A 57671-nucleotide genomic window follows, 5' to 3' on the forward strand; every position below is an offset into this window, starting at 1 on the left:
GGACGCGTCGCATAAACAGTAACTAACAAGTTTTTATTTTTCATATTTTGAGGAAATTTGCTTGAAAGTTGTTCAAAAACATTTTCATCGGCCATTTTTGCCCAAATACGATCTTTATGGTCGGTTTCTAAAGTAACTAACAAGCGATCTCCAATTCTTGGCCATTTCGCCTTATCAAGAGGTAAATCATCCAAAGAAATAACTACATCTTTATCTGGCAAACCAATATCCACAAAGACTCCTAAATCACGTCTAACTTCAGTAACTTTACTCCATCCATATTGATCTGGCATTGCAAAAGGATAAAACTGAGTCATTTGTTTTTTATGATTTTTATTATCATAAATAAAGCCTTGAACAATATCACCTAATTGGGGCATTTGCTCTTGAGTAACTTCTAGCTTATTGAGCTCATAAGTCACCCCATTTACCTGAACATAATATGCCTCGTCATTTTTATCAATAACTTTTCCTTTTTGAATTGTCCCTAGCATGCGAGGCCTCCTTTCTTAAATATATTTATTTTACATAATCTAATTCTATAGTATAAAGAATTTAGGCAAAAAATAAAAGCAGTCTGAAAAATCAGACTACTTTTATTTTTATATTTAACTAGCTATTATAAGTTAGCTGCTTCACCTTGGTATACAGCACCACGACGAGCATCAATAGTAATAGTAGTGTTGTCAGCAATCTTGTCAGTTGCGTCAGTAGCACCAACGATAACTGGGATACCTAATGAAAGACCAACAACAGCAGCATGTGAAGTTAAACCAGAAGCTTCAACTACTAAACCACTTGCCTTCTTGATTGCGGGTAAGTAATCCTTGTCAGTAGTCTTAGCAACTAAAATGTCACCATCTTCTACCTTGTTGTTTGCTTCATCAGCACTGTTTGCTACAACAGCCTTACCGATAACTGAACCAGTACCTACACCAAGACCCTTAACAAGCTTTGAACCGATAAGTTCAAGCTTCATCAAGTTAGTAGTACCAGATTCACCAACCGGAACACCAGCAACGATAATTACTAAATCGCCATCCTTAACGAAGCCGTTTTCCTTAGCAATCTTAGCTGCCTTTTCAAACATATCATCAGTTGAAGTTGGCTTTTCAGTAAGAAGTGGTTGAACACCCCAAACAATACCAAGTGAGTGTTGAATCTTTTCATCGAAAGTCAATGCAACGATGTCTGCATTTGGACGGTACTTAGAAATCATTCTTGCAGTGTAACCTGATTGAGTTGCAGTAATGATAGTCTTTACACCTAATTCTTCAGCAGTTCTAACAACTGATTCACCGATAGCTTCAGTTACATTTGAACCTTGGTATTCTTCAAATCTTTGAAGTGCCAAAGTGTTACGTTGTGCAATTTGCTTTTCAGTACGTACATCAATGTCGTGCATTGCTTGTACTGATTGTACAGGGTATAAACCGTTTGCTGATTCACCTGAAAGCATAGTTGCATCAGTACCATCCAAAACAGCGTTAGCAACGTCAGTTACTTCGGCACGAGTTGGACGTGGGTTTTCTTGCATTGAGTCAAGCATTTGAGTAGCAGTAATAACTGGCTTACCTAATGCATTTGCCTTCTTGATCAAAGTCTTTTGTACAAATGGTACGTTCATGAATGGGATTTCAACACCCATGTCACCACGAGCTACCATTAAACCATCAGAAACTTGAAGGATTGAATCAATGTTGTCGATACCTTCTTGTGATTCAATCTTAGGGAAGATCTTAACGTGGTCTTGGCCAGCGTTTTCACATAATTGACGAATATCTAAAACGTCTTGAGCCTTACGTACAAATGAAGCAGAAATAAAGTTAATGCCGTGTTGTAAACCGAAGTTAATGTCATCAGTATCCTTTTCAGTAATACCTGGGAGACGGATTTCAACACCTGGTGCGTTAACACCCTTCTTAGAACCAATTAAACCAGTGTTTTGAGCCTTGGTTACTAATTCCTTGTTTGCTTCATCTTTTTCAGTGATTAATAAGTCAACCTTACCATCATCGATTAATACGTGACCACCTACGTGAGTGTCATCGTAAAGACCTGGGTAAGTTACGTAAATCTTGTCCTTGTTACCCTTCTTGGTAGCATCCATAGAAATACGCATAGTTTCACCAGTGTGAATAGTGAACTTGCCTTCTTCTTGTTCGGTAGTTCTGATTTCAGCACCCTTGGTGTCAAGCATAATACCAACTAACTTGCCGGTCTTCTTTTCAGCTTCTCTAACCAACTTCATACGTGAAAGGTGTTCTTCGTGATCACCGTGTGAGAAGTTGAAACGGAAGACATTTGCACCTGCTTCAATTAACTTAATAATAGTTTCTAAATCGTTTGATGCAGGACCTAAAGTACTAACAATCTTAGTTTTCTTCATTTAAAAAACTCTCCTATTACAAAAACAAAATTTACCGTGACAAATCATCATTCATTGCAAGCAATGAGTAATCACCAACATGGCGTGAATCAAATAAATCAACGATGTCATGAGTACACAAGTGATTGTCTTCAATACCTACAGCTAAGCCACCTTTTCCTTCCATAAGAAGCTTAACAGCATATGAACCCATTTTACTTGCTAAAACACGATCACTAACAGTAGGTTCACCACCACGTTGCATGTGACCTAAAACTTCAGTACGAGCATCAAAGTCACCATACTTGAGAAGTTCCTTCAAGAAGTCTTCTGAAGACATTACGCCTTCTGCAACAATGACAATACCGTGATCCTTACCATTAGCAAAGCTCTTTTTAAGCTTGTTAGCAATAGCTTCAATGTCATATGGCTTTTCTGGAATAACGATAGCATCAGCACCGCTTGCCACACCAACACGCATGGCAATATCACCACAATCACGACCCATAACATTAATTACGAATACACGTTGGTGACTGCTTGCAGTATCTCTGATTTTATCAATTGCATCAGCTGCTGTAGTGCAGGCAGTATCAAAACCAATAGTTAAATCAGTGAATGGAATATCATTATCAATAGTACCTGGAAGACCAATAGAGTTAAATCCTCTCTTAGTCAAAGCCAAAGCACCATGGTAAGAACCATCTCCACCAATAACTACTAATGCTTCAATACCATGCTTCTTCAATTGTTCAATACCACGTAATTGACCTTCTTCTTGCGCAAACTCCGGATAACGAGCTGTGTAAAGGAAAGTACCACCACGAGTTAAGATATTGGCAACTGAATCAGATGTCATTGGGAAGATGTCACCAGCAACTAACCCTGCAAATCCGTAGCGAATACCGAATACTTCGATGCCATTAGCCATCGCAGTTCTAGCAACCGCACGAACAGCAGCGTTCATACCAGGGGCATCCCCACCACTTGTTAAAATACCAATCCGTTTCATGAATTCACCCCATCATGATTATTATGTGTAATTTCTCACATCAATTAAATACTACCATTTTTTTCTCTCAAAGTCTTTAAAAAAATGGGCTAAATTACTATTCTGTTGCTTTTTTTATTTTGTTAGCGTTACCATTGCCGCTAGATTGTGATTCTTTGAATTTGTTTTTATTCAGTAAAATTGACAAGTTTCAAATTGGTCAACATATATTGAACTTTTCCAGCATCATAGCGATCACTTTGAGTTCTAATTCCCAAAAGATATATTTGTCCCTCTTTCAAGATATTTGAAATATTATTGTAAATTCCTGGGAAAATTGTAATTTCTTGTTCACTGCTTGCATCCCTAAAAGTTGAAAAAGCCATTGTATCGCCTTTTTTAGTTCTAATTAATTTCAATTTAATTAATTTACCAACTGCAATTCCCGTTTCATTAACTGTAAAAGAATTTAAAGCTTGAGCATTGAATCGTTCGGCGTATTTTTGAACAACTAAAATTGGAGTTTTGGTTGTTGAAAAACCTAACACTTCTTCTTCCATTGTGGCCTTTTCATTTGAATTAGGGGCTGGTGCTTGCTCTAAACGAATTCCACCTAATCCTTCAGATAAAGTTTCATTTTGACCAGTAAACTTAATATTTTCTACTATTTCTTTGCAGTTAGCCAATAACATTTTTCGATTTTCATCAATTTTGTCAAAGCAACCTGCCTTAATCATGGCTGCAATCGCTTGTTCAGAAAGAAATTTAGCATCTATTTTTCTTAAAAAATCGGCTAAAGAGGTAAAGTTTTTCGGCAAACCAGCAATATTTCTTAAAAAATCAACTCTCAGACCCTTAATTGCTTTAAGGCCAACCTGAATTTGACCATTTACCAAATAATAGTCAGTCTGACTATTATTAATATCTGGGGCCAAGATTTTTACACCAGCTTCTTGAGCCTGAGTGATATATTCACCAGCTTTTACTCGATTAGCACTAACAGAATTTAATAATGCAGTAAAGAATGCAGCTGGATAATGAACTTTTAAATAAGCAAGCCAAAAAGCAATTTTGGAATAAGCTACCGCATGTGAACGATTAAAACCATAGTTAGCAAACTGTTCAATATATGCATAAACTTTGCTAGCAGTAGCTTGTGGATGGCCATTTTTAACTGCTCCAGCAATAAATTTTTCGCGTTCTTGATCAATTAAATCTTGCTTTTTCTTAGACATGGCTCTACGCAATAAATCCGCCTCACCCAAGCTAAAACCAGCCATAATTTGTGCAGTCTGCATAACTTGTTCTTGATAAACCAAAATTCCATAAGTTGGTTGTAAAAGTTTCGCTAAAGATGAATCGGGATAAGTGATTGGCTCTTTACCTTGTTTTCGATTAATAAAATGATCAATATTTTGAATTGGTCCTGGCCGATATAAGGCGTTAACGGCTACAACATCTTCAAAACTATCAGGATGCAATCGCCTTAGAACATTTTTAATTCCTTGTGATTCAAATTGAAACACAGCATCAGTCTTCCCCTTTTGAAACAATTGTAAGGTCTTAATATCATCAAGAGGGATCCTTTTAGGGTCTAATTTTATGCCATCTTTTGCTAGCAATTCTATCGTATCACCTAAAATAGTTAAATTTCTTAATCCCAAAAAATCAATTTTTAATAAGCCTAGTTCCTCAACGTGGGCTTTTGTTTGTTGGGTCACAGGAATCCCCAATGTTCCTGCTTGCAATCCTGCTATTTGCGCAATAGATTTGTCACTAATTACTAGTCCTGCTGCGTGAATGGAGGCATGGCGTGGTATCCCTTCTAATCGCATAGCCGTTTTAAATAATAACTTATTAAGTTCTGATGCATTAACAAGCAATTGCAATGCTTTTGATTCTTGATAAGCCTGTGCTAAGGTGATTTTTGATTTGGAAAACGGGATTGCATGGGTAAATTTACTAGCTTGAATTGTTGTTAAACCAAATACCCGGGCGCAATCACGCAAAGCCTGTTTTGCAGCCAAAGTCCCAAAAGTCAATATCTGGGCCGCATGATCCATTCCATATTTTTCAAACATGTATTTAATGATTTCATCACGACGATTATCTGGGATATCAAGGTCGATATCTGGCATTTGAGCTCGAGCTGGATTTAAAAATCTTTCAAAAAGCAAATTATATTTTATAGGATCAACTTCTGTAATTGCCAAACTATACGCCACTAAAGAACCTGCTGCTGAGCCACGACCTGGTCCAGTAGTAATATCAACAGAATGGGCATAATTTATTACATCCCACACAATTAAGAAGTAGTCATCAAAGCCCATCTGATCAATAATTTTTAATTCATAATCTAGCCTTTTTTGATAAATTTCTGGGATTGGTTGCCCATTAAAACGCTTAGCAAGCCCTTTTTGAACTAACTGACGTAAATATATTTTAGAATCAGGGGCAAAACTTTGCTTATATTTAGGTAATTCTGGTTGAGTAAAAGTTACTGACGCCTTACATTCATCAGCTATTTTAGCTGCATTATGCAAAGCTGATAAAATACTGCATTCATTATACGCAGATACTAATTCACCACTGGTGCGTAAATAATGAGAACCCTTTTGCAAGGCCAAACTAGAAGTATCAACTAATTTTTGTCCTTGTTCAATCGCTCTTAATGTTTTTACCAAAAAATGATCACTAGCTTGCAAATATTGAACATCTTCAGTTGCAGCTAGAGGTAAATTAAACTGTTTAGCCATGCTTTTTGCATAATCAATATATGGCTGATTTTTACCGGCATAGGCTCCTAAATATAAATCACTAGAGCTGGGAATTATTTTTTGTAATTCACGAATGAAATCACTTCCCAACTTTTCATTATTTTCAGCTAGATAGCGCAGTTCACTAGTTATATTAGCTGGCACAATAAAAACTTGATCACTTAAATATTTGGCTAACTGCTTTAGGGTTAAAACTTTACGTTCATCGCCATTATCAGTTTTTAGATTGATTGCACTAGATAAACGTAATATATTTTTATAACCTTGGTTATTTTTAGCAATTGAAATTAAGTCATAACGATGCGCTTGGTCAACAATCCCATTAAGTCTGATTGTCATTCCAAGTAAAGGTTTTAAGTTAACTTTTTTGGCAGCTAAATAAAAATCAACTAAGCCATATGTAACATTTATATCAGTTAAGGCTAAACTACTATATCCTTTATCTACGGCATCTTTCACCAAATCATCAATTAAAATTGGACTTTTGAGCAGAGAAAAAGAACTCAGCGTTTGTAAACCAGAAACTTGCATCACGTGACCCCTTTCATTTATTCTAAGTATACCAAAAACTGGTATTATGTTTCATTTCCTTGTTTACAATTTCAAAATTTGATAAAATGCAAAGCGAAAGAAGGAGAGATTATGCGCTACATTATTTCAGTAATTTGGAGTACTATTTTTATGTCAATCATTGGTTTTATTGCTGCAGCATTAACTGAAACGCAATTTAACCCAATGCAAGCAATTCGTGTAGGAATTGTATTTGGTTTGTTATTTGCTGTTATTATTCCTTTCATCGCAGCTAAATCATACAAGGGTAAAACCAAGTACAGTAAGATGTTATAATTATTGAATATAAAAATAGGAGACGTAGAATGTTACGTCTCCTTTTATTTTTATTGAAACTCTTTAACTTTTTCAATCTTTACTCTATATTCTGGTTTATAACGAATTGCCCAATCTTTCGTTATAATTTTATCAATAAGTTCTTCTTGATAAGTTGCTTCATATTTTTGACCTTTGAAAGTAAAGGCTAGTGTGTACCAGATAGTATTGGTAAAAGCCCTTTGATTCCTAACAAAAGGCTGGGCAACTTTTATTTCATGAGTATTAATATTTTGTTTTTTCAAAGCTAATTCAATTTCTGAATAGGCAACCTTCGTATCATGCTCTTCTTGAAAAGACAAATAACTTAAATAAATACCAACTAAAATCAGCAAATTGAATAAAAGTGTTAAAATCCACACCATCAAAGGGTGCTTTTGTCCAAAGTTTTTCATAGTTATACCTACTTTAGATGTTCAATCTTTCCAGTTTTTAAACTGTACCAATCAAAGTGTCTTCTTCCAGATTTCTTGTAGCAAGCAAGGATATATTTCCTATCTTTATATTCATATGTTTGATAATAAACCTTGCTTTCTGTATCTTCTTGCATCATATCCAGTGCTTTGGCTTGTGGTTTCTTTTCTGAAACCACTTGAGTAATTTGATAGTTAAAATATGCTGATTTAATCGAGGTTAAAATCTTGGGTCCGAAAAACATTAAGAAAACTATACTCCAAAATACAATTACTGGAGAAATAAATGGATGATTCTGGCAAAATGATGTTACTTTCTTCATAAGCTTTCTCCTTAAAAAATCCCACTCATCATTTCAGTTTAATTATATCATGTAAGCAATTTCAAAATTAAAAAGACCACTTCCTTTTGAAGTGATCTTTTTATCTAATAAAACTTGTAATATTGCTTAGTATCTACCTTAACTTCGCCACTAGTCAGATATTCAGTAAACATTTGTACATAATCTTTATCAAGCATTAGTTCAATTTTATCCATTGAATATGCAGGGTAGAAACCTCCACCCATAGCCCGATAATTATTTACTGCCAAATGATAAATATGTTCATCTTCGATTGGTTTTCCATATAAAGTCAATTCTACTACTCTTTGCCCATGTGGCTTAGATAAATCAACTTCATAATGTAATGGATAAAAGACATCAAAATGATACAACTGTGGCTTAGGCTTAATATAACGATCAATGAAATGAATATTTCCCTCGTTATCTTTTTCAAGGAAAGTAGCAGTATGTTCTAAAATCTCCCTTAATTCCTTGCCAGTTAGTTTTACCTTACAAAGCTGATTAGCATATGGATAATTCAAAATAACTTCTCTCAAAGTTACTGTTTGATTGGTAAACCCACGTGCCTTTTCGCTCATAACAGCAGTTGCAGAAATATCAGCACCAGTAAAGTAAATTTGCATTTGTTGAAGCAGATTTATAAATGGTGCTCCTTTAGTTCTACCTTCAAAAGCATTTTTAATTGGTGCTGGCTCAGATAAATGAGCAATTGGTTGATCAAGCCATGCTTGAGCTTTTTCGTCAACATCAGTTATATCTTTTACAATTTCTGAATCTGGTTCATAATCTTTAGTCTCAATTAAACTAGTTTCTAAATTGTTAATCTTAACACCATCACTAGTTTTATCCAAATCAATTACTACTTGCGCAACACATTCGCCTCGATATCCTGGTTGGACGATGGCAGTATTATTAACCACTAAGTTCAAGCGACGATGTTGATGCCCAGTCAAAAACACATCAACTTCTGGAACTTCTGTTAAAATCTTGTAGCCTTCGTTTTCACCATTATGTGGTTCAGTAGCTACTCCAGTAACGGGATCACTTTCAAAGCCCCCATGATACATTACAGCTAAAATATCAACGTCTTTTTTCAATTTAGGTGCTAATTTCTTTATTTGCTCAAAAGCTGAGACAAACTTTAACCCCTGAATATGTTCTTCTGGTTCCCAATGGGGAACATACTGGGTTGTAATTCCTAATAAACCGATTTTAACCCCATGACGTTCAATAATTTTGTATTCTTGACCAAAAGCAGGATTATCTGTATTTTCATCAAGAATATTATCATTTACAAAACTAGCTGTATTTTTTTCAATATAGTGCTTTAAATAATCCAAGCCAAAGTTAAAATCATGATTTCCTAAGCAGCGACCATCATATCCAATTTCATTATAAGCAGCAGTAAATTGATCGAGCCGTTTGAAACTACTATCTTTATGACAAAAACTTGCCAATGGTGAACCTTGCAAACAGTCACCTGCATCAGTAACTACTACATTATCTGCACCCCATTTTTCTCTTTGCTTTTTAATAGCAGTTGAAACTCTACTCAAACTAATTGGTGCTTCATAATCATTTTTATCTTGATAATCTGTTGGTAATAAAAATCCATGCGTATCGCTAGTATGTAAAAAAACTAGTTTCATTGTTCAATAATACTTTCCTCTTTGTTTTTTTGTAAAAAAAAAGACACCGCAAATCAGGTGTCTATTAATTAGTCGTTGTTGTTAGCTTTTTTAACAACTTGACGACCCTTGTAGTAGCCGTTTGGTGAAACACGGTGGCTTAAACGGTATTCACCTGTAGTTGCATCGTAATGCATTGCAGGTACAGTTAACTTAATGTGACCACGACGTGAACGTTTCTTTTGTTTTGAAGTTTTTCTTGCAGGAACTGCCATTCGTTAAATCTCCTTTTTTGTAGTTTGAGACTGAAAAAGTCCAATAAGAATTAGACTTCGTTACTCACGTATTTCCATAATACTATTAGATAATGGATAAATCAAGTTATTCATTAATCTTCTTGTCGTTTTTTTTCTTAAAAAATCCCCATGATCCTTTTTGGTCATTCTGACTCTTTTCTCCCATTAGCCATGATACTAATGCCCCTAAAAAAGCCATAATAACCAAGACTACAATTAACGGCAGTTTAGGTTTAACTACCAAAAAATTAATTGTAACTGGTTCCGTATTTAATAAAACAAAGATTATTAATAATAAACTTACTGCTAATCCAATAACTAAATTCTTTTGTTTATTCATATCCATTACTTTCTAGATCCAAAAATCATTGATAAATAATCACCAGCAGATGGGAATAAGTTATAAAGTTTAGCCATCGCTGCTAATGATAATGGTAGATTGAGCTCACGCTTATCACTACCAAAATAATGTACAACTTGCCAAGCAACATCATCAGGATCTAACATGAAAGATTGAACGTTGTGGACATAATCGCCAGTATGATCTGCTCTGTTAAAGAAATTAGTATAAACAGGACCTGGATTTACCGTCATTACTTTTACACCAAATGGTTTAAGTTCTAAGCGTAAAACATTTGAAAACTGAATAACTGCAGCTTTTGTAGCACTATACACTGCAGACTTAGTTGTTGGTATTTTTCCAGCCATCGAGCCCAAATTGATTACTTGACCTGATTTTTGATCAATCATCACTCTCGCAATTAATCTAGTGAAGTAAATTAAACCCAAGACATTAACCTGGAACATATTAGTTATAAGTTGCGGATTTTGATCAAAGAAATCATCAAAATCACCAAAGCCTGCTGCATTAACTAAGAAATCAATCTGCTTAACGGCCACGATAATTTTTTTGAAAGTATCTTCAATTTGATTGGCTTTTCCCATATCAGTTGGATAAACCCAAACTTCAGCTCCTGATAATTCTTTGGCTTCAGCCGCTACTTCCAATAATTTTTCTTCACGACGAGCAATTAAAATTAAATTGGCACCTCTTTCTGCAGATTGCAAAGCAATTGAACGTCCCAATCCGCTTGATGCACCAGTAATAACAACAACTTTATTGCGTAATGAATTATTCATGATTTATCCTCTCATTGGAATATCAAAAACATCTAAATCATTTACTAATACTGTATTAGGGAATACTTTTTGCGCTTGTTTTTCCAAAATATGTGCTTTTGACCCTAAGTAACGAGCTGACACATGAGTTAAAAATAAGCGCTTTACATTTGCCTTCTTAGCAATTTCAGCTGCTTGAGTAGCTGTTGAATGATAATATGCTTTAGCCATTTTACCTTCAGGTCCAGCAAAAGTTGATTCATGAACTAAAACATCTGCATCTTGGGCTAATTCAGCAATTGAAGGCGTAATCCGAGTATCATAAATAATTGTAACAATTCTACCCTTTTTTTCAGGTCCCAAAAAGTCTTTACCATTTAGAACCCTTCCATCTTCTAACTCTACCACTTTTCCAGCTTTTAATTGACCTAAAATTGGCCCATTAGGTAGATGATATGGAGCTAGTTTATCCATTAATAATACACCAGGATGCGATTTTTCTACTACACGAAAGCCAAAACTTGCAACACGATGATCTAGTTTTTTGCAATATACGGAAAATTCTGCATTTTCAAAAATTTTTTGATCATCTTTCAATTCAACAAAATGAATTGGATAGCTAACTTTAGTTTTAGATATACGTAATGCTGTTGTAACAAATTGTTCAAGCCCCGCTGGTCCATAAATAGTTAAAGGTCCTACATCTCCTTGAAAAGAACGAGTTGACAGCAAACCTGGTAAACCAAAAATATGGTCGCCATGATTGTGGGAAATAAAAATTTTAGTAATTTTTCTTGGACGGATATTGGTACGTAAAATTTGATGTTGAGTTGCTTCTCCGACATCAAACAGCCAAATCTCATTCAGCTCGTCAAGCAACTTTAAAGCTAGACTAGAAACATTTCGCTGCTTGGATGGCTGCCCAGCTCCAGTTCCTAAAAATTGAATTTCCATTAATCATTCCCCTATCTAAAACTTTGCTTTTTTCAATATTTCTTTTGTAATATAGCTACTATAATACTTTGATCCTTCAATATTTGGATGTGTTTGATCACCATAAAACCAATCATTGTGGTTCTTGCTATAACTATACCAGTCAATTACTGATAGATTCTTATACTTTGCACTAGCTTTTGCAATCAAATCATTTACTGGTCCTTGCCATTGCCTGCTTGGAACATGAATACTTATCCAAAAAGCTTGCCTTTTAGGGCCAATAATTTTCATCAAATGATCAACATCATTCATAGAAAAAGGTCCATTAGTTCCTAAACCTATTAAAACATTTTCAGCCAAAGCGCCTTGGCCTTTATATTGATCAAATAAGCCAATAGTTGGTACTAACTGCCTTGAAACAGCAGCATCAATTAAAGCATTCGGCATTAATTGCTTAAGCATATCACTAGAACCAGCCATCACTGAATCCCCAATTGCCGTTACATGAACTTTTTGTGCTAATTGTAACTCAACCTGATTGATTCCATATTTTTCAAATTCCTTATTAACTGGTTTATCCTTAGCAGCCTGTTCTGCTTCTACGTAAACTTTAGATTTACTTTCTTTTTTCTTGGTACTTTTAAATTTGTCAATTAACTGTTTATTTGACTTTTCTTGATTAGCCTTGTTTCTCTCAATTCTTTCAGCAAGCTGTGATTTATTTGCATTTACCACTTTAACAGCTGGGGATTTTATTAAGGCAATTGTTCCTAACGCTAAAATTAAAGTTGATATTCCACTAGCAATTCTTAAATGAGCATTTTTTTCTGAGTCCTTTAAATGAGTAATAAATATCCGAATGCTCTTAAAACTAATTTTAGAAAATGGCTTTTCAATAAAGCGATACGTCAATTCAGCCAAGCCTAAAATAATAGCAAGCTCAATTAGCCGATATAAAACGGCATGATTTGCCATATCGGTAAACTTAGCTTCAAAAAAGACCATAACTGGGAATTGGTACAAATATATTCCATAGCTTCTACTACCTATCCAATCAAAAATTCGATTTGTAAAAATTTGATTCCAATGACTGGCTGGGTGAGCTATTATTGCGACTAAAATTGTAGTAAACAAGCTAAATAAAAACATTCCACCACGATAGGCAAAAGTAGCCTGTGGATCCATAATTCTTGATAAAAATAACCAAAGCATTCCAAGCAAAGAAACTGCACCAGTAATATCAAGAAATATCCAATCACTTCTATTAATTTTGGGATTAAGATGTCTAATTGGCCAAACAAATGCTAAAGCAGCACCTAATCCTAACGCAAAGAATCTAGTATCTGTCCCATAATAAATTCTGCTAGTATCAACATTTGGCTGATATAAAATCGCCATCTCTAAAGCAGACAAGATACTAAAACCTATAATAATCCAAAAAGCACGATATCTTGTCTTGCAAAACTTAATCAAGGCCATCATTATTAGTGGCCAAAATATATAAAATTGCCCTTCAATTGACATGGTCCAAAGATGAGTAAATGGTGATACATTCCCGGCAAAACGTTCAAAATAGCTCTGTCCATTAACTATTTGCCAAAAATTATAAATATTAAGCAAATTGGTTATAACAATCTGATTAAACTTGGCAAGAGTTTGTTGTTGAAACATTAATATATAAGCACCACTTGCCCATAATAATGTAATCAGCTGCGGATAAAGCCTTTTTAATCTTGATAAATAAAAACGTTTATTATCGTAATAACCTGTTTTTTCATAACTAGCTAATATGTGGTCAGTTACTAAATATCCGGATAATACGAAAAAAATCGGCACACCAAGATACCCACCAATAAAAGTATTAGGATCAAAATGATATAAAATAACTCCAATAACTGCTATTGCCCGAAGGCCTGAATACCCCTTTATAAAGCGATTTTTTCGCTGCATCCTTTCCAATCTCCCTTTTTATTGGACAAATTCAAAGGAAATGTCGCCAATTGTTACATCATCTCCATCGACAGCTCCTTTGGCTCTAAGTGCATCATCAACACCCATATTTTTCAGTTTTCTTGCTAAAAGCATAATACCATCTTGGTGTTCAATATTAGTTCTTTGAACCAAACGTTCAATTTTTGCACCAGTAACAATAAATTCATGTTCACCAACACATTCAACCTTAAAGCTTTCATCAACTTCAGGCTTAAATTTGTAGTTCTTTTCTTCAGTAGTTACTTCTTCCACTTCTTGACTAGCTTCAACTTCAGCCACTAAATCTGCGGCCTTATTCATTAAAAGTTCAAGTCCTTGATGAGTTACACTAGAGATTTTAAAAATTGGCTCTTCAATTCCTAGCTTTTCTAATCCTTGTTTAAACTCTGTAAATTTCTCTTCACTACCTGGAATATCCATCTGTGAAGCTACAATAATCTCACGTTTTTTAGTTAAATCAGCAGTATAATTACTTAGTTCTTTACGAATAATCTTATAATCTTCAACTGCATCTCGACCATTATTAGGGTCCATAGAAACTAAATGTAAAATAACCTTAGTTCTTTCAACATGACGCAAGAACTGAATTCCTAAGCCGACACCTTGACTGGCTCCTTCAATTAAACCTGGAAGATCGGCCATTGAAAAATCTCGACCATCATTTAAAACAACCATTCCTAAATTTGGTGTTAAAGTTGTAAATTCATAAGCCGCAATTTTTGGTTTTGCCTTGGTAACAACTGAAAGAAGTGTTGACTTACCAACAGATGGAAAGCCAACTAAACCAACATCAGCTAAAACTTTAAGCTCAAGTTTTAGAGTTCTAAATTCGCCCGGTTCACCATTTTCTGCAATTTCAGGTGCAGTATTAACGCTAGTTGCAAAGTGAATATTTCCACGGCCACCTCGACCACCCTTAGCAACCACTAATTCCTGACCTTTTTTGGTCATATCGCCAATGATTTCACCAGTAAAGAAATCACTCACAACCGTACCAACTGGAACTTTTAAGTATAAGTCTTTAGCTCCTCGACCATATTGTGACTTAATTCGACCATTTTCACCATTATCAGCTTTAAACTTTCTACGATAACGAAAATCCATTAAGGTTCTAAGTCCACTATCAGCAACAAAAATTATGCTACCGCCTCGGCCACCATCACCACCAGCTGGTCCACCATTAGGAACATATTTTTCATGACGAAAAGCGACCATACCATCGCCACCTTTACCAGCTTGGACTTCAATTTTAGTTTGATCAACAAAAGTTGGCATAATTTCCCTTCTTTCTAAAATGAATTTCAACTAATTAAACATACCATATTGACAAAGTAAATTAAATAAAATCTTCAAAAAAACTATAAAGTTAACTTTACAGATTGAGCCTGTGGCAAAGTTAAGCCTGCATCTTGTAACTCCTCAACAGACGCATCCTTAATTTTTTTCAATGAGCCAAATTTCTTAAGTAGTTTATTACGACTTTTAGGTCCTATTCCTTTAATTCCATCTAATTTACTTGCAAGTGAATTCTTGGCATGTGTTTGTCTATGAAAAGTAATTGCAAACCTATGAACTTCATCTTGGATTCTTGTCATTAGATAAAACCCTTCTGATTTAGGATCCATCGGGATAAGTTCTAAAGGTTTACCATTAATTGGATCACCAAAAATCAAATGATTGGTATGGTGATGATTATCCTTAACCATACCAGCAACAGGAATATCACAATTCAGTTCATTGCGCAAAACGTCTAGACAAGCATCTACCTGTATCTGACCACCATCCATTAAAATTAAATCTGGCAGGCGAGAATGTTCTTTTAACATTCTACTATATCGACGTCTTACGACTTCACGTGTATTTCCAACTTCATCTGCACCATTTTGATGCTCGACTTCACCTTTTAATTTATATTTACGATAAGCAGTCTTGAAAGGTTCTCCATCTTTAAAAACTACACAAGCTGAAACTGGATCTGTCCCTTGAATATGGGAATGGTCAAAACTCTCTATGATATGACCATATGGCAGACCCAAAGCTTTAAAAATTTCTGCTTGAGCTCCTTTGGTTTTACGATTTCCCAACTCAAGAAGCCGGAACTTTTCATCTAATTTAAGTTTAGCATTATCTTTAGCCATTTTAAGTAAATCACGTTTTGTTCCGCGCTGTGGAGTCCGAACCTTTACACCAAGGACTTCACTTAAATTACCATTATCTAAATCTTCAGGAACAAGAACTTCTCTAGGTAAAATTCGATTCTTTTGATTATAAAATTGAACAATAAAAGACATAAATTCATCTTTAGGATCTGATAAGTCCATCAAAGGGAACATTTTAGTTTCTCGCCGCAAAAGCTTAGCTTGTCTCAAAAAGAATATTTGAACAGAAATCCAACTTTTATCTACATAAAAATTGAAGATATCACGTTGAGTATGATCGTTAGAAATAATCTTTTGTTTTTCAACAGTTTGTTCAATATATCTTAATTGATCTCTTATTTCAGCAGCTCGTTCAAATTCTAAATTACCACTTGCAATTTGCATCTTTTCTGTTAACTCTTGCTTCACCTGAGTGATATCACCATTTAAAAAGCGCTTTATTTTTGCTATTTGTGCTTCATATTTACTACGCGGGACCTCTTGAAAACATGCACCTAAACACTGTCCCATATGATAATACAAGCAAGGTCTGCCTTGATGACCATTGCAACGTCTTAATGGCCAAACCTTTTGAATAAAACGCAATGTTGCTTGGGCGGCATAAACATTTGGATAAGGTCCAAAATAATAACCATTATCTTTATGAACAATTGAAGTTAAGCGTGTTTGAGGATCTTTTTCATTAGTTATTTCAATGTAAGGATAGCCAGTACCTTGCTTTAATTGAACATTATAATAAGGTTGATATTTTTTTATCAGCGTTATTTCAAGCAAAAAAGATTCTTTATCAGATGTCACTGTAATAATATCAAAATCAGCAATTTCTTTAACTAACTCAGCTCTTCGGCCAACTTGCTTACTTTTAAAATATGAACGAACCCGATTTTTTAAATTTTTAGACTTACCAACATAAATAACAGTACCATTGATATTTTTCATTAAGTAACAGCCTGGTTGTTCAGGTAATAACTTCAATTTATTTTCAATAAGTTGATTAGCCAAAAAATTCACTCCCTTTATATTCTACTTTTCTAGTCTAGCATGAAACTGCTTTTAAATGGCTTTTTATGTTTTACTTCCCTATAATTAAAAGTAAGATACAGGAAAAGGAGAATATTTATGACTGAATGGATGATCAGCTTAATCAATCAGTTTGGTTTTTGGGCAATATTATTTCTAATTGCACTTGAAAACGTCTTTCCCCCAATCCCTTCTGAAGTAATTCTTTCCTTTGGGGGATTTTTGACATTACATACGAAGATGTCATTATGGGAAGTAGTTCTTGCTTCAACAATTGGAAGCGTTCTTGGCGCATTAATATTATATTATGCAGGCTCGCTTTTTACTGAAGTAAGACTAAAGAAATTAGTAAATAATAAATTTATCAAAATGCTTGGTTTTAAAGAAGATGATGTCAGTAAAACAATAGCTTGGTTTAACAAGCATGGAAAAGGGGCTATTTTCTATGGACGATTTGTACCGATAATTAGAAGTTTAATTTCAATTCCAGCTGGAACTGCACAAGTTAAATTGCCGTTGTTCGTTGGACTTACCTTTTTAGGATCATTAATTTGGAACACAGTCTTATCCTCTCTTGGTTTTTACTTTGGTTCCAAGTGGGACATAGTTGTTCAAATAATTGATGATTATGCAATTTTATGTGCTGGCTTATTAATCATTGGCTTTGGAATTGGTTGTGTATATTGGTATAAAAAGAGAATAAAGAAGTAATTATAAAAAAGTGTCTGCCACTTAATCATTCAGGTGTCAGACACTTTTTGTTTTATTTTTCTTTTTTAACTCTTTTTTATGTTTAGGTGCCTTATTCATAACAGAATTTGCATCAGTTTTGTTCTCTCGCTTTTCAATCTTTTGATTATCAGAAGATGATGAATTTATTGTGTTAGATTTTAGACTTTCAGTGGTTAATTGTGGTTTTGAATTATTAACTAAAGAAGTAACTGGCTTTTTATTAACAGGTCTATCTGCGAAATTATTCTCTATACTTTTTACAGTTGGGTTAAGACTTGTCCTAACATTCGAGCTACTATCTATTAGTTCACTACTTGAACTGGAATTACTTTCACTTGTACTTGCTTTACCACTACTTGCACTAGTACTTGATTTGTGCTTGTAAATTTTATTGATGAGATTAATCTAGTTGGTTCTGCGTGGTAAATTGCAATTTTATCACCTTTTTTTAAAGTAAAATTTTCATTGAACTTAATACCTTTATTACCAATATACGTGTGGTGCTACACCAGTTGCAACCACATTTAAATTACTTCCATTAATTTCAATTGTAGCAAATTTAGTATCACCTAAGCCCTTAAAAGTCCAGCTATAACCTTGTGACCGCTGATCAGTTTGTGAAGGAGAGGTGCTTTCTGCTTTAACTGCTTGTACAGTATTTCCAACACTTAATAAACTTGCAGCAATTGCAGAACTTATTAAAATATTTTTCTTAAAATCACCTTTTTTAAAAACTCTTTTTTCATTTTGTAACCTCTTTTACCCTAATACAATCAAAATTATAGCAAATAGCTTGAGCTTTTACCCTTTCAAACTAGCTTAAAAAGATATTAAACGTTATAATATATAAATAAATTTTTTCAATTTTAACGAGGTGAGGTTTATCAATGAATATTTTTAGAAAAGAAAGCATTAATAAATACCTAGCCCAAGATCATAAATTTAGTAAAACGCTAACTGCTAAAGATTTAATTTCTTTAGGTGTTGGTGCAGTTATCGGGACTGGAATTTTTATTCTACCTGGAACTGTAGCTGCTAATTATGCTGGGCCAGGTGTGACCCTGTCATTTTTACTTGCTGCATTAGTATGTGTTCTTAGTGCTATGTCATATGCTGAATTTAGTTCAACTATGCCTGTTGCTGGGAGTGCATATTCATATGGAAATATTATTTATGGTGAAATTATTGGCTGGATATTAGGTTGGGCCTTAATTTTGGAATATATGTTAGCCGTTGCTGCGGTTGCAGCCGGTTGGTCAAGCTATTTTCAATCATTCTTAGCACCATTTAATATTAAATTACCAGCTGCATTTGTAAGTTCTTTTAATCCAAGCAAGGGAACTTATATTGACATAATTGCTATTGGGATTGTTTTATTAATTACACTCTTATTGTCTCGTGGAATGCGGGATTCTGTAAAAATTAATAATTTTGCTGTTATTCTAAAAATTGCAATTATAGTTTTATTTATAATAGTTGGTGCAAACTTTATTAAGCCAGCTAATTATCAACCATTTCTTCCATATCATTTTTCTGGAGTAATAAAAGGAGCAACTACTGTATTCTTTGCCTTTCTAGGTTTTGATTGTGTATCAAGTTCTGCTGCGGAAGTTAAAAATCCTCAAAAGAATATGCCCCTTGGCATTATTGGTACTTTATTAATTGCAACCCTATTTTATATGGGAGTTTCAATTGTACTTACAGGAATGGTTAACTATAAAGCTCTTGATGTAGCAAATCCCGTGGCTTTCGCTTTACAATTCGCACATCAAGACTGGATTGCCCAACTCCTCTCATTTGGAGCGCTAGTAGGTATGGCAACTATGATGTTAACTATGATTTATGCGAGTTCTAGATTGGTATATGCAATGGCACGTGATGGTCTTTTACCACAATCACTTGCTAAATTATCAACAAAAAATAAAACTCCACAAATAAGTTTATGGGTAGTAGCTATTATTATTAGCTTAGGGGCTGGAGTATTTTCTGTAGATCAATTAACTAGTCTAGTAAACTTTGGAACCTTATTGGCATTTACATTTGTTTCATTTGGAATCTTACCACTTAGAAAAAGAAAAGATTTACCAAATAATGGATACCAAATGCCAGGATACCCTGTTTTACCAATTCTTTCTGGATTAATTTGTTTATATTTATTAACCCAACTTAATATTGATGTTTATATTATGGCAACAATCTGGTTTAGTTTGGGAATAATTATCTATTTCTTATATGGTTATAAACACAGTCTTTTAAACAAAAATCAGTAAAATTGTTCTTATTTAAACTACTATCATGTATAATGATAGTAGTTTTTTTATGAAAGGTTACCAAAATGAAGAACATTTACTTTAATCACGATGGAAATACAGACGATTTAGTTTCTTTACTTTTACTTTTACAAGCTCCAGATATCAACTTAATTGGAGTCAGCGCGATTGATGGCGATGGTGATGTGGTTGCATCATGCGAAGCTAGCAGAAAAATAATTGATCGTTTCAATACTTTCAACCATCAATTAGAAGTAGCTATGTCTAATTCACGTGCCCATCACCAATTCCCAGAAGAATGGCGTCAAAGCACCTTTACATTTAACAGCTTTCCGATTTTGAATGAACATGGCACAATTAATACACCAGCCGCTAAAAATCCTGCTCATATCGATATGGCAGAAAAAATTATGGCTCAAACTGAAAAAACGACTTTAATTATGACTGGTCCGATAACCGATTTAGCTCGGGCTCTTGATTATGAACCAAGCCTTGAAAACAAAATTGATAAATTATATTGGATGGGTGGTTCATTAGACGGTCATGGAAATGTATTTGTTCCTTATTATGACACAACTCAAGAATGGAACGCTTTTTGGGATCCAGAAGCAGTTGAACGAGTTTGGAATTCAAATATTGACATTCAGATGGTTGGCCTCGAAAGCACGGAAGAAATCCCATTAAATGAGGATCTTAAACAACATTTTGCCAGTTTACGACGTTATCCTGCAATGGATTTAATTGGGTTAGGCTATAGTTTAATCATTTCTTCTCAACCTGGTAATCAATATTATTTATGGGATGTCTTAACTACGTTATCAGCCCTTTATCCTAATTTAGTCGAAACTCGCAAAGCCAAATCATATGTTCTGACCCAAGGTGCAGCTGCTGGGCGCTTAGTTGAATCAAAGCAAGGACGTCCAATGACTCTAGTTACCAAGGCAGATAAGAAAAAGTTTTTCGAAAAATTTGATGAGTTAGCATTAAGTGCTAAATTTAAGTAAAAAATAGGATTGGTTAAACCCAATCCTATTTTTTATTCATTATCTTGAATAATAATATGATGTGAAAAGATATATGCACAAACCAAAACGAAAACGACAAAGACAGAAGTTAAAATAATTGCCATAAACAGCCCACCCTTTTTATATATCTATAATTATCCTATCATGTTTTCGCTTTCAATGTCCAAAGATACGCTTCTTATACTAAATTTCTGGCCCTTTCCAACCAGCATTAAGCAAATGAACTCGATCTTTTTTTTGATACCAATCACAAGCAAAATTAACAAAGTCCTGTAAATTAAAAATCAAAATCTGACCTGCAGGTAAATTTGCAATCTTAACAGGATATTTTTGTAAAAAATGAGTTCCTAAATCTTCATAATCATGATATTTATTTAATTCCACATTATTAAAGCTTACCCAAACTTTTTCACCTGCAATTAATACAGGGGCTTTTTCTTGAATTAGAGGTCGTGATATTTCTGATTCTGCCAAGTAAGGTGCTAAACATGTTTCAAAATTTGTACCTAAACACACCACTTTGGCATTCAATCTCAGTAAACGTCCTAAAACCCCTTGTTTTCCAAATGGCAAATCAAAAGTATGGGCCTTTACAATTGTTTCTTTGTCTTTTCCCCATGCTGAAAAAGAATAAATTGGATGATTGTCACGCAAAACTTCCTTTTGCATTCGAAAGTATTCCATAAAAGAATCTAACCCCGTCACAGGAGTAGCTTCAGAATCAAATGCTGGCATTTTTTTCATAATTTTTTCTTTTAACTCTGCCCTAACTTGTGGTTCTTTCAAATGTAAGCTAAAACTTGGCAAAATAATATTGCCATCTTTAACTAATAACTTCAGAGCGGAAAAAAGAGACTGTTGTTTCCCTGGAAAAATTCCCAGTGCAGACATCCGTAAATTTACTAACAAAGTGTCAGTAGAACTTATTCCCATTTCTCTTAACGACTGGGCTAAATCTGTATCAGAATAAATTAATTCTCTATCTTCTTCCATAATTTTTCCTCTGCTGTTAGAAAATATTTACTTTTTAAGAATACTTTGGCAAAAAGTACGGTTTTCTTGTAAAAATCCAATATAAATAAAAATGTATACCTTCTTGTAAAATTTATCTGATTTTATTTTACCAGTCTGCACCCTAAAACACTAAAAAGTGGTTTATACCAAAGTGCTTTTTTCTCAATTATATATCTTTAGTTTGTAAAGCGATTACAAACTAATAACTTCAAGGTTTCAAAAATTGGTCTAGTCATAATTTATGCTAATTTATCATACGGTTTATGTCAATAATTGAAAAATTGGTTAGCTTTTTCTAGCTATTAGTATATAATCAGTAACAGATTGATTTTGGAGGCGAAAATATGCCTAATTTATTATTAATTAGTCATGGAAGCTACGCCAAGGCAACTTTAAGCAGTTGTGAAATGATTCTTGGCCAGTTAAAAAATATAAAAGCAATTGAATTTAAGCAAACCATGAATCAGGATGATTTACTTAAAGAAATCGAAGTTGCAGCACAAACATTTACAAAATTAGATGCAATTATTGTAGATTTTACTGGAGGAACTCCGGCAAATACTGCAATTAGGTTTCAAGCCCAACATCCAGAAGTAAAGATATATACAGGTTTATCTTTTTCCTTACTTTTGGCAGTTGCAAGTGGAACGCCATTCTCTGATGCATATAAACAAGTAGCACAAACAAGTGGCTTATTAGGAGAAAAAAAGCCGGAAGAAAAAAACAAGGTTAGCACTATAACTAAAAGTACAACTCAAAAAACTGCTATGTTTGTCCGAATTGATGAACGTTTAATTCATGGACAAGTTGCGACTATGTGGACTAATGCTTTAAAACTAACAAGGTTAATGGTAATTGATGATCAAATTGTTAAAAGTCCCATTCAAAAAACTGCTCTTAAAACAGCTTGCCCTAATGGTATTCATTTAAGTATCCTAACAGCTGCAGGTGCAGCTAAAAGAATCAAGCAAGGACAATATCAGGGGCAAACAGTTTTAATTTTAGTAAAAAGACCTGCGATTTTAAAGCAACTAGTTGATTTGGGACTTAAGTTACCAGAAATCAATGTTGGTAATATGTCAACCAAAGAAGGATCTCAGCAAGTCGCAAAAAGTGTTGCCGTAACAGTCAGTGATATTGCTGATTTTAAATACTTAGCAGACAAAGGACTAACTATATATCATCAAATGATACCTAGTGAAGCACGAGAAGATTTTATGAACTTACTTAAAAGTAACGAAACTGGAGGACAAAATTAATGATTGCATGGTGGCAAATTATTCTATTAACAGCCTTAGCTTTTTGGATGATATTAGATCAGCTTACTTTAGTAACAATTAACTCCCCTCTTTTAATTGGAATGATTTCCGGAATTATAATGGGAGACATAAAAACAGGTCTAGTTGTTGGCTCAACACTACAATTAATGGTTCTCGGTGTTTCAACATATGGTGGAGCAAGTATGCCTGATTTTATGACAGGTGCAATAGTAGGAACAGTTTATGCTGTTTTAACAAACAAAGGTACTCAATTTGCCATTGGACTAGCAGTTCCAGTTGGCTTATTAATGGTACAACTTGATGTTTTAGCACGTTTTTTTAATACAATTTTTCAACATAAAATGGAGCAAGCCATCAAAAATAACAATACAAAAGTAGCAAGTCGCAATGCATACTTAGGCTTTCTAGCTTGGGGATTATCTAGAGCTATTCCTGTCTTTATTTTATTAGTAATCGGCAATGACGTTGTCAAAACTATTTTACGTGTTGTTCCAGTTTGGTTAACAAATGGACTCAAAGTTTCTGGTGGAATTTTGCCAGTTGTAGGGATTGCCATTTTATTACGCTACTTACCAACAAAAAAATTTATTTCATATTTGATAATTGGTTTCTTAGCTGCAGCCTATCTAAAAATGCCAATGCTAGGTGTAGCTTTACTTGGTGCTGCACTAGCAATTTTGAATTACAAACGAGAAAATACCCCTACAATGCAAACAAACACTACAAGTTATGAAAATGCGGAGGGTGAATATGAAGACTAATACTAAATTAACAAAAAAAGATTTATTTCAAGCAAATTGGCGCTGGCTTTGGGCAAGTCAATTATCTTGGAACTATGAAAAAATGATGGCACCAGGATATTTCTATACTGTATTACCATTTTTAAAAAGATTCTATCAAGATGACGAACTTGTAGACATGATGAAAATGCATTCTCAATTTTTTAATACGAATGCTTTTACTGGCCCATTTATTATCGGAATGGATTTAGCAATTGAAGAACATCAAGGTTACAAAGCAAAAGAAACTGTTGCTGGTATTAAAACTGGACTAATGGGTCCACTTGCAGGTGTTGGGGATACAATATTTGGAGTAATCATCCCAACTATTTGTGGTTCAATTGGAGCATACATGGGCTTAAAGGGAAATGCTTTAGGAGCTATTATCTGGTTATTGGTAAATATTTTTATTTTATTTGCAAGATTTGCAATTTTACCAATGGGTTACTACCAAGGAGAAAAATTAATTAATTCAGCCGAAGGGAAGTTAAATGCCGTTACAGACTCCGCAATTTTGCTTGGTGTAACAGTTGTTGGCGCATTAATTCCAACGGTAATTAAAGCAGATGTTCCGTTTGTCTTTTCAGCGGGAAAAGTAACCTTAAAATTACAAACTGTTTTAAATCAAATTATGCCTTCTCTAATTCCTGTATTATTAGTGGCATTTGTTTACTGGCTTTTAGGTAGAAAAAAGATGACTTCTACAAAAGTAATTTTATTTGTATTAGTTTTAGGAATTGTTTTAAGTTATTTTCACATCTTAGGAGCATAGTTTTTGATAAAAGAGCTGCGAAAAAGCTTCTATAACGCAAAAAAGTTGATAATCTTGGTTATATAAAACCTTGATATATCAACTTTTTTTATTTTCAACTTTTATTAAAAGTTAGTTTTTCTAGACACTTTCCAACAAAATATTCTATTAATTATTTTTCCCTCGCTTATAAGCTGCCTTTACCTGTGCAAAAGTTGTTTCTCGCCCATTTTGTACTAAAGTTGCTCCTACTTCAGCCATGCCATCAGCTATTGCCGATAGCCATCTAAAGATTGAAACTTCTGCAAAGAACAAAACAACTAATAAGAATATAGATCTACCTGAAATCATGGTTAGTGCGAAGAAATGATGGAAGAATACAATCGATACAACAATTGTAAAGAAAGCTATAACCATTACCCCTAACCTGAATTGTTCAGAAATGTGATATAAAACCATCATCCCCACAGCAACTAATACCATAGTTGCAGTAGTCGATAAGTCTTTATGTCCTAAATCTAGTGCCATATTAGCTGCAATCAAAACCCAAACGGCCAACATATCTGTTAAGCCCCCTGGAATTGATTTAGATAAAACATTGGCAATAAAATTACCACGAATAATATTATGATTACTCTCTAAAGCCAATAAAAATGACGGCAGGCCAATTGTAAAGGCACTAATCAACGTTATCTGTGATGGACGCAAAGGATAATTTACGGTCAACATTAATGAAATTATTGACATTAAAAATGAAAAGATATTTTTAACAAGAAATAGGCTCGCACTTCGTTCAATATTATTAACAACTCGTCTACCTTCATTAACAACATCTGGCATTTTTGCAAAATTAGAATCAAGCAACACTACTTGGGAAGCTTGCACAGCTGCAGAATTACCTGAAGCCATGGCAATAGAACAATCTGCTTCTTTCATTGCTAAAATATCATTGACTCCATCACCTGTCATAGCAACAGTTTTGCCAACTTCTTTAAGTGCTAAAATCAACTTCTTTTTTTGGTCAGGCTTAACTCTCCCAAATACAGTGTATTCTTTTACTGCATCTTTATATTCACCATTAAATTTTGATAAATCTATATATTTCTCAGAATTTCTAATTCCTGCTTCTCTAGCTACTCGAGAAACTGTAACAGGATTATCACCTGAAATCACTTTAATATCAACGCCTTGTTTTGCAAAATATTTAAAAGTTGCTGGCGCCTCTTTGCGGATAGGATTATTAATTAAAATATAACCCAATACAGATACAGATTCTGTTAAAGGAGAGTTTTCAGAAATTTCTTTGGGATATTTAGCAAAAACTACTACTCGATATCCAGATTCAACATATGATTGAAATTCTGGAAGATACTTTTCAAAATCAGCTCGCAACACCATTTCTGGAGCGCCCAATACTAAACTATATTCTTCAAAAACTGCTGCGGAATATTTATTCACAGAAGTAAACGGAACAATCAGCTTAGCTTTTTGAAACAAGCGTGTCTTAAATTTTTCACTTACTGCCTTCATTGTTTCATTATCAACTGGCATATTACCAGAAAAGTCAGCTAAGTATTTATTTAAATCACTATTTGTTACATTATTACTGGTAATTGCTTTTTGTACTGTCATGACCGGTTCAGTAATTGTCCCAGTTTTATCTACACAAAGAACATTTACTCGGGCTAAAGTTTCCACACTTTTCATATTATGTAGCATTACCCGTCTTCGTGCTAACCTTGTTGCAGCCATAGCCAATGCAATGGTAGTCAATAAGTATAACCCCTCTGGAATCATTCCAATAATTGCAGCTTCCATAGAAGTAATACTTTCTGCTAAACCAGCATGATTGAGGAAATAACTTTGAGAAAATAGTGCTATCCCCAAAGGAATAATAATGATACCAACCCACTTGATAATTTTATTAATGGAACGAACCATTTCACTTTGCTCAACTGATTTCATAGCCTTAGCTTCGAGAGTTAATTTAGCTATATAAGATTCATTACCAACTTTTTCTAGTTGCATATAAATCTCCCCAGAAACTAGGAAGCTTCCAGACATCAACTCTGAACCAATAGTTTTCTTAATTTCATCAGCTTCACCTGTAAGCAATGCTTCATTAACTCTTGCTTCACAAGCTAAAACTCTACCATCAGCAGGAATTTGATCACCTGTTGTCAAAATAACAACATCATCTTGCACTAATTTTTCAATTGGTTGTCGTATTTTTTTCCCATCGCGAATAACAAGAACTTCAGCTTCATTCATTACTGTCAATTTGGATAAAACATGCTTTGCACGGATTTCCTGAACTATCCCAATGATAGTATTAGCAATGATTACTGGCAAAAAAGATAAATCACGATAAGAGCCAACTACTATTAACAATCCAGCCAAAATCGCAAAAATCAAATTAAAGTAAGTAAAAGTATTTTCGGCAATAATTTGCCAATTAGACTTAAACTGATTATCAGTTGCCTCATTAACTAATCCTTGCTTTATTCTCTTACTAACTTCAGGAGTAGTTAACCCAATATCCAAATCTATATGTTGCTTCGCTGCCATCTTGTTCTCCTTAAACATGATTTTAGATAATTATATCATGTTCTAGGATTAAAGTAGGTGTATGCCACCTGCCTCACATTCTTTTATTGTTTCTTCAGGCCATACACTAACTTGTACTTCACCAATATGAGCTTTTTTCAAAAGCAACATACAAAATCTGGATTGACCAATTCCTCCACCAATTGTGTAAGGTAATTCGCCATCCATTAGCATTTTATGGAATGGCAATTCTAATCTATCTAAAGTATCAGTTAGAGTAAGCTGGCGTTTCAAAACTTCTTCATCAACTCTAATTCCCATTGAAGAAACTTCAAATGCACATTTTAGAACTGGGTTCCAAAATAACAAATCACCATTTAATTTCCAATCATCATAATCTGGTGCTCGAAGGTCATGTGGTTCACCAGACAATGGTAACTTACCACCAATATGCATAACAAACACAGCTTTATATTCTTCACAAATTCTATCTTCACGTTCTTTAGCAGTAAGTTCTGGCCAACGAGCTTCTAATTCTTCACTAGTTACAAAATAAATATCTTCTGGAAATTCAAAAACATCTCCATATTTTTTAGCAACCTTCTTACCAGTTATTTTCATTGCCGAATAAATATCTTTAACAGTCTTCTTCAAGAACTCAGTTGTCCGATCTTCTTTAGCAATAATTTTTTCCCAATCCCATTGATCAACATAAATTGAATGTAGATTATCTGTATCCTCATCTCGACGAATTGCATTCATGTTAGTGAAAAGACCTTCACCCATTTTAAAGCCATATCGCTTTAAAGCGAATCTTTTCCATTTAGCAAGTGAATGAACAATTTGCAAATCTTCATCAGGTTCTTCTTTAGTTTCAAACGCAACTGGACGTTCAACACCATTCAAATTATCGTTGAAACCAGATGATTTTTTAACAAACAAAGGAGCTGTAACTCGAAGTAAATTCAACTTTTCAGCTAATTCAATCTGAAAGATATCTCTAATATCACGAATTGCTTCTTCTGTTTCTCTTAAACTACGTGTTGCCTTGTAATCAGTGGGAATAAATGTCTTCATAATTATTTCTCCTAAAATATAAATTTGGAATGAAAAAGAGCCTTCCATCCCCAATTGTATAAGGGACGAAAGGCTCTTTCCGCGGTACCACCCAACTTGTCAAACAATGACCACTCTAAATCAGATGCAATCACATCTGTCCCGAGATAACGTTGGGGATTACGTCTTGGCCTACTGAATTCGACCTCGCAGCATGAAAAAGTGTTTTTCAAAAAATTCAGGGTCTGCTAACTTTCCACTAGCTGTCAGCTCACTGTAAGAATGAATTAATCTACTCGTCTTTTAGCTTTTAATTATTGTTCATTTATTTATCAAATATTTAATCACGCATTAATTTAAAATGCAAGTATTATGCTGTAACTTTTTTTCTCTGTACTCGTTTTAATAAAATATCTGCATACCTCGCATTTAATCCATCATGATAATTAGCAAGAAAGACAAGTAAATCGTGATAGTTTTGTAAGGCAAGTTGCGCTGTATATTCATCAATGTTCATACTTGAGTGAACAGCTATACTCCCATAAGTTCTCAATCGATCAAATAACCGCATAATTGTTGCTGGATAAATAGCATTTTGACGCAAAGTTTTAATTTTTTCACTTAAACCAAAACCTCGATTCTCATCTGATACTAAATGTGCCTGTTCAACTAATAAAGTGGCTAACTTTTCAACATCACGTCTAATATTAAAAACCATCTCATTATATTGCTTATTCTTATAAAAATTAAAAATTTTAGATATTTGTGGATTTACTTTTTCTAATAAGTGCGATTTTTTTACAAAATCAAAATTAAATTCTTTCATATTTCTTCTCCTTTTTAGCATCTCAGATATATTATACCAAAATATGTAACCGCTTACTAAAATGGAGAAAATAAAAGTTAGGCTTACCCTAACTTCTCCAATTCACTACGTCGCTCTTTTATCATTTCATCTAAAACATCTAAGTCATGTGAATTTGCATATAATTTAACAAATCGTTTTGCAGTAGACCGATGATTATAAATTTGTTGCTTGTCCTTATGATGTGAGCGCCACTTCTGGTTTGCACGCTTTTGTGCTTCAGATGTTGCCATTTTCATTCCTCCAAAATAATGAATAGTAATTCTTCCCCCAATTATTAACTAGTCCAAATACTGAACCAGCTATTCATATATTAATTATATATCAGAAATCGCTTTCAGAAAGATAAATTTAAAATAAATCTATATCTTTATAAATTCTTAACTATGTAGTAAACAAAAAAGATATATTCAAATTAGAATATATCTTTTTATAATTATTATGAACAAACACATGAAAAAAGAGTTTTAACTTTTAAAATAAAAAGTTTCAGGAGTGATTATAATCAAAATAGGAATCTTTGATATAATCCGGCCCTAAGGCCGTATATAATAATACGCTTTTATATAATATAGTGCAATATAAAAGTGCTTTAATATGCAATAATTTTCTATATTATTTTGTATTTAAGATTTATTAAACTTGCTAATCAAAAATTTGTAAAACCTTATCTAAAGATAGTCGCTCTGATTTAAAGTTATTGATATGGTTTTTCGCTTCATAACCCACTGCAATTCCGACTGCAATTGCTTCTTTTTCCGGAATTGGTAATACTTGTCTTATTTCATCAGGATATTTAACAAATTCATATGCTACCATGCTCCCTAACCCCATATCTGTTGCAGCAAGCAGTAAAGTCTGAGAAAAAGATCCTAAATCATAAATTGACCAATTGCTACTATTTTTGGGAATAGTTAAATAAAAGACAGCTGGAGCATAATATAAATTTTGCTGTACTTTTGTCCAACCTGAGTCTAGCTCATCCTTAGTTAAAAAAGCTGTACGACTTAAATTGAGTTTTGCCATATTATCTCTTGGAAATTCATCCCAATTTATCCGATGCATTGGTGGCCATTCAGAAGCAGTAATTTTACCAGCCATACTATTTTCTAAGTGCAAAGTCTTTAATTTCTCTAAAGTTTTGCCTTTTGCAAGATAAATCTTCCATGGCTGACTATCAACCCAAGATGGAGCCATTTGAGCTAATTCTACTAATTTTTTTTATTTGTTAATTTCAATATCTTTATTGGTAAAAACTCGAACACTATGTCTATTTTCAATTGCCTGTTTAGTTTCCATAACATACTCTTTTCTTTTTACTTTACAAACTACAGTTTCATTTTATACTATAAAGACAATTAGAACAAAGGAGCGATATAAATGGGTTTAACATTCAAGCGAGAAGATGAATTAGAAAAAATGCTTAATCAATTTGCTATTTTCCCTGACGATCCAAAAAAGACTGCCAAACAAAAAGGAAAAAAGGGATCAGAACAAAAACCAAATGAAAAAAATGAGTAGCTCAGCTACTCATTTTTTTATAGGCGAATCTTATCTTCTATCCACTTGTTTAATTCAGCAAGATGTAATTTAGATTCTGAACTGTAGGTTAAGACTGAAACATTATCATGATCCAAATCTAAATGTTTACGTAAATTACTAAAGACTTTGTTATATTGTGACTTCTTTATTTTATCCATTTTAGTTGCGACAACTAAAATAGGTAAATCCAACAACAAAGCATAATTATACATTGCTATATCATCTACAGTTGGTTCATGTCGCGCATCAATTATTATAATCAAGCCTTCAAGATTTCCTCTTGTTTCGAGATAATCTTGAATCATTTCACCAAATTGTTCACGCTGTGCTTTTGAAACTCTCGCATACCCATATCCAGGAACATCAACTAAATAAAAGCTATTATTTACCTTATAGAAGTTAAGTGTCTGGGTTTTACCAGGTTGAGAAGATGTTCTGGCTAAATTTTTTCTGTTAAGAAAGCTATTAATTAAACTAGACTTTCCAACATTAGAACGACCAGCAAGAGCTATTTCAGGAAGTATATCGCGAGGATACTGATCTTCACGAACAGCACTTACACTGTATTCACTACTTATTATCTTCATCCGTGCCATCCATTTCTACATCATTATTAACTTCTTTACGGGTAATACGTGGTGAAGCATGTTTAGTAATTACATCACGAGTTATTTCAACTTTCGCAACATCTTTTTCGCTCGGAATTGTGTACATCGTATCCATCATTGCATTTTCAATAATAGTTCTAAGTCCACGAGCACCCATGTTCCGTTCAAGTGCCTGTTCACTAATTGCCTCCAAAGCTCCATCACTAAAATGCAAATTGACTTTATCAATCTCAAATAATTTCTGATACTGCTTAACTAAAGCATTTTTAGGTTCAGTTAAAATTCTAATCAAATCAGCTTTTTGTAATTTATCCAAAGTTGAAATAACGGGAATTCGTCCAATAAATTCAGGAATTAAACCAAATTTAACTAAATCACCTGTTGTCAAATACTTATTCCAGCTATCAGCATCATGATCAAATTCATCAAATTTACTTTCTGCACCAAAGCCAATAGTCTTTTTACCTAATCGGGATTTTACAATGCCTTCTATGCCATCAAAAGCCCCACCAACGATGAATAAAATATTCTTGGTATCAATCTTAATCAATTCTTGTTGTGGGTGCTTACGGCCGCCCTGAGGCGGCACAGAGGCGATGGTCCCTTCGAGAATCTTTAATAAAGCTTGTTGAACGCCTTCACCTGATACATCACGAGTTATTGAAACATTTTCAGCCTTTTTAGAGATTTTATCAATTTCATCAATATAGATAATTCCCCTTTGTGCTCTTTCAATATCATAATCGGCATTTTGAATCAGCTTTAATAAAATATTTTCTACATCTTCACCAACATAACCAGCTTCAGTTAAAGTAGTTGCATCAGCAATTGCAAAAGGAACATTTAAAATTTTTGCCAAAGTTTGAGCCAAATAAGTTTTACCTGAGCCAGTTGGGCCAATCAATGCGATATTGGATTTTTGTAATTCTGTACTGTCATCAATATCCATTTGATTAATCCGCTTATAGTGGTTATAAACAGCAACACTCAAAACTTTTTTAGCTCGATCTTGCCCTACAACATATTCATCTAATTGCTTCTTAATTTCGACAGGCTTGGGCAAGTCTTTAGTTTCTTTTAATGAATCGGCCTTCAATTCATCATCAATAATCTCTTTTGATAGAGCCACACATTCATTACAAATATAAACTCCATTACCTGCTATCATTTTCTTTACTTGAGCTTGGGTCTTACCACAAAAAGAACAGGTTATTTCGTCAACTCCATCAGGATATTTTGTAGCCATCTTTTTCCTCCTCTTATAGTTAACACTAAGATTAGCATAAAAGTTCAATTAAAGGCTAGAATTTGCTCTCAAGAAAAAAAGCGGCTAAAAGCCGCTCTTTTTAAGAAATAAGATTACTTGTCAGAGTCTTTTTCAAGTTGTGCTTTACCAACTTGTTTTGCACTGTCAGTAATAAGATCCATTGCCTTACGTACAGCAATATCATGTGAAAGCATGTCATCAGTTAAAGTGTTGCGAACAGTCTTTTCATCCATGTTGTATTCAGCTGCAAGATCTTTAATTTCTTGTTCAATTTCCTTCTTGTCAGCCTTCAAGTCTTCCTTAGCAACAATTGCTTCAAGAACTAAGTTAGTTTTAACTCTTTCAGCAGCATCAGTAGAAAGTTGAGCACGTAATTGTTGTTCAGTAGTGTTAGTCAACTTGAAGTAAGTTTGTGGGTCAATACCTTGACGTTGCATGTTACCCAAGTATTGGTTAAGTTGAGTATCAACATCTTCTTGAATCATAGCATCAGGAATTTCGTCAATCTTAGCATTCTTAACTGCAGTAGTAATTGCTGCTTCTTGGATTGCATCTTGTGCTGCAGCTTCTTTATCTTCCTTCAATTGCTTCTTGATCTTTTCCTTTAATTCATCAAGAGTTTCAACTGAATCATCAACGTCTTTAGCAAACTCGTCATCTAACTTAGGAAGTTCTTTTGACTTAACTTCATGTAACTTAGTTGCAAAGTGTGCTTCTTTACCAGCTAAGTCCTTTGCACCGTAATCTTCTGGGAAGGTTACAACAACGTCAACTTCATCTCCAGCTTTGTGGCCTTCAAGTTGGTCTTCAAAACCTGGAATAAAGGTATTTGAGCCAAGTTCAAGTGAATAGTTTTCTGCACTACCACCATCAAAAGCCTTACCATCAATAGTACCCTTGTAATCGATAGTAACAGTGTCACCCTTAGCTGCCTTGTCATCCTTTAAAACAAGTTCAGCATTTTGTTCACGCTTCTTTTCTAATTCAGCGTCAATGTCCTTTTGGTAAACACGAGTGTTTTGCTTAGGAACTTCGATACCCTTGTAATCGCCAAGTTCTACTTCAGGCTTAACAGATACAGTAGCCTTCATAGTCCAAGCCTTATCCTTGTCCATTGAAACTGGTTCAATCTTTGGTTGACCAACAGCTTCAATCTTAGCTTCCTTAACAGCTGCAGTATAAGCGTTAGGCAATACTAAGTTTAAAGCATCTTCATAAAGTGCTTCTTCACCGTAGTATTGGTTAAAAATAACACGGCTTACGTGTCCCTTTCTAAAACCAGGTACACGTAAGTTCTTCTTTACACGGTTAAAAGCTTGATCTAAACCTAATTTAATTTCTTCTTGTGAAATTTCAAAAGTTAATTCACCAGTAGTTTTACCGGTTTTTTCCCATTTTGCAGACATTTAATTCAATACCTCCGATGTCAAATTTGGGTTTGCTATTGCACACTCAACTATCTTACCCTAAATGGCGCTAAAACTCAAATTTAAGCGAAATTTTCTTAAAAAACTTGTTGAAATGTAGAATAAACTTATAAATATCTCAAATTTTAGATAAAAAAAATGTACTTGCAAACGCAAGTACATTTCTTTAAAAGCGTTGGATTAGTCAAGAATTTCAGTAACTTGGCCGGCACCAACAGTACGTCCACCTTCACGAATAGTGAACTTAGTACCCTTTTCTACGGCAACTGGCTTGATTAATTCAACAGTAAATTCAGTGTTGTCACCAGGCATAACCATTTCAGTACCTTCTGGTAATTCAATAGCACCAGTTACGTCAGTAGTGTGGAAGTAGAATTGAGGACGGTAGTCTGAGAAGAATGGAGTGTGACGACCACCTTCGTCCTTCTTCAAAACATAAACTTGACCCTTAAACTTCTTGTGGGTTTGAATTGAACCTGGTTGTGCTAAAACTTGACCACGAACAACTTCATCACGGTCAACACCACGAAGCAATACACCAACGTTATCGCCGGCTTCACCTAAGTCCAAAGTCTTGTGGAACATTTCCAAACCAGTAACAACTGACTTCTTAACATCATCAGTTAAACCAACGATTTCAACTTCATCGCCGACCTTAACTTGACCACGGTCGATACGGCCTGAAGCAACAGTACCACGACCAGTGATAGTAAATACGTCTTCAACTGGCATCAAGAATGGCTTGTCAGTTTGACGTTCTGGAGTTGGGATGTATTCGTCAACAGTCTTCATAAGTTCCAAGATAACCTTTTCTTGTTCTGGGTCACCTTGTAAAGCCTTCAATGCTGAACCACGAATAACTGGAACATCGTCACCAGGGTAATCGTATTCTGATAGCAAGTCACGAACTTCCATTTCAACTAAGTCGATCAATTCTGGATCGTCAACTAAGTCACACTTGTTCAAGAATACAACGATGTATTCAACACCAACTTGGCGAGCAAGCAAAATGTGTTCACGAGTTTGTGGCATAGGACCATCAGTTGCAGCAACAACTAAGATAGCACCATCCATTTGTGCAGCACCGGTAATCATGTTCTTGATGTAGTCGGCGTGACCTGGGGCATCCATGTGTGCGTAGTGACGGTTTTCAGTTTCGTATTCAACGTGGGCAGTGTTGATAGTGATACCACGTTCTTTTTCTTCTGGCGCAGCATCGATTTGTGAGTAATCAGAAGCTTGTGCTAAGCCTTGCTTTGCCAAAACAGTAGTAATAGCTGCAGTTAAAGTGGTCTTACCGTGGTCAACGTGTCCGATAGTACCAATGTTAACGTGCGGCTTGGTTCTTTCGTAATGTTCTTTTTCTGCCATTAAAATGACCCTCCTGTAAATTTGCAAGAAGTCCGTTGAGATAAGTTAACGGATAATTCTCTGTTGAATATTGTACTACTTTCATTCGCAATCGACTAGTCTCTTGCTCATGAAAATATCCTTATATGATTATACCTGATTACACGAAAATGTAAACCATTTTATTTAAAATCTTTAATGACTTATATTTTGATATATTTTTGTAAGAATTTCTTGGTGTTCTCCACCATTTCTGTCTAGGACAAAATTCACCAAATCTTTACTAAAAGAATCGGGCTCATCTACAAAATCTTCAATTTTAGGATAAATTGTTCCCAATAATAAATTAGTTTCGCTTAGAACTGTTGGCAACATCGATGGATTTTTACTTAATCGATCACCAATAGAACTAATAATTTCTTGATATACAGTATTTTTGGCTAATAATTGTGTTAATGATGGATTGAAATCTGTCATTTTATTTAAAACAATTATTGGTATATCCTCGTCTATTCTAAGTTTTACTAAGTCCTCACAAATTGCTAAACGTAAGGCAAACGATTGACTAGGATCTAATAAAATACTCTTACTAAAGTTAACAAAATTATTCAAATCCAACTTAAATAAGCTTTGATAATCTTGCTGTCTAATTACTTTTCTTTTTTTAAAAGCTCGCATAATTTTTATCTGCTTTTCAGGAGTTTCAGGCGAAACTTCTTTCAACTTGGGATTATCAAGTAACATTTTTAGTTGCAAGAATTCAATATAAAATTTATTTTTCACTAACGTTTCTAAATATAAAGTGAATATCTCTAAATCAGAAAAAAGATCAGGCTCTTCTTTCACTAAATCATAAGCCTGACCTTCTTTATTATCTGACAAATAGACCTTAATTAAACTTTTAGCGATTTTTTCATCATAAACCAAATTTAGAGCTTCTTCTAAATATTCTTCAGCTTGAGCTAAATCTTTTTTCTCAATACTTTCATTAGCTAAATTAATTAAGTTTTTTTGACTTAAATTAGTCATTATTCTCTGCCTTTTTACTTCTAGGTTCGTGTTCGGTTTTCTTACGAGCCATTGCTCTATGTCTATTTTGGTTAACTTCCATAATCACTGGCAAAACAACTGGACGACGATTAGTTTGTTTATATAAAAACTTTTCAAGACTATTGCGAACATCCGTTTTTAGTTCAGACCAGTCAAATTTTTTATGTTCAAAATTAGTTGTAATTGCTTTTTTAATAACTTCACGTGATTCGTTCATTAATTCTTTATTAGCCTTGATATAAACAAAACCACGACTGCTTACTTTTGGTTCGGCAATTATCTTTTTCTTCTTACGATCAATAGTAGCAACTGCAATAAAAATTCCATCATCAGATAAAATTTCACGATCTCGTAAAACAATATTACCTACATCCCCAATACCGCTACCATCAATCATTGTATCTTCACCAGGTACTGGATCAGTTAAGTAAAACCGTCCTTTTTGTAAGCTTAAACAATCACCGTTTTTAGTTATATAAATATCTTTTGGCTTCATACCTGTTGCGATAGCTAAATTGCGATGTATTTCAAGCAATCTATATTCACCAATTACTGGAATTAAGAATTTGGGTTTCAAAGTAGAAATGAGCAATTGCAAATCTCTACCAGTTGCATGTCCACTAGTATGTTTTGCGTAGGCTAACTGTGTTACAGTCCCACCGGCACGATAAACCATATCACTTGTTTGGGCAACCATTGTTTCAACTGCATGTGAAGGTGTTGTTGCAATAAATACCAAATCACCTTGATGAATAGAAACCATTCTATGACGATTAGTTGCCATCTTTTGAAGCGATTGAAGTGGCTCTCCCATTCGCCCTGTTTCTAATACTACCAATTGATTATCTTTATACTTTTTTAATTCCTTAGAATGAACAAACAGTTTTGAATCAGCCTGTAAGTATCCAAGTTTTAACGCAATTTGAACAATCTTATTTACTCCACGTCCGGTCAACAAGACTTTTCTATTATTTTTCTTTGCTGCATCAAAAACTTGTTGCAATCTCGTAAAGTTAGAAGCTTTAGCTGCCACAATAATTCTGCCGGTAGCATTAGAAAAGACTTCGCTAACATAATCGCCAATTTCTTTTTCTGAGGCATTAGGGAAATCTGCTTCAGCATTTGATGAATCACTTAGAAGGGCTAAAACACCTTTAGTAGCAATTTCTGCTAAACGATCCATATCAGTACGGTATTGTGCACTAGCAGATGGATCGAACTTAAAATCACCAGTATAAACAACCCCACCAGCTGGCGTGTGAACTACAATACCCAGTGAACCTGGAATTGAATGAGTTGTATGGAAAAATGAAACACTAGCATTTCTAAAGTCAATCTCAGTTTCAGCATCTATCACATGGAAAAGGTGATTTTTTCGACGATGATTTTCGCGTTGAACTTCTAACTTAGCTAGTTCAATTGTTAATTCTGAGCCAAAAATGTTAATGTCATGTCCTCTTAAAATATATGGTAAAGCACCAATTGAATCTGCATGACCATGAGTCAAAAAGATTCCTGCGATTTTATCACCATATTTATCAAAAAATTCCATGTCTGGAATTACAACATCAATTCCAAATAATGAACTATCTGGATATTTTAAACCTGCATCAAGAACAAAAATTTCATCATTAACCTGAACAGCGAACATGTCCTTTCCTTGTTCACGGACACCGCTGACAATCATAATTTTTATATTAAAATCTGCCATTAATATTTCCTTCTCTATAAATATTTTATTTTAGGATCATTTGATCAAAACGTGCTAGTCTTTTTTAATTTTAGCATAGAACGGTAATTTTGACAGCAGAAAAAAAGAGTCAGCATAAGCTGACTCTCATTAAAGAATATATTAACGACGTAAACCTAACTTTTTAATTAAAGTACGGTAACGTTCAATATCGTTTTCTGCTAAGTAACGAAGCAAGTTACGACGGTGACCAATCTTCTTAAGCAAACCAACGTATGAGTGGTGGTCTTGCTTGTGGGCCTTCAAGTGAGCGTTCAAGTTGTTAATGTCTTCAGTTAAAACTGCAACTTGTACTTCAACTGAACCAGTATCACCTTCGTGAGTTGCGTATTCTTTAATTAATTCGTTTTTTCTTGCTTTTGAAATTGACATTTCAATAACACCTTTCTATAAATAAAATAATCGCCACTAACAACGTAAGCCGCTGGTGAAACGAGCAAACAGCGTTAATGGTTCACAACAAAATTAATAATAACTATATTTTTTTCAAAAAGCAAGCATAATTTACCTTGCAAGGATAGTTTTTCTTAAGTATAATCAATTTATGTGATTTTAGATAAATATTGGAGGTGAATTTCATGCCACAAATCAAATCAGCTATCAAGCGTGTTAAGACTCAAGCTAACGCTAACAAGCGTCGTGCTGCACAATTGAGCGAATTAAGAACTGCTGTTAAGAAGTTTAAGGTTGCTCAAGCTGCTGGTGCAGAAAACGCCTCCGACTTACACAAGGCAGCTGCTCGTGCTTTGGATAAGGCCGCATCTAAAGGCTTAATCCACAAGAACAAGGCTAACCGTGATAAGAGTCGTTTAGCTAAGCTTGCTAAGTAATTTCTAGCAAACAATAAAGACCAGGATTAATTTCCTGGTCTTTTTTTATTTCTAAATAGCTAGCAAAAACATCTTAATAAACTCATCACCCTGATAAGTTCCATTTTTATAACCTTGATCTAATTTTATCGCTTCTAGCAATAATTTTTTTATTTTAGGAATACTTGCTTGCGTCTGCCTAGCCAACTTAACGCGATATGGATGGATACCTAATTCTTTTCCAACATCCATTTCACTACGTCTCCTTGCTAGCAAAATTTTCGCTGACAATATTACTTCTAACTGATTTTCAAAAACTGCTAAAATACGAACAGGATTCTGCCCTTCTCTTAACTGATCTTCAAGCCTCTCTATGGCTTCTTGATAATTTTTCTTAAAAGCAGACGACAATATTTCAAAAATATTTTGAGCCAATGATAAATCAACATTATTTTGCACAGCTTCTAAAGTGATTTTTTTATTATCATCAGATATTAGTTTGAGTTTCAAATAATTGGATAATGCCGTATCCATTACTTGATCACTTCTTTCAAGAAGCAAATGTAATGTGCTTTGTGAAATAGAATATCCTTCGTCTTTAATAATTGATTTTATTATCCCACTAACTTCGTATGGCTTAAATTGTACTGCAACAGAATTAAACGCTGACAAACTCAACTTAGTTATCTTTTTTCGCTTATCCAAATTGGCATAATTTGCTTGAATAATGACAACATCATCAGATAAATTCAAATTAGCAAAAACTTTTTCTAATTTTTCAACATCGGCTTGAATCTTTTTAGGTGATTTACCTGTTAAAAAAATAGGGTTTTTAATCCAAATTATTTTTTGTTGTGAAAATAAACTAGCTTCCGTCAATGATGCTAGTAACTCGCCAAGCCCATCATTTTCACAATCAACTCTTTGCAAATCTAATCCTGCAAAATCAGAACTCGCCAAATAATCTCTAATCAAATAATCATTCAAAAATGCATCTTCACCATAAATCAGCAAGTTTTTATTTTGAACATTTGAATTTTTAAATAATGAAATTAACATTCTTACCTCAAATTCATCTCAAAAAAGTTTCAAAGTGGCCTTTTCCAAAACCATATCGATAACTAATACTACCATATCTTTGCGTGCTAAGATATGGTATTGCCATTTTATCTAACTTAGCTAAAGTTTCTTGATTTGGATGATGATATCGATTATTTCGGCCAGCAGAAATAAAAACTAAATCAGGATGTATAATTTGCAAGAAATGTTCAGAAGTCGATGTTTTACTTCCATGATGCCCTAATTTAAAATAATTAACCTTCATCGGAGTTTTTTGCGCAATTATTTCTTCACCAGCTTGATCTAAATCACCAGTAAAAAGCCAACGCTTATTATTTACCTCAAAAGTTAAAGACAGTGAATCTTCATTTTTCCCTAAACCTGCTTGATATGGATAAACAATATCAAACTTTATCGCCCCATTTATCCTATCTCCAGCGAGTAATTCTTTAATCTGGGACTTACGAACTTTTCCAGCAATCCGCTTTAAAAAAGCAGGGTTATTCATCAAGCCTTGAACCATATATAATTTATCAATTTTAATTTTATCTAATAAAGGCCCCAAGTCACCAACATGATCTGCATCTTGATGTGAAAGGAACACTCCATCTAAATGATCAATTCCTTGTGCTTTTAAAAATGGCAATGTTATTTGTTCTACTTGCGGTCTTTTTTTCTGTTTTGAACTTCCAAATACCACCTTACCACCGGTATCAATTAAATAACTTTTTCTAAAAATTGGTGTGGTTATTAATATGCTATCGCCTTGTCCTACATCAATAAAGGTTACCTGCCCTTGTAAAGGAAAATGGATACTAATAAAAATTAACAAATATGCAATTATCAATGTTATTGCCGGTAATTTCAACTTAAATTTCTCTAACCTAAAAATTAAGTAACCAAAACTTATTACCAGTAAAAATAAACACTGCCACCAGGAAATTTTCCCAAATATTACCATCCCAATATTAGTTTTTGCAAAGCTATTGATAATGGTTTCTCCAATTTCTAAAATCTTTTCAAATAATTCAGAAACAACCAGGAAATTATTAAATAAAAAAATATTAATAAAAGTTAATGGCATTACAACAAAGTTAAAATACGGGACAATCAAGATATTAAAAACCACTGTAAGTACATTTACCTGATAAAAATTAAACAAAAGAAGAGGTGTTAATATTAAATTTAATAACACACCTTGTTTAAAACTATTATCACTTTTAACAATTTTAAGCCCTAATACCAATACATAACTTAGAATAGCTCCAATGTTCATAAATAATCTTGGAGTAATTACCAAATGAACAATTGCCGTTAATCCTAATAAATCAGAATTACTGATATGAAAAGCCTTTTTTTTCAGTAAGCCACCTAAAAAATAAGTCAAACAGCTTCTTACAAAACCCGCTTGTCCCGCACAAAGTAAAATTCCTAATAACAAACAAAAGCAAATAATAGTAAAACTTTCATCTTCTGTTACTTTTAAGTAATAACAAACAGTAGAAATAAGAAAAGTATAAATTCCAACATGTAGCCCGGAAATACTTAAAAGATGGATTACTCCTAAATTTCGATAATTATCTAGTATGCGCTGGTTATCATCGCTATTATTTTCTCCTAAAACCAATTCACTTACGAAAAAGCCAAGTAATCTTGGAAAGCTAGCAAAATACTTTTCCAGTTTAAATCGTAAGTAATGATAAAAATCCATAAAATTATAGTTTGTGTTCCTGATTTGATAGTTTTGAATATGGATTTTCTCTTTAATTCCTTGACTAACATAATAATGACGATAATTTATTTCTCCAAAATTGTGAGCTTGCTCAATTTCCCCAATCTCATATTTTATATCAATCAATTGAACTTTATGACCTTGCCTTAATGCAGCTTCGATAAAAGATGATGACTTAAAGCTAAGTAAAATTCTACCAGATTTAAAATGACCAATTCCTGAGATGTAATCTTTATTGACTTTCATCTGATCTGGATAAATTGTAATAACTTGCCCCTGATATGAATAAAGCTGCAGACTTTGATATAAACGTAGCCCAAATAAAAACATGCCAATTGCTAAAATAAGTTTAGCCTTTTTAAATTTCTTTATTAATAACAGAGCAAAAAATAGGCAAAAAGCAATCGCAACACCAACTTGCCAATAATTTTTTGCCTCCAAAAATAGAAAACTAAAACTAATTAAAAGAAAAGCAACTAGTAAATAAAAACCTGGTCTTTTACTATAACTCAAGTTGATCTTTAAAGCCTGCAAGTGTTTTTTCTCCTATTCCCGAAACTTTTGTTAAGTCATCAACACTCTTAAAGGGCCCATTTTGTTCACGATACGCAATGATTTGTTCTGCTTTTTTCTGCCCAACTCCATTTAATTTTTGCAAATCTGCTATAGTTGCTGAATTTAAATGAATTTTCTCTCCACCATTATTACTTGTTGTTGACGAAGGCTGACTTGCAGTTGTATCAAGAGGTGAATTTTCTCCTTTAACAGGTATATAAACCTTATCTTGATCTTTTAAAAGTATTGCCCTATTAACAGAACTCAAATCTGCTTCAGCAGTTTCTCCACCAGCTGCTCGGATCAAATCTGCGACTCTAGCCCCTGCTTTCAAGGCATAAATACCACTATTTTTAACTGCTCCAGAAATATCACATGTAACTTTATCATTTTTAGAAGCTGAAACATTTGAAACAGCTGAAGACGATAGTGAATTACTTTGGCTAGCTGAAGTGGCAGATGTTGAATTTATTGAAACTAGTTCATCTTGTGAATTGCTGTTAAATTTCCAAAATATTAATATACCAATTCCTAGTAAGCTTACTATTACCCACACCTTATACTTAATTATCCAATCTTTAAATTCTTCAAAAATCATTATTTAACCTCAAAATCATTAAAATTTCTTTTCTGAAATTAAATACAAAAAAAGGTCTAGGTTTTTTCCTAGACTTTTTTTATTTTTGAATCTTTTTCAAATAATTAAGCGCATCATTAAAAGTTGTAACTGGAACAATTTTCATTTTTGAATGAATTTGTTTGGCAGTTTTTACTGCAACGGCATAATTAGTTTCATCTTTCTTATATCCTGGTAATTGTTGACTAGGAGCAAAAAACACTTTAGCCCCAGCTTTATCAGCAGCCACTACTTTCTTATCAACTCCACCTATCATCCCTACATTACCATCATCATCAATCGTGCCTGTCCCAGCAATCTTAACCCCATGTGTTAAATCATGACCTGTAAATAACTGATAGGAAGCCAATGAAAACATTAACCCAGCAGAAGGGCCACCGATAGATCCAGCATTAATTTTAATTTGAGGTTCAGTAATAACTTGACTTCGCTCAACCAATTGAATTCCAATAGCCGCTTTCGATTTATCTGTAGCTAAAGGAATAGTTTTGCCTGTATAATTGATTGACTTATTATTCCTTTGAACTGTAATAGTGATTTTCTGACTTATTTTTTGTTTTTGAATATAATCCATCAATGATTTGGTCGATTTAAAATGTTGACCATCTACTGCAGTAATAATATCACCAATTTCCAATTTACCTTTAAATTTTGAATTGGTTGCTAATCCCATTACATAAACACCTAAAAATTCCTTCTTTGGTGTTTTCCCAGCAACTTTAGCAGCATAATAAATTGCATTATTTTGACTAGTTTCCATATACCACTCTTGTAGTTGCATATATTGATTAGTATTTTGATTACCTAATAAGTCTTTTTGAGAAATTCGTGTTTCAAAAGGATTGGTATAACTCCATAAATAATCACCAAGGCTCGCTTGCCGCTCGCTAACTGTTACCATAAGTAAATTTTTGCTAGCAGTTTTGCCCTTTGAAGATACAAATTGACTTACACTGTTTGCATCCCCTGGTGCTTCAATATAATAATTAGTTGGCCAAGAAAGGCCCAAATAAACTAAAACGAGAAGCAATAAAGTTGCAACAACAATATTTAATTTCTTTTTATTTTTCATGTGATGCTAATACCCTCTTTAAAGCTAGTGCTGCTTTTACTGGCAAAAACTGTGAAACATCTCCACCAAATTTAGCTATTTCCTTAATCATACTTGAAGCAACAAAACTATTGTCACTACTAGTCATGAAATAAACTGTTTCAATAGCTGGATTAAGTTTTTTGTTCATTGCATTAATTTGTTGCTCATAAAGGAAATCTGCACTATTTCTCAATCCACGAATAATAATATTAGTTTGTAATTCTTTAGCCACATCAACTGTTAAAGCAGCAGGTCTAGTAAGAACAGAAACATTAGCTAATTTCAAATCAGCAATTGCTTCTTCAACTAATTCTGCTCGCTCTTTCGCAGAAAACAAATATTTTTTACTCGTATTGGTCATTATTACTACAACAACTTCATCAAAAGACTGACTTGCTTTTTTAATAGTTTCTAAATGGCCATTAGTTATCGGATCAAAACTTCCTGGAAAAATTGCTTTTACCATCTTAATTATCCCTTTGATATATTCTAACAATCGTTTTACCTAGATGATGTTCCTTAACTAAAGTAAAGCCGTTTACGTCTTCTAATTGAGTATCATCATCAGTTTCACAGACCAAAATTGCTTTAGAATTCAGTAAATTCAGCTTATCTATTTCCGCCATAATTTTAGTAATTTTTTGTTTGGCATATGGTGGATCTAAAAAAACTATATCAAAATGATAATCATGTTCATTCAAGAATCTTAAGGCTACTTTATCACTCATTTTAAATACTTCAAATTTTCCTTCTTCATGAGTTAAAGCCACATTCTTTTTTATTATTTGAACCGCCGCGTAATTTATATCGGTAATTACTGCATGATCAAAGCCTCTAGATACCGCTTCAATAGCTAAGGCCCCACTGCCACCGTATAAATCTAAGACAGCTCCACCATTAAAGAATTGACCTAAGCTATTAAAAAGTGATTCTTTAACCTTATCACTAGTTGGTCTTGTTTTATTACTTTTTAATGTAAACAAATTTCTTTTAGCATATTTACCAGCAATTATTCTCACTGCTTATATTCCTCATTTTCTTCTAAAATTTGTTCTGCTTCCGTTGCTAGTTTATTAATTTGCCCTTCTTCATGTTCCCGACTGAAATTCAATTCACTTGTTGGTGAAATTTCAGCTTTTTTGACAAAGTGCAATTTATTTAATTTTATTGTTAATTCTCTCGCTCCAGTTTGATTTACATAAATCAAACAATATTTTTTTCTTTTTGAAAAATAAACTATGTCACCAAATTGTCTTAATTTAAACTGATCTTGAGCTTGATTTAAAAAAACGATTATCGCAACTCGTGCCGGTATATTGGTATTTTTTAAATCCTGATTATAACTCATTGTACGCTCCGTTCCATCATAATAGTCCTCTTTTCTTCAGCGGAAATATTCAAAACTAATCCGACTCCAGCCGTTAAAACAAACATTGAGGAACCACCATAACTAATAAAAGGTAAGGTTACTCCAGTAATCGGTAATAAACCAATGACTGCACCAATATTAAATAAAGTTTCTGTAAAGATAATAGTTGTCACTCCAAAACAAACCAAAGCATTAAATTGACTTTGAGCATGAACTCCAACTTCCATAATCCGCCACATTAAATAAAATAGTAATCCTAAAATTAGACAGGCACCAATTGAACCTAATTCTTCACTAATAATGGACATAATAAAGTCAGTATATGGTTCTGGTAAGTAGCCACGCTTTTGCATACTATTACCTAATCCAACTCCAAATAAACCACCGTTATGAATTGCATAATATGAATTTACCAATTGCGCTCCACTTGTTTTTTCTAGTTGGAATGGGTGAGCAAATGCTAATAAACGCTGGAATTGATAAGAGTTTTGTAAGAACTTAGGATTCCAAATAATGATTAAAGATACAAAGCCAATAACTAACCCTAATAAGATAAACATCCATGTTAAAACAAGACCTGCTCTAATTCCAGAAACCGCATATAAAACCATTACAATCATAAACAAGATTGCGGTTCCACCGAAGTCTGGTTCAACAATAACTAAAGCCATAATAGCAAATGCAATAATTGTTGGATTAGATAATGAATGCCAAATATTACCCGCTACTAAGCGATTAGCCCTTTTATCTAAAATTTTTGCCAAATATAAAATAAGAGCTAACTTAGCAATTTCTAATGGCTGAATACTTACAAATCCCAAATTTATCCAACCAACAGCACCATTAACAGCGAATCTAGCTCCACCAATTATTTTCATTGCTAACAAAATAAGTAACAAGAATACGGAGAAACCTAAATAGGTCATAATAAATCCCCAACTTCGAATCTTTTTCATTTTAGTATTAAAAGCTGGGTAGCCTAAAAATATTACGGCAACTATAAAGTAAATAAATTGTTTAACCCCATAAACTGTCGGACTAAATCCATTAACTAGTAAAATATCTGAACTAGCTGAATAAACCATTACAATCCCTACTACACATAAAAATAAATAAGGAAGTAGTATTTTATAATCTAAATATAAAAATTTTTGCTTATCTGGACGCACCTTCGCCGTCCTCCTCTTAATAAAGTAATTTAATCTTATTATTCATTATAAACCAAAAAAAGCTGCTACTTCTATTGAAGTAACAGCTTTTTATGATTAATTAGCAATTAATTTTGACGATTTTTCTTCTTGTCAAATTTTTGACGTTCGTTAGTATTCAAAATCTTCTTACGTAAACGAATACTTTGTGGAGTTACTTCACAATATTCGTCATCATTCAAGAATTCAATTGCTTCTTCTAAAGTCAAAGTCTTAGGAGTTTTAATAGAAGCTGAGTGGTCTTTACCTGCTGCACGAGTGTTAGTTAAGTTCTTACCCTTTGTAACATTAACTGCAATATCACGTTCACGAGAAGATTGACCAACAATCATACCTTCATAAACTTCAACACCAGCACCAATGAACAAAATACCACGTTGTTCTACTGATTGAAGTGAATAAGTAGTTGATTGGCCTTGGTTAATTGATACCAAAGCACCATTTCTTCTACCAGGTTCCCAATTCTTAACAACTGGCTTATATGCCTCAAAAGTATGGTTCAAAATACCATAACCAGCAGTTTGTGACATAAATTCATTGTTGTAACCAATCAAACCACGTGATGGAACTAAGAATTCAAGTCTAGTTTGACCATTTCCAGTTGATTCCATATTCTTCATTTCACCTTTTCTTTGTGAAAGAGAATCAATAACTGAACCAACATATTCATCTGGTGTATCCACTTGAACTGCTTCAAATGGTTCACACATTTGGCCATCAATTTCACGGTAAATAACCTTAGGACGAGAAAGTTGCATTTCAAATCCTTCACGGCGCAATTCTTCAACTAAGATTGAAAGGTGTAATTCACCACGACCAGAAACAGTCCATGAATTAATTTGGTCAGTAGGTTCAACTTTTAATGAAACATCAGTACGAGTTTGCTTCATTAAGCGATCTTCCAACTTCTTTGGAGTTACTTGATCACCTTCACGACCTGCAAATGGTGAGTCATTAGCAACAAAATCCATTTGAAGTGTTGGTGGATCAATGTGAAGTGGTGGCAATGCTTCTGGCTTTTCAGCTGAAGCAATAGTTTCACCAACAAAGATGTCATTAATACCTGAAATAGCAATGATATCTCCTGCTTTTGCTTCTTTAATTTCATTACGCTTCAAACCAAAGAAACCAAATAATTTAGTAACACGGAAGTTTTGAGTTGTACCGTCAATTTTCATAACAGTAACTTGGTCACCGACTTTAATCTTACCACGGTATACACGACCTACTCCAATACGACCTACATAGTCATCCCAATCAAGCATGGTAATTTGGAATTGAAGTGGTTGATCACTGTTTTCAACAGGAGCAGGAATATTTTTGATAATAGTTTCAAAAATAGGATCCATGGTTTCTTTTTGAGTACTCAAGTCTTCATCATAACTTGAAGTACCATTTAATGCACTTGCGTAGACAACTGGGAAATCAAGTTGTTCATCATTTGCACCAAGTTCAATAAATAATTCAAGAACTTCATCTAAAACTTCAGCTGGTCGAGCACCTGGACGGTCAATTTTGTTAATAACAACAATTGGCTTAACTCCAGCTTCTAAAGCCTTTTTAAGCACAAAACGAGTTTGTGGCATAGTACCTTCATATGCATCAACCAATAAAAGTGCACCATCAACCATGTGCATAATACGTTCTACTTCACCACCGAAGTCAGCGTGACCTGGCGTATCTAAGATATTAATAGTAGTATCATGGTATTTAACTGCTGTATTCTTTGAAAGAATAGTAATACCACGTTCACGTTCAATATCGTTTGAGTCCATTGCACGATCTTCAAGGTTAATGTGTTCTGGCAAAGTATCTGATTGCTTCAATAATTGGTTAACCAAAGTGGTTTTACCGTGGTCAACGTGAGCGATAATCGCAATATTTCTAATATCTTCTCTTCTTTGTTCTGACAAAGGTATTCCTCCCAGCTTCAATAAAAAAACTGTGACGCGGTCACAGTATGAACACGCAAATCATAATTCACGCTCTTTTCGAAGTGTCTACATATTTTAGTTACGTTGCTAGATTTTACCACTTAAATGCGAAGGGGTCAATGTTTAGCAATACTTTTAAAAGTATTACGAGCAGAATTTGAATAAATGTGGTACAAATATATAAGTAAATAATGATTTAAGGAGCAATATATATGATTCTTATGAAAGATATCGTCAGAGATGGCGACCCCGTTTTAAGAAGAGTTGCAGACCAACTTACTTTCCCACTTTCAGACCACTATCAAAAATTAGCGGATGACATGATGGAATACTTAATCAACTCACAAGATCCCAAAATTGCAGAAAAACATCAATTAAGAGCTGGCGTAGGATTGGCTGCACCTCAAGTTGGTGAAGGAGTACAAATGGCTTCTCTACTAGTACCAAATGATAAAGGTGAAATAATTTTTAAAGAAACTTTTGTAAATCCAAAAATTATTTCTGAATCAGTTCGTCAAGTTTGCTTGAGCGAAGGTGAAGGCTGTTTAAGCGTTGATAAGGTAATTGATGGCTATGTTCCACGTCCTAATAAATTAACAATTAAATACTTTACAGTAGATGGAGAAGAGAAGACAATTCGGTTGACTGGATATCCTGCAATTGTTGCATCACACGAAATTGATCACTTAAACGGACACCTTTTCTATGACAGAATTAACAAAAAAGATCCATTTGCTTTAAAGGATGATACATTAGTAATTTCTTAAATTACTATTTTTTATTAAGACAAGAGATGATACAAGGAGACTAGTTGGACTAGTCTCTTTTTCTATGTCATAGCTACACTTAAAGCAAAACTTATGGTAAAATTTTATTAACTATTGAATATTTTTGAAGAATATTCATCTTGAGATCGTTTTAACAACTAAATAAGGAGATAGATTTATGATCTATAAAGTTTTATACCAAGACAACAAGATTGTTAACCCAAGAAGAGAAACTACTAAAACTCTCTTTCTTGAAGCTGACAGTATTGGCCAAGCTCGGATGATGGTTGAAGATAATACCCCCTACAATGTCGAACTCATCCAAGAATTAACTGGCAACTCATTAGCATACGAAAAAGAACATGCTGATTTTAAGTTGACCACTTTTGATACTGATAAGTAATCAATGGTTAGAATTAAAAAAAATGAAGTAGCTGTTTTTGCCATTGGGGGTTTAGGCGAAATCGGTAAAAATATGTACTGCGTTCAGTATCAAGATGAAATTATCATCATGGATTGTGGTATTAAGTTCCCCGAAGATGATTTATTAGGTATTAACTATGTAATTAGTGATTATTCATACCTAATTAAGAATCGTAAAAAAATCAAGGCCTTGGTTGTCAGCCATGGTCACGAAGATCATATTGGTGGGATTCCATTCCTACTTGAAAAGATTCCAGAAGTTCCAGTCTATGCAACACCTTTTGCATTAGCTTTAATCAAAGGTAAATTAGATGAACATGGAATATTAAAAACCACTGAACTTCATGAAGAACATGAAGATACAGTTTTAACTTTTGATAAGTTATCCGTTACATTCTTCAGAACTACCCACTCAATTCCTGACACATTGGGAATCGCAGTTCACACGCCACTTGGTGCTGTGATTTTTACAGGTGACTTCAAATTTGATTTGACACCTGTAATGAATCAACCCGCACCAGATTTCCAAAGAATGGCAAAATTGGGTGATGAAGGTGTACTAGCACTACTATCTGATTCAACAAATGCTGAAGTGTCAGCATTTACTAAATCAGAACGATTTGTCGCAAAATCACTAAATAATATCATAAAAGGTATCGATGGTCGTATTATTTTTGCGACATTTGCATCTAACCTTTATCGGGTTTCAACTGCCGTTGAAGCTGCAATCGAAACCGGACGAAAAATCGCAATTTTTGGTCGAAGTATGGAAAATGGTATTCAAAACGGTATTGACTTAGGTTACTTAAATGTTCCTAAAGATTTGATTGTTGATGCTAATGAAATTAACCGCTTGAAACCTAATGAAGCTATGATTTTATGTACTGGATCACAGGGGGAACCATTAGCTGCCCTTTCAAGAATTGCTGATGGTACTCACCGTCAAATTAGCATTCAACCTGGTGATACGGTTATTTTTTCATCAAATCCAATTCCTGGTAATACTTTGTCTGTTAACCATTTAATTAATAAATTAATGGAAGCAGGTGCAAATGTTATTCACGGTAAAGTAAATAATGTTCATACTTCTGGCCATGGTGGACAAGAAGAATTAAAAATGATGGTCCGTCTGGCTAAACCTAAATATATGATTCCAGTTCATGGTGAATATAGAATGCAGGTTATTCATACACATCTTGCTCAAGATGCTGGAGTTCCAAAAGAAAATACTTTTGTTCTAAGTAATGGTGAAGTTGTAGCATTTAGCCCTGAAGGTTCAAGAATTGCTGGTCACATTCCCGCAGGTGATGTTTTTGTAGATACCTCAGGTACTGCAGATGTTGGAAATGTAGTTGTACGTGATCGGCAAATTTTATCTGAAGAAGGTTTAGTGGTCGCAGTTGCAACTGTTGACTATAAACATCAACGCGTCCTCGCAGGACCTGATATTTTGAGTCGCGGTTTTGTTTATATGCGTGAATCACAAGACTTAATTTCTCAAGCTCAGAAAAATGTCTATCATGTATTACGCACCCAAATGGCCAAAAAGCCACGCCCTTCTGAAAATGATATTCGAAAGGCAATAATCGCCAACTTGCAAGATTTCTTGTACGCACGGACTGAGCGTAGACCGCTCATTTTACCAATGATTATCGAGAAAAAATAATTTAGCTCAAAAATTATCAATAGTAAATTAAAAAATCAACCAGTTTAAAAACTAGTTGATTTTTTGTTTTATTCAATAATTTTAAATTTAGTAAAAATAAAGATACGTTAATTCAACTTTTCTAACTTAATTCCTTGCATTCCAATCATTGGATCAATTTTACCTGAATAAATTGCCTCTTTAGTTAAAATCTTTGGTCCTTCATCTTCTGCCTTTTCAATATTACTTGCATTATCTTCTTGTTGGTCTTCTTCTTGCTCAAGCTGTGGCATTAAACTAACAATCTTCTTCGCAAGACCAGTTTTTCGATTATTGCCTGGTGTATTAGTTGCCATTAAAAAAGCCTTTTGCTCACCTACTAAAACCAAGTTTTTAGCTGCTCTAGTAACTGCAGTATACAAAAGATTCCGTCTTAACATCACAAAATTTTGCATGGTTAAAACTAAAATAACAAGTGGAAATTCTGAACCTTGCGATTTATGAATAGTAATTGCATATGCTCTTGTTAAATCAAGTAAATCTTTACGTGAAAACTTTACTTCCCGGTCATCAAAATTACATACCAACAACTCATCGCTCTTGTTCTCATTAATTCCAATGACTTTACCAATTTGTCCATTATAAATATCTTTTTCAGGATTATTTTGTAATTGTAAAACCCGGTCACCTATCATGAACTTTTCATCATGACTTTCAACAAATTTACTATTTTCCTCTTTAGGATTTAAGATTTTTTGCAATAAGTTATTTAAATTGGTAATACCACTAGTACCATGATACATAGCACTAAGGACTTGAATATCATCCCTAGCAAATCCTTTCTTAACAGCATAATTTACAATTTGCTCAATTGCCTGACCTACTTGAGCAGGTGGACAAGGGATAAATGAATAGTTTTTGGTTTTCTGAAAAAGCAAGTTTGTATTTTGGTCTTCATTAATACTATGAGCCAGAGTAATAATTGATGAATCATCCCCTTGACGGTGAATCGTGGTTAGTTTGGTAACAGGAAAGGCAGCTGCCGTTATCATATCTCCAAAAACATTCCCCGGTCCAACTGAAGGTAGTTGATCTTTATCTCCAACAAAGACTACTCGTTTAGTTCCCACAATACTTGAAAGCAGTTGCTTAAACAAAAACATATCAACCATTGACATTTCATCAATAATTAATATTTCTCCATTAATTTGATTTAACTCAATTTCATCATCATTATTACTATTGTTAATGCCTAGTCCTAATAATCGATGAATTGTCTTGGCTTCAACACCGGTTGTTTCACTCATTCTTTTAGCTGCTCTTCCTGTTGGTGCTGCCAAAATAAATGGTGGGTCTTCACTATACAAACTAGCTGCTGGAATTTCTTCCAATCGTCTCAAGCAATATAAAATTCCATTAATAATGGTCGTCTTTCCAGTACCTGGTCCACCTGTTAGTAAAGATAAAGGATGATTAAGAGCATTCTTTATAGCAGACTTTTGCGTATCATCATACTTGATTTTCAAATGCTTTTCACATTCATCAATAACCTGAGCAATTTTTTCATCTGCGAAGTTTTCACACTTATTTTCATTAAGTCGTGCCAAATTTTGAGCAATAACTTGCTCTGTTTCAAAAATATTTTGCAAACTAATTACATCATCTTTAACAACAACTTTTCCAGCTCTTTGTAAATCATTTACTGCTTCTGCAATTGAATCAAATTGGGGAATATCAGTTAATTCACTAACTTCAGTTAACAAAAACTTTAGTTCAACAAAAGTATTCCCCTGTTCCTGCAACTTATTAAGCAACACTTGATATATTCCCCCACTAATTCTTCGAGAATCATTAAAAGGAATGCCTAGTTGCTCTCCTATATAATCTGCTTGCTTAAAACCATATCCTGAAACCTCGTTAATTATTGCGTATGGATCCTTTTCTAGCCTTTTAATACTGTCCCCATGATATAAATTATAAATTCTATTAATTACATTCTTTCTAAGACCATATTGGCTCAATTTCAAACTAATTTCTGCATAAGAATCCATTGAATTAAGTCCAGATAACAAACTATCTTTTTGTTTCTGGGTTAACGAAAGTTGGTCTAATTTATTAGGATTTTCTTTTAAAACTTGCAATGCATTAAGACCTAATTGATCAATAATTGACTGAGCTGTTTTTCGTCCTATTCCTGGGAATTTATCTCCACTCAAGTATTTAGTTAGACTGCCTTCTTCATGAGGCATAACTTGATGATAACTTTCAGCCTTAAATTGTAAGCCAAACTTTTTATGTACAACTAATTCCCCTGAAAACTGATATTCAGAATTAATCGTAACATCTCCAAAACTCCCAGTTACTCGAATATCATCCTGATCATAACCCGCAAGTTCACCGACAATTTCAACGTCGAGAATTTTGAACATATCTTCATTATTTTCAAAAATTATGCCTGACAAGCGTCCAGTAAATTCTACCATTACTTTTCTTTTCCTTGTTTAATCACCTTTAAAAGGCTATCATATTGTTTTTTTGCACTTTGATAATAATCTGGATCAAGTTGCTTAGCTAAATTAAAATATTGCTCTGCTTCTTGGCGACTACTTCCAAATAAAGTTACACCAATTAAAAAGTTTAATTTTCCAGATCTAGCATCTTTAGAAATTTTCAAATAATTTTCCCTAGCTTTAGCAAAATCACCCAAAGACAGCCAAATATCACCTAACAATTCCAATAAATCATTGTCAACCTTAGATACGCTCATTGCAAAAGCCAAGGCTTTTTGTGGATTGCCTAATTTATGAAAAACTAAGGCCTTTTGATAATAGGTTTCATCATTATTAGGAATTGTATCAAGCAAGGCTAAAGCACGGTCAAAGTCGCCTTCCATGTAATAACAAATAGCCAAATTGTAATCCATTGTTTGCGGTTCAGCTACTAGTCCTTTAGCTTGAACTAATAACTTTTTGGCTTGATCAATTGCCCCTTGCTCTAATAAATAAGTTGAAAGTTCCAAATAATTATTTGCATTCTTAGGATCAGAATCAATATCTTTGATTAATTCTTGAATTGCAGTTTGAATTTTACCTTGTTGATAGAGTTGGACTGTTTTTTTACTCATTATAGTGAATCTGTTGCTCCTAATTTTCTTCCTAGATAATCAGTTTCATTCCAAACGACTTTTTTAAAGGTTTTACCTTCATCATCTGTTTCCAAAATTGTCAAACTGGTATTACTCAAACCACCATGCTTTCTAATTTCAGACAATGGGTATCCGAGTAATCCACCCATTATTGCACAGAGAGCTCCCCCGTGACTTACAGCAAGAATTTTGTCATTTTTATTTGGATATAACTTAGCCATTTCTTGAGCAAAATCTTTTCCACGTGCAATTACTTCTGGATAAGTTTCGCCATGAATTGCTGAAGGATCATATAAATCGGCATGATTCCAGAAATTATCAATTTCTTTGGGATATTTCTTTTCCGCTTCTTCAAACTTCATCCCTTCTAGATTGCCCAAATTAAACTCACGTAAACGTTCTTCTACGCGAACAGGTAAACTTATCCCCATTGATTGTTGAACGCCTTGAGCAGTATCAAATGCTCTTTTCAAAGGACTAGCATAAATACCTCTAAACTTAGTACCCTTTAAATAGTTACCTAACTTTTTTATATCTTCATAGCTTTCAGGCAAAAGTGGTGAATCTCCATGTCCACCTTGAAACTTGGAAGCCAAATTCCATTCTGTCTTTCCATGTCTTACGAAATAAATTTGCATTTTATCACCTAAATTGTATTAAATTTGTTTTATCTTTTCTTCTAGCATATCAAAAAAAGCTTGCATTGCAGCAGAAGTCTGACTATTTTTTCGCCATACTAATACATGTCCACTATTTTTTTCAATATTAAGTGGAACAAACACCAAATTGGGATTTGGTCTAACTGATAAAACACCATCAATTCCTAGTGTAGCATATTCCCCCGTTTCCAAAAGCCAGCTAATGTTGGAAGATAAATTAACAAAGCCTTTGATATTTTCTAAATTCATTTTTATTCCCAAACTTGCCTCTAAATCTTGATTTATAATTGAACGCTTAGGAATAATCAAATTGGTGTCTTTTAATTCAGAAACAGAGATTAGTCTTTTCTTAGACCAAGGATGTTTTTTTCCAACAATAAGTCCCCATTGCTCATAAATGGGTAACTGCTTTTGAAAATATTTAGTGCTTTCAACCGGTTCAAGTAAAATAGCACAATCTATTTGCATCATATCAAGCGCATTTTTTAAATCATCGCTATATGCACTATATAATTCAAATTGCAGTTTGGGATACAAAATTTGTAGCTGTTTAAGGGCCCTCTCAACTATAATCGAACACTGACTTTCAACTAAACCAATCTTTAATTTACCAGAGATGTCCGGCCCACTATTTTTAACTTCTTCAGAAATATCATCCCAAATCTGAAGTAAATTTTCTGATTTTCTAGCTAAGATTATCCCAGCATTAGTTAGACCAAAATGTCCTTTTTGAGTACGATCTAATAACTCCTGACCCAAATCTTCTTCTAATTTTTGTAATTGCCGACTAAGAGTTGGTTGCGTGATATGCAACTTTTTAGCCGCTTCTGTAATATTACCAGTTTGTGCAACTGTTAAAAAATATCTTAATACTCTTGTGTCCATCATTATACCTTTTAAGCATTAATATTCATTTACTATAAGTATTTTACATTAAAAAAAGCCGTAATTAAAATATGAATAAATAGATGCAAGAAGGGAGATTATCATGAAAAACGATAAAAATATTTTTGGAATTGGACAAGAAAATGTCGATTATGCGCAATACTTTGATGGTAAAAGCTTTTTAAATGGCCTTATTAGTCCCCAAGATAATATTCCATTTTCTGTAGCCAATGTAACCTTTGAACCTGGATGTCGCAACCATTGGCATGCACATACTGATGGTTTCCAAATTTTATTAGCTACAAGTGGTGAAGGTTGGTATCAAGAATGGGGTAAAAAGCCACAGAAGTTATTGCCTGGAGATGTAGTTGTTGTAAAACAAGGGATTAAACATTGGCACGGTGCGGCTAAGAATTCAAGCTTTAGTCATTTAGCAATTACACAAGGACCTACTGAATGGTATGAACCCTTATCTAAAAATGAATATGATAATTTAGACTAGGAGGTAAACAAATGGTTAAACAAACTGCTGGAAGAGATCAATTAGGAGATTTCGCTCCTGAATTTGCACATTTGAATGATGATGTTTTATTTGGTGAGGTTTGGTCTGATGAAAAATTAAGCCAACGTGATCGAAGCTTTGCCACAGTGACTGCTTTAATTAGCATGGGAGCTTTTGAACAGTTACCATATCATATGCAAAAAGCAAAAGAAAATGGTATTAGCCAAGCTGAAATAAGTACCTTAATTACCCATCTTGCCTTTTATGTTGGCTGGCCAAAAGCATGGTCCGCATTCAATATCGCTAAGAAAATCTATTAATAAAGAAAAAAATCTCGCTAAGTGAGAAATTCAAATTTGAAATTTGAGTTTAAATACTTAAACGAGATTTTTTATTTTAAACTTTAAAGATAAATTTTACTTATCTTCTTTTTTCTTACGGCTAACTAATCCTAAAGCCATACTCATACCTAAACCAAGTAATCCAAGTAAGCTTGCATTTGTCTTGCTTTCACCTGTTTGAGGTAATTTTTCTGCCTTAGTAGCTGAATTTAACTTGTTAATTCTTCTTGCTGCAGACTTAGCAGATTTGAAGTTTCCTTTAACCACATTAGTTTTAGTTAGACTTGGGTGAATTTCAGGCTTAACATTTTCAGGATGTGTGTTTGCTGCAGGCTTTGGATTTGATGTAGGAGTTGGTTCTGGTGTTGGGGCTGGACTTGGTTCTGGAGCAGGAGTTGCAATCTTTTCATAAGTTACGGTGAAGTGCTCGTCCTTTGCAGTTGCTGGGTTTAAGTTTTCATCGTCAATTGATTGAACAACCTTGCCGTCAGAATTCTTGATCACAGCCTTGTAGCCGTCGACTGAGTCAACTGATATAGCGTTGAACTTATTTTCAACTTTAGGATCGTTATCCCAAGTGATGGTGCCGTCAGGGTTTTGACTGCCGCTGAATGTAACAGTTTGAGTCTTAGTGCTTGGCTTTTCACCAGGCTTAGTGATAGTAACG

Annotated in this window: 55 protein-coding genes and 1 other annotated feature (2 of these 56 cut by a window edge); of the genes, 14 read left to right on the top strand and 41 right to left on the bottom strand. The window is 33.9% G+C overall.

The window, feature by feature from the left end:
- The 4 genes from ETI37_RS01700 to ETI37_RS01715 all read right to left on the bottom strand — a co-directional run.
- Window positions 1-494, bottom strand: the 5' portion of a protein-coding gene (locus ETI37_RS01700; protein ID WP_006586627.1) for a CvfB family protein. It extends 385 nt beyond the left edge of the window; the window shows 494 of its 879 coding nt (coding positions 1-494); it begins with the start codon at window positions 492-494; its stop codon lies off the left edge, out of view.
- A gap of 125 nt (window positions 495-619) precedes the next feature.
- The gene (pyk, locus tag ETI37_RS01705) at window positions 620-2389 is read right to left on the bottom strand and encodes a pyruvate kinase (protein WP_006586626.1); all 1770 of its coding nucleotides are present in this window, start codon (window positions 2387-2389) and stop codon (window positions 620-622) included.
- A 31-nt stretch (window positions 2390-2420) separates the two neighbouring features.
- On the bottom strand, window positions 2421-3380 hold the full coding sequence (gene pfkA, locus ETI37_RS01710) for a 6-phosphofructokinase (RefSeq protein ID WP_006586625.1): 960 nt from the start codon (window positions 3378-3380) through the stop codon (window positions 2421-2423).
- Window positions 3381-3547: 167 nt separating this feature from the next.
- Window positions 3548-6667 carry a DNA polymerase III subunit alpha gene (locus tag ETI37_RS01715; protein ID WP_034535753.1) on the bottom strand — a complete coding sequence of 1040 codons (3120 nt, stop codon included), beginning with the start codon at window positions 6665-6667 and terminating at the stop codon, window positions 3548-3550.
- Window positions 6668-6778: 111 nt separating this feature from the next.
- Between ETI37_RS01715 and ETI37_RS01720 the strand changes: the two genes are divergently transcribed.
- Complete coding sequence (locus tag ETI37_RS01720; protein WP_034535752.1) at window positions 6779-6982, top strand: YjzD family protein; 204 nt, start codon at window positions 6779-6781, stop codon at window positions 6980-6982.
- A gap of 50 nt (window positions 6983-7032) precedes the next feature.
- Here ETI37_RS01720 and ETI37_RS01725 read toward each other — a convergent pair whose 3' ends face one another.
- From ETI37_RS01725 to uvrC, 10 genes are all read right to left on the bottom strand, one after another.
- Window positions 7033-7416, bottom strand: coding sequence for a hypothetical protein (locus tag ETI37_RS01725; protein WP_006586622.1), 384 nt, complete (start codon window positions 7414-7416; stop codon window positions 7033-7035).
- 8 nt (window positions 7417-7424) lie between these two features.
- Window positions 7425-7757 carry a hypothetical protein gene (locus tag ETI37_RS01730; protein WP_006586621.1) on the bottom strand — a complete coding sequence of 111 codons (333 nt, stop codon included), beginning with the start codon at window positions 7755-7757 and terminating at the stop codon, window positions 7425-7427.
- Between the two features lie 104 nt (window positions 7758-7861).
- On the bottom strand, window positions 7862-9427 hold the full coding sequence (locus tag ETI37_RS01735; protein WP_006586620.1) for a bifunctional metallophosphatase/5'-nucleotidase: 1566 nt from the start codon (window positions 9425-9427) through the stop codon (window positions 7862-7864).
- Window positions 9428-9495: 68 nt separating this feature from the next.
- Window positions 9496-9681 (bottom strand): 50S ribosomal protein L32, encoded by a 186-nt coding sequence (rpmF, locus tag ETI37_RS01740; RefSeq protein WP_006584575.1) that lies wholly within the window; start codon window positions 9679-9681, stop codon window positions 9496-9498.
- A 106-nt stretch (window positions 9682-9787) separates the two neighbouring features.
- Complete coding sequence (locus tag ETI37_RS01745; protein ID WP_034535751.1) at window positions 9788-10042, bottom strand: LapA family protein; 255 nt, start codon at window positions 10040-10042, stop codon at window positions 9788-9790.
- 5 nt (window positions 10043-10047) lie between these two features.
- Window positions 10048-10842 carry an SDR family NAD(P)-dependent oxidoreductase gene (locus tag ETI37_RS01750; RefSeq protein ID WP_006586618.1) on the bottom strand — a complete coding sequence of 265 codons (795 nt, stop codon included), beginning with the start codon at window positions 10840-10842 and terminating at the stop codon, window positions 10048-10050.
- 3 nt (window positions 10843-10845) lie between these two features.
- Window positions 10846-11775 (bottom strand): ribonuclease Z, encoded by a 930-nt coding sequence (gene rnz, locus ETI37_RS01755; RefSeq protein ID WP_006586617.1) that lies wholly within the window; start codon window positions 11773-11775, stop codon window positions 10846-10848.
- 15 nt (window positions 11776-11790) lie between these two features.
- The gene (locus ETI37_RS01760; protein WP_006586616.1) at window positions 11791-13707 is read right to left on the bottom strand and encodes an acyltransferase family protein; all 1917 of its coding nucleotides are present in this window, start codon (window positions 13705-13707) and stop codon (window positions 11791-11793) included.
- An 18-nt stretch (window positions 13708-13725) separates the two neighbouring features.
- Window positions 13726-15024 (bottom strand): GTPase ObgE, encoded by a 1299-nt coding sequence (obgE, locus tag ETI37_RS01765; protein ID WP_006586615.1) that lies wholly within the window; start codon window positions 15022-15024, stop codon window positions 13726-13728.
- Between the two features lie 83 nt (window positions 15025-15107).
- Entirely contained in the window at window positions 15108-16910 is a 1803-nt protein-coding gene (gene uvrC, locus ETI37_RS01770; protein ID WP_034535750.1) for an excinuclease ABC subunit UvrC, read from the bottom strand.
- 117 nt (window positions 16911-17027) lie between these two features.
- Between uvrC and ETI37_RS01775 the strand changes: the two genes are divergently transcribed.
- The 3 genes from ETI37_RS01775 (at window position 17028) to ETI37_RS01785 (ending at window position 20934) form a co-directional block, all read left to right on the top strand.
- Window positions 17028-17639 carry a DedA family protein gene (locus tag ETI37_RS01775; RefSeq protein WP_006586613.1) on the top strand — a complete coding sequence of 204 codons (612 nt, stop codon included), beginning with the start codon at window positions 17028-17030 and terminating at the stop codon, window positions 17637-17639.
- Window positions 17640-18547: 908 nt separating this feature from the next.
- Window positions 18548-19930, top strand: coding sequence for an APC family permease (locus ETI37_RS01780; protein WP_006586611.1), 1383 nt, complete (start codon window positions 18548-18550; stop codon window positions 19928-19930).
- Between the two features lie 65 nt (window positions 19931-19995).
- Window positions 19996-20934, top strand: coding sequence for a nucleoside hydrolase (locus ETI37_RS01785; protein ID WP_006586610.1), 939 nt, complete (start codon window positions 19996-19998; stop codon window positions 20932-20934).
- Window positions 20935-21138: 204 nt separating this feature from the next.
- Here ETI37_RS01785 and ETI37_RS01790 read toward each other — a convergent pair whose 3' ends face one another.
- Window positions 21139-21948: an AAC(3) family N-acetyltransferase gene (locus tag ETI37_RS01790; protein ID WP_006586609.1), complete on the bottom strand. Its 810-nt coding sequence runs from the start codon at window positions 21946-21948 to the stop codon at window positions 21139-21141.
- Window positions 21949-22313: 365 nt separating this feature from the next.
- Between ETI37_RS01790 and ETI37_RS01795 the strand changes: the two genes are divergently transcribed.
- Genes ETI37_RS01795 through ETI37_RS01805 form a run of 3 tightly spaced genes read left to right on the top strand, consistent with a single transcriptional unit; the run spans window position 22314 to window position 24800 of the window.
- A complete protein-coding gene (locus ETI37_RS01795) occupies window positions 22314-23228 on the top strand; it encodes a PTS sugar transporter subunit IIAB (RefSeq protein WP_143458377.1) in 915 nt (304 codons plus the stop codon).
- A complete protein-coding gene (locus tag ETI37_RS01800) occupies window positions 23228-24010 on the top strand; it encodes a PTS mannose/fructose/sorbose/N-acetylgalactosamine transporter subunit IIC (protein WP_006586606.1) in 783 nt (260 codons plus the stop codon). Before ETI37_RS01795 ends, ETI37_RS01800 begins: the two co-directional genes overlap by 1 nt.
- Window positions 23985-24800, top strand: a complete 816-nt coding sequence (locus ETI37_RS01805) for a PTS system mannose/fructose/sorbose family transporter subunit IID (RefSeq protein ID WP_185958858.1) — start codon at window positions 23985-23987, stop codon at window positions 24798-24800. Before ETI37_RS01800 ends, ETI37_RS01805 begins: the two co-directional genes overlap by 26 nt.
- A gap of 147 nt (window positions 24801-24947) precedes the next feature.
- Here ETI37_RS01805 and ETI37_RS01810 read toward each other — a convergent pair whose 3' ends face one another.
- The 5 genes from ETI37_RS01810 to ETI37_RS01830 all read right to left on the bottom strand — a co-directional run bounded on the left by ETI37_RS01810 (window position 24948) and on the right by ETI37_RS01830 (window position 30444).
- Window positions 24948-27365, bottom strand: coding sequence for a cation-translocating P-type ATPase (locus ETI37_RS01810; protein WP_048595698.1), 2418 nt, complete (start codon window positions 27363-27365; stop codon window positions 24948-24950).
- A gap of 30 nt (window positions 27366-27395) precedes the next feature.
- The gene (asnA, locus tag ETI37_RS01815) at window positions 27396-28403 is read right to left on the bottom strand and encodes an aspartate--ammonia ligase (protein ID WP_034535748.1); all 1008 of its coding nucleotides are present in this window, start codon (window positions 28401-28403) and stop codon (window positions 27396-27398) included.
- A gap of 58 nt (window positions 28404-28461) precedes the next feature.
- Window positions 28462-28696 (bottom strand) — a binding site (T-box leader).
- A gap of 56 nt (window positions 28697-28752) precedes the next feature.
- On the bottom strand, window positions 28753-29208 hold the full coding sequence (locus ETI37_RS01820; RefSeq protein WP_006586601.1) for a DUF4145 domain-containing protein: 456 nt from the start codon (window positions 29206-29208) through the stop codon (window positions 28753-28755).
- Window positions 29209-29291: 83 nt separating this feature from the next.
- Window positions 29292-29480 carry a hypothetical protein gene (locus ETI37_RS01825; protein ID WP_034535745.1) on the bottom strand — a complete coding sequence of 63 codons (189 nt, stop codon included), beginning with the start codon at window positions 29478-29480 and terminating at the stop codon, window positions 29292-29294.
- 412 nt (window positions 29481-29892) lie between these two features.
- Window positions 29893-30444 (bottom strand): nitroreductase, encoded by a 552-nt coding sequence (locus ETI37_RS01830; protein WP_006586599.1) that lies wholly within the window; start codon window positions 30442-30444, stop codon window positions 29893-29895.
- A 183-nt stretch (window positions 30445-30627) separates the two neighbouring features.
- Between ETI37_RS01830 and ETI37_RS07840 the strand changes: the two genes are divergently transcribed.
- Window positions 30628-30768, top strand: a complete 141-nt coding sequence (locus ETI37_RS07840) for an SPJ_0845 family protein (protein ID WP_006586598.1) — start codon at window positions 30628-30630, stop codon at window positions 30766-30768.
- A gap of 17 nt (window positions 30769-30785) precedes the next feature.
- On the opposite strand, the gene yihA is transcribed toward ETI37_RS07840, so the two are convergent.
- From yihA to rpsO, 7 genes are all read right to left on the bottom strand, one after another.
- Entirely contained in the window at window positions 30786-31376 is a 591-nt protein-coding gene (yihA, locus tag ETI37_RS01835; RefSeq protein WP_006586597.1) for a ribosome biogenesis GTP-binding protein YihA/YsxC, read from the bottom strand.
- Complete coding sequence (clpX, locus tag ETI37_RS01840; RefSeq protein ID WP_006586596.1) at window positions 31360-32643, bottom strand: ATP-dependent Clp protease ATP-binding subunit ClpX; 1284 nt, start codon at window positions 32641-32643, stop codon at window positions 31360-31362. The genes yihA and clpX overlap by 17 nt, the downstream gene beginning before the upstream one ends.
- Before the next feature lie 113 nt (window positions 32644-32756).
- Window positions 32757-34070 (bottom strand): trigger factor, encoded by a 1314-nt coding sequence (gene tig, locus ETI37_RS01845; protein WP_006586595.1) that lies wholly within the window; start codon window positions 34068-34070, stop codon window positions 32757-32759.
- 201 nt (window positions 34071-34271) lie between these two features.
- Complete coding sequence (tuf, locus tag ETI37_RS01850; RefSeq protein WP_006584557.1) at window positions 34272-35462, bottom strand: elongation factor Tu; 1191 nt, start codon at window positions 35460-35462, stop codon at window positions 34272-34274.
- A 174-nt stretch (window positions 35463-35636) separates the two neighbouring features.
- A complete protein-coding gene (locus tag ETI37_RS01855) occupies window positions 35637-36470 on the bottom strand; it encodes a hypothetical protein (RefSeq protein WP_006586594.1) in 834 nt (277 codons plus the stop codon).
- On the bottom strand, window positions 36463-38202 hold the full coding sequence (locus ETI37_RS01860) for a ribonuclease J (RefSeq protein WP_006586593.1): 1740 nt from the start codon (window positions 38200-38202) through the stop codon (window positions 36463-36465). Before ETI37_RS01860 ends, ETI37_RS01855 begins: the two co-directional genes overlap by 8 nt.
- A gap of 141 nt (window positions 38203-38343) precedes the next feature.
- Window positions 38344-38613 (bottom strand): 30S ribosomal protein S15, encoded by a 270-nt coding sequence (rpsO, locus tag ETI37_RS01865; RefSeq protein WP_006586592.1) that lies wholly within the window; start codon window positions 38611-38613, stop codon window positions 38344-38346.
- 206 nt (window positions 38614-38819) lie between these two features.
- Between rpsO and rpsT the strand changes: the two genes are divergently transcribed.
- Window positions 38820-39071, top strand: coding sequence for a 30S ribosomal protein S20 (rpsT, locus tag ETI37_RS01870; RefSeq protein ID WP_006584553.1), 252 nt, complete (start codon window positions 38820-38822; stop codon window positions 39069-39071).
- Window positions 39072-39122: 51 nt separating this feature from the next.
- Here rpsT and holA read toward each other — a convergent pair whose 3' ends face one another.
- From holA to typA, 9 genes are all read right to left on the bottom strand, one after another.
- A complete protein-coding gene (gene holA / locus ETI37_RS01875; RefSeq protein ID WP_006586591.1) occupies window positions 39123-40109 on the bottom strand; it encodes a DNA polymerase III subunit delta in 987 nt (328 codons plus the stop codon).
- 13 nt (window positions 40110-40122) lie between these two features.
- On the bottom strand, window positions 40123-42375 hold the full coding sequence (locus ETI37_RS01880; RefSeq protein ID WP_006586590.1) for a DNA internalization-related competence protein ComEC/Rec2: 2253 nt from the start codon (window positions 42373-42375) through the stop codon (window positions 40123-40125).
- A complete protein-coding gene (locus tag ETI37_RS01885) occupies window positions 42344-42994 on the bottom strand; it encodes a helix-hairpin-helix domain-containing protein (protein ID WP_006586589.1) in 651 nt (216 codons plus the stop codon). Before ETI37_RS01885 ends, ETI37_RS01880 begins: the two co-directional genes overlap by 32 nt.
- A 79-nt stretch (window positions 42995-43073) precedes the next feature.
- Window positions 43074-44105 (bottom strand): SepM family pheromone-processing serine protease, encoded by a 1032-nt coding sequence (locus ETI37_RS01890; protein ID WP_006586588.1) that lies wholly within the window; start codon window positions 44103-44105, stop codon window positions 43074-43076.
- On the bottom strand, window positions 44095-44592 hold the full coding sequence (gene coaD, locus ETI37_RS01895; RefSeq protein ID WP_006587197.1) for a pantetheine-phosphate adenylyltransferase: 498 nt from the start codon (window positions 44590-44592) through the stop codon (window positions 44095-44097). The genes ETI37_RS01890 and coaD overlap by 11 nt, the downstream gene beginning before the upstream one ends.
- Window position 44593: 1 nt before the next feature.
- Window positions 44594-45145: a 16S rRNA (guanine(966)-N(2))-methyltransferase RsmD gene (rsmD, locus tag ETI37_RS01900; protein WP_006586585.1), complete on the bottom strand. Its 552-nt coding sequence runs from the start codon at window positions 45143-45145 to the stop codon at window positions 44594-44596.
- Window positions 45142-45474, bottom strand: coding sequence for a YlbG family protein (locus tag ETI37_RS01905; RefSeq protein WP_006586584.1), 333 nt, complete (start codon window positions 45472-45474; stop codon window positions 45142-45144). Before ETI37_RS01905 ends, rsmD begins: the two co-directional genes overlap by 4 nt.
- A complete protein-coding gene (locus ETI37_RS01910; RefSeq protein WP_006586583.1) occupies window positions 45471-46664 on the bottom strand; it encodes an FtsW/RodA/SpoVE family cell cycle protein in 1194 nt (397 codons plus the stop codon). The genes ETI37_RS01905 and ETI37_RS01910 overlap by 4 nt, the downstream gene beginning before the upstream one ends.
- A 107-nt stretch (window positions 46665-46771) precedes the next feature.
- Window positions 46772-48616 carry a translational GTPase TypA gene (typA, locus tag ETI37_RS01915; protein ID WP_034535744.1) on the bottom strand — a complete coding sequence of 615 codons (1845 nt, stop codon included), beginning with the start codon at window positions 48614-48616 and terminating at the stop codon, window positions 46772-46774.
- 233 nt (window positions 48617-48849) lie between these two features.
- Between typA and def the strand changes: the two genes are divergently transcribed.
- The 3 genes from def to rnjA all read left to right on the top strand — a co-directional run bounded on the left by def (window position 48850) and on the right by rnjA (window position 51493).
- A complete protein-coding gene (gene def / locus ETI37_RS01920; RefSeq protein WP_006586581.1) occupies window positions 48850-49404 on the top strand; it encodes a peptide deformylase in 555 nt (184 codons plus the stop codon).
- A gap of 178 nt (window positions 49405-49582) precedes the next feature.
- Window positions 49583-49807 (top strand): DNA-dependent RNA polymerase subunit epsilon, encoded by a 225-nt coding sequence (locus tag ETI37_RS01925; protein WP_006584544.1) that lies wholly within the window; start codon window positions 49583-49585, stop codon window positions 49805-49807.
- A 3-nt stretch (window positions 49808-49810) separates the two neighbouring features.
- Window positions 49811-51493 (top strand): ribonuclease J1, encoded by a 1683-nt coding sequence (gene rnjA / locus ETI37_RS01930; RefSeq protein ID WP_006586580.1) that lies wholly within the window; start codon window positions 49811-49813, stop codon window positions 51491-51493.
- Window positions 51494-51600: 107 nt separating this feature from the next.
- Here the strand turns inward: rnjA and recD2 are convergent, their stop codons facing one another.
- From recD2 to ETI37_RS01950, 4 genes are read right to left on the bottom strand one after another with little or no spacing between them, the layout of a single operon-like run.
- Entirely contained in the window at window positions 51601-53955 is a 2355-nt protein-coding gene (recD2, locus tag ETI37_RS01935) for an SF1B family DNA helicase RecD2 (RefSeq protein ID WP_048595641.1), read from the bottom strand.
- Entirely contained in the window at window positions 53955-54596 is a 642-nt protein-coding gene (locus tag ETI37_RS01940) for a tetratricopeptide repeat protein (RefSeq protein WP_006586578.1), read from the bottom strand. The genes recD2 and ETI37_RS01940 overlap by 1 nt, the downstream gene beginning before the upstream one ends.
- A complete protein-coding gene (locus ETI37_RS01945) occupies window positions 54596-55255 on the bottom strand; it encodes a histidine phosphatase family protein (protein WP_006586577.1) in 660 nt (219 codons plus the stop codon). Before ETI37_RS01945 ends, ETI37_RS01940 begins: the two co-directional genes overlap by 1 nt.
- Before the next feature lie 18 nt (window positions 55256-55273).
- Window positions 55274-56161 carry a LysR family transcriptional regulator gene (locus ETI37_RS01950; RefSeq protein ID WP_034535743.1) on the bottom strand — a complete coding sequence of 296 codons (888 nt, stop codon included), beginning with the start codon at window positions 56159-56161 and terminating at the stop codon, window positions 55274-55276.
- 103 nt (window positions 56162-56264) lie between these two features.
- Here ETI37_RS01950 and ETI37_RS01955 point away from each other — a divergent pair, with 103 nt between their 5' ends.
- Together ETI37_RS01955 and ETI37_RS01960 are read left to right on the top strand one after the other, a co-directional pair.
- Window positions 56265-56663, top strand: a complete 399-nt coding sequence (locus ETI37_RS01955) for a cupin domain-containing protein (RefSeq protein ID WP_006586575.1) — start codon at window positions 56265-56267, stop codon at window positions 56661-56663.
- Between the two features lie 11 nt (window positions 56664-56674).
- Window positions 56675-56983, top strand: coding sequence for a carboxymuconolactone decarboxylase family protein (locus tag ETI37_RS01960; RefSeq protein WP_006586574.1), 309 nt, complete (start codon window positions 56675-56677; stop codon window positions 56981-56983).
- Between the two features lie 96 nt (window positions 56984-57079).
- Here ETI37_RS01960 and ETI37_RS01965 read toward each other — a convergent pair whose 3' ends face one another.
- On the bottom strand, window positions 57080-57671 hold the final stretch of the coding sequence (locus tag ETI37_RS01965; protein ID WP_006586573.1) for a mucin-binding protein. Its footprint extends 7538 nt past the window's final position; only the last 592 of its 8130 coding nucleotides appear in the window; its start codon lies off the right edge, out of view — the gene reads right to left on this strand; it ends in the stop codon at window positions 57080-57082.

This window comes from Lactobacillus mulieris (assembly GCF_007095465.1).
GTDB lineage: Bacteria > Bacillota > Bacilli > Lactobacillales > Lactobacillaceae > Lactobacillus > Lactobacillus mulieris.

Coding starts and splice junctions, on each gene's coding strand:
- pyk (WP_006586626.1), bottom strand. CDS start 2,389: ATGAAGAAAACTAAGATTGTTAGTACTTTAGGTCCTGCATCAAACGAT.
- pfkA (WP_006586625.1), bottom strand. CDS start 3,380: ATGAAACGGATTGGTATTTTAACAAGTGGTGGGGATGCCCCTGGTATG.
- ETI37_RS01715 (WP_034535753.1), bottom strand. CDS start 6,667: ATGCAAGTTTCTGGTTTACAAACGCTGAGTTCTTTTTCTCTGCTCAAA.
- ETI37_RS01720 (WP_034535752.1), top strand. CDS start 6,779: ATGCGCTACATTATTTCAGTAATTTGGAGTACTATTTTTATGTCAATC.
- ETI37_RS01725 (WP_006586622.1), bottom strand. CDS start 7,416: ATGAAAAACTTTGGACAAAAGCACCCTTTGATGGTGTGGATTTTAACA.
- ETI37_RS01730 (WP_006586621.1), bottom strand. CDS start 7,757: ATGAAGAAAGTAACATCATTTTGCCAGAATCATCCATTTATTTCTCCA.
- ETI37_RS01735 (WP_006586620.1), bottom strand. CDS start 9,427: ATGAAACTAGTTTTTTTACATACTAGCGATACGCATGGATTTTTATTA.
- rpmF (WP_006584575.1), bottom strand. CDS start 9,681: ATGGCAGTTCCTGCAAGAAAAACTTCAAAACAAAAGAAACGTTCACGT.
- ETI37_RS01745 (WP_034535751.1), bottom strand. CDS start 10,042: ATGAATAAACAAAAGAATTTAGTTATTGGATTAGCAGTAAGTTTATTA.
- ETI37_RS01750 (WP_006586618.1), bottom strand. CDS start 10,842: ATGAATAATTCATTACGCAATAAAGTTGTTGTTATTACTGGTGCATCA.
- rnz (WP_006586617.1), bottom strand. CDS start 11,775: ATGGAAATTCAATTTTTAGGAACTGGAGCTGGGCAGCCATCCAAGCAG.
- ETI37_RS01760 (WP_006586616.1), bottom strand. CDS start 13,707: ATGCAGCGAAAAAATCGCTTTATAAAGGGGTATTCAGGCCTTCGGGCA.
- obgE (WP_006586615.1), bottom strand. CDS start 15,024: ATGCCAACTTTTGTTGATCAAACTAAAATTGAAGTCCAAGCTGGTAAA.
- ETI37_RS01775 (WP_006586613.1), top strand. CDS start 17,028: ATGACTGAATGGATGATCAGCTTAATCAATCAGTTTGGTTTTTGGGCA.
- ETI37_RS01780 (WP_006586611.1), top strand. CDS start 18,548: ATGAATATTTTTAGAAAAGAAAGCATTAATAAATACCTAGCCCAAGAT.
- ETI37_RS01785 (WP_006586610.1), top strand. CDS start 19,996: ATGAAGAACATTTACTTTAATCACGATGGAAATACAGACGATTTAGTT.
- ETI37_RS01790 (WP_006586609.1), bottom strand. CDS start 21,948: ATGGAAGAAGATAGAGAATTAATTTATTCTGATACAGATTTAGCCCAG.
- ETI37_RS01795 (WP_143458377.1), top strand. CDS start 22,314: ATGCCTAATTTATTATTAATTAGTCATGGAAGCTACGCCAAGGCAACT.
- ETI37_RS01800 (WP_006586606.1), top strand. CDS start 23,228: ATGATTGCATGGTGGCAAATTATTCTATTAACAGCCTTAGCTTTTTGG.
- ETI37_RS01805 (WP_185958858.1), top strand. CDS start 23,985: ATGCGGAGGGTGAATATGAAGACTAATACTAAATTAACAAAAAAAGAT.
- ETI37_RS01810 (WP_048595698.1), bottom strand. CDS start 27,365: ATGTTTAAGGAGAACAAGATGGCAGCGAAGCAACATATAGATTTGGAT.
- asnA (WP_034535748.1), bottom strand. CDS start 28,403: ATGAAGACATTTATTCCCACTGATTACAAGGCAACACGTAGTTTAAGA.
- ETI37_RS01820 (WP_006586601.1), bottom strand. CDS start 29,208: ATGAAAGAATTTAATTTTGATTTTGTAAAAAAATCGCACTTATTAGAA.
- ETI37_RS01825 (WP_034535745.1), bottom strand. CDS start 29,480: ATGGCAACATCTGAAGCACAAAAGCGTGCAAACCAGAAGTGGCGCTCA.
- ETI37_RS01830 (WP_006586599.1), bottom strand. CDS start 30,444: ATGGCTCCATCTTGGGTTGATAGTCAGCCATGGAAGATTTATCTTGCA.
- ETI37_RS07840 (WP_006586598.1), top strand. CDS start 30,628: ATGGGTTTAACATTCAAGCGAGAAGATGAATTAGAAAAAATGCTTAAT.
- yihA (WP_006586597.1), bottom strand. CDS start 31,376: ATGAAGATAATAAGTAGTGAATACAGTGTAAGTGCTGTTCGTGAAGAT.
- clpX (WP_006586596.1), bottom strand. CDS start 32,643: ATGGCTACAAAATATCCTGATGGAGTTGACGAAATAACCTGTTCTTTT.
- tig (WP_006586595.1), bottom strand. CDS start 34,070: ATGTCTGCAAAATGGGAAAAAACCGGTAAAACTACTGGTGAATTAACT.
- tuf (WP_006584557.1), bottom strand. CDS start 35,462: ATGGCAGAAAAAGAACATTACGAAAGAACCAAGCCGCACGTTAACATT.
- ETI37_RS01855 (WP_006586594.1), bottom strand. CDS start 36,470: ATGACTAATTTAAGTCAAAAAAACTTAATTAATTTAGCTAATGAAAGT.
- ETI37_RS01860 (WP_006586593.1), bottom strand. CDS start 38,202: ATGGCAGATTTTAATATAAAAATTATGATTGTCAGCGGTGTCCGTGAA.
- rpsO (WP_006586592.1), bottom strand. CDS start 38,613: ATGTCAATTTCAAAAGCAAGAAAAAACGAATTAATTAAAGAATACGCA.
- rpsT (WP_006584553.1), top strand. CDS start 38,820: ATGCCACAAATCAAATCAGCTATCAAGCGTGTTAAGACTCAAGCTAAC.
- holA (WP_006586591.1), bottom strand. CDS start 40,109: ATGTTAATTTCATTATTTAAAAATTCAAATGTTCAAAATAAAAACTTG.
- ETI37_RS01885 (WP_006586589.1), bottom strand. CDS start 42,994: ATGATTTTTGAAGAATTTAAAGATTGGATAATTAAGTATAAGGTGTGG.
- ETI37_RS01890 (WP_006586588.1), bottom strand. CDS start 44,105: ATGAAAAATAAAAAGAAATTAAATATTGTTGTTGCAACTTTATTGCTT.
- coaD (WP_006587197.1), bottom strand. CDS start 44,592: ATGGTAAAAGCAATTTTTCCAGGAAGTTTTGATCCGATAACTAATGGC.
- ETI37_RS01905 (WP_006586584.1), bottom strand. CDS start 45,474: ATGAGTTATAATCAGGATTTAAAAAATACCAATATACCGGCACGAGTT.
- def (WP_006586581.1), top strand. CDS start 48,850: ATGATTCTTATGAAAGATATCGTCAGAGATGGCGACCCCGTTTTAAGA.
- ETI37_RS01925 (WP_006584544.1), top strand. CDS start 49,583: ATGATCTATAAAGTTTTATACCAAGACAACAAGATTGTTAACCCAAGA.
- rnjA (WP_006586580.1), top strand. CDS start 49,811: ATGGTTAGAATTAAAAAAAATGAAGTAGCTGTTTTTGCCATTGGGGGT.
- recD2 (WP_048595641.1), bottom strand. CDS start 53,955: ATGGTAGAATTTACTGGACGCTTGTCAGGCATAATTTTTGAAAATAAT.
- ETI37_RS01940 (WP_006586578.1), bottom strand. CDS start 54,596: ATGAGTAAAAAAACAGTCCAACTCTATCAACAAGGTAAAATTCAAACT.
- ETI37_RS01945 (WP_006586577.1), bottom strand. CDS start 55,255: ATGCAAATTTATTTCGTAAGACATGGAAAGACAGAATGGAATTTGGCT.
- ETI37_RS01950 (WP_034535743.1), bottom strand. CDS start 56,161: ATGGACACAAGAGTATTAAGATATTTTTTAACAGTTGCACAAACTGGT.
- ETI37_RS01955 (WP_006586575.1), top strand. CDS start 56,265: ATGAAAAACGATAAAAATATTTTTGGAATTGGACAAGAAAATGTCGAT.
- ETI37_RS01960 (WP_006586574.1), top strand. CDS start 56,675: ATGGTTAAACAAACTGCTGGAAGAGATCAATTAGGAGATTTCGCTCCT.